This window comes from Pedobacter terrae, assembly GCF_900100705.1.
Lineage (GTDB): Bacteria > Bacteroidota > Bacteroidia > Sphingobacteriales > Sphingobacteriaceae > Pedobacter > Pedobacter terrae.
Window position 1 is genome coordinate 1 of the sequence record NZ_FNCH01000026.1, and the last position, 57,671, is coordinate 57,671.

General features: G+C 41.9%; 28 protein-coding genes and 1 other RNA gene (1 of these 29 running past the window's edge). 6 read left to right on the forward strand and 23 right to left on the reverse strand.

From position 1 onward, the window contains the following. Positions 1 to 463 precede the first annotated feature (463 nt). From katG to ssrA, 8 genes are all read right to left on the reverse strand, one after another. On the reverse strand, positions 464 to 2,740 hold the full coding sequence (gene katG / locus BLR60_RS21955; RefSeq protein WP_090503847.1) for a catalase/peroxidase HPI: 2,277 nt from the start codon (positions 2,738 to 2,740) through the stop codon (positions 464 to 466). A gap of 260 nt (positions 2,741 to 3,000) precedes the next feature. Then, positions 3,001 to 4,383, reverse strand: coding sequence for a serine/threonine protein kinase (locus BLR60_RS21960; protein WP_090503850.1), 1,383 nt, complete (start codon positions 4,381 to 4,383; stop codon positions 3,001 to 3,003). Then, complete coding sequence (locus BLR60_RS21965; RefSeq protein ID WP_244155722.1) at positions 4,376 to 5,176, reverse strand: FHA domain-containing protein; 801 nt, start codon at positions 5,174 to 5,176, stop codon at positions 4,376 to 4,378. Before BLR60_RS21965 ends, BLR60_RS21960 begins: the two co-directional genes overlap by 8 nt. Before the next feature lie 106 nt (positions 5,177 to 5,282). Continuing rightward, the gene (locus BLR60_RS21970) at positions 5,283 to 9,404 is read right to left on the reverse strand and encodes an FtsW/RodA/SpoVE family cell cycle protein (RefSeq protein WP_090503853.1); all 4,122 of its coding nucleotides are present in this window, start codon (positions 9,402 to 9,404) and stop codon (positions 5,283 to 5,285) included. Next, positions 9,391 to 10,836 carry a PP2C family protein-serine/threonine phosphatase gene (locus tag BLR60_RS21975; protein WP_090503855.1) on the reverse strand — a complete coding sequence of 482 codons (1,446 nt, stop codon included), beginning with the start codon at positions 10,834 to 10,836 and terminating at the stop codon, positions 9,391 to 9,393. Before BLR60_RS21975 ends, BLR60_RS21970 begins: the two co-directional genes overlap by 14 nt. Positions 10,837 to 10,930: 94 nt before the next feature. After that, positions 10,931 to 11,884, reverse strand: a complete 954-nt coding sequence (locus BLR60_RS21980) for a hypothetical protein (protein ID WP_090503858.1) — start codon at positions 11,882 to 11,884, stop codon at positions 10,931 to 10,933. A 46-nt stretch (positions 11,885 to 11,930) separates the two neighbouring features. Beyond that, positions 11,931 to 13,274 carry a serine/threonine protein kinase gene (locus BLR60_RS21985; protein WP_090503861.1) on the reverse strand — a complete coding sequence of 448 codons (1,344 nt, stop codon included), beginning with the start codon at positions 13,272 to 13,274 and terminating at the stop codon, positions 11,931 to 11,933. 464 nt (positions 13,275 to 13,738) lie between these two features. Beyond that, positions 13,739 to 14,105, reverse strand: a transfer-messenger RNA (tmRNA) gene (ssrA, locus tag BLR60_RS21990). Between the two features lie 252 nt (positions 14,106 to 14,357). On the opposite strand from ssrA, the gene BLR60_RS21995 reads away from it, so the two are divergent. From BLR60_RS21995 to BLR60_RS22005, 3 genes are all read left to right on the forward strand, one after another. After that, positions 14,358 to 14,948 (forward strand): GIN domain-containing protein, encoded by a 591-nt coding sequence (locus BLR60_RS21995; protein ID WP_090503863.1) that lies wholly within the window; start codon positions 14,358 to 14,360, stop codon positions 14,946 to 14,948. Positions 14,949 to 15,209: 261 nt separating this feature from the next. Beyond that, on the forward strand, positions 15,210 to 16,328 hold the full coding sequence (locus tag BLR60_RS22000; RefSeq protein WP_244155723.1) for an alpha/beta hydrolase-fold protein: 1,119 nt from the start codon (positions 15,210 to 15,212) through the stop codon (positions 16,326 to 16,328). 62 nt (positions 16,329 to 16,390) lie between these two features. Further along, entirely contained in the window at positions 16,391 to 17,569 is a 1,179-nt protein-coding gene (locus tag BLR60_RS22005; RefSeq protein ID WP_208600698.1) for an alpha/beta hydrolase-fold protein, read from the forward strand. A gap of 561 nt (positions 17,570 to 18,130) precedes the next feature. Here BLR60_RS22005 and BLR60_RS22010 read toward each other — a convergent pair. From BLR60_RS22010 to BLR60_RS22070, 14 genes are all read right to left on the reverse strand, one after another. Then, entirely contained in the window at positions 18,131 to 21,043 is a 2,913-nt protein-coding gene (locus tag BLR60_RS22010) for a glycosyl hydrolase 115 family protein (protein WP_090503868.1), read from the reverse strand. Positions 21,044 to 21,318: 275 nt separating this feature from the next. Beyond that, the gene (locus BLR60_RS22015) at positions 21,319 to 23,253 is read right to left on the reverse strand and encodes a RagB/SusD family nutrient uptake outer membrane protein (RefSeq protein WP_090503871.1); all 1,935 of its coding nucleotides are present in this window, start codon (positions 23,251 to 23,253) and stop codon (positions 21,319 to 21,321) included. Positions 23,254 to 23,265: 12 nt separating this feature from the next. Then, on the reverse strand, positions 23,266 to 26,370 hold the full coding sequence (locus BLR60_RS22020) for a SusC/RagA family TonB-linked outer membrane protein (protein WP_090503873.1): 3,105 nt from the start codon (positions 26,368 to 26,370) through the stop codon (positions 23,266 to 23,268). A gap of 945 nt (positions 26,371 to 27,315) precedes the next feature. Next, positions 27,316 to 29,283, reverse strand: a complete 1,968-nt coding sequence (locus BLR60_RS22025) for a sialate O-acetylesterase (protein WP_090503876.1) — start codon at positions 29,281 to 29,283, stop codon at positions 27,316 to 27,318. Positions 29,284 to 29,417: 134 nt separating this feature from the next. Further along, positions 29,418 to 30,971 carry a glycoside hydrolase family 43 protein gene (locus BLR60_RS22030; protein ID WP_090503878.1) on the reverse strand — a complete coding sequence of 518 codons (1,554 nt, stop codon included), beginning with the start codon at positions 30,969 to 30,971 and terminating at the stop codon, positions 29,418 to 29,420. A 591-nt stretch (positions 30,972 to 31,562) separates the two neighbouring features. Further along, a complete protein-coding gene (locus BLR60_RS22035) occupies positions 31,563 to 33,245 on the reverse strand; it encodes an endo-1,4-beta-xylanase (protein ID WP_090503880.1) in 1,683 nt (560 codons plus the stop codon). A gap of 12 nt (positions 33,246 to 33,257) precedes the next feature. Continuing rightward, positions 33,258 to 34,226 carry a DUF5627 domain-containing protein gene (locus BLR60_RS22040; protein ID WP_090503882.1) on the reverse strand — a complete coding sequence of 323 codons (969 nt, stop codon included), beginning with the start codon at positions 34,224 to 34,226 and terminating at the stop codon, positions 33,258 to 33,260. 28 nt (positions 34,227 to 34,254) lie between these two features. Further along, entirely contained in the window at positions 34,255 to 36,015 is a 1,761-nt protein-coding gene (locus BLR60_RS22045) for a RagB/SusD family nutrient uptake outer membrane protein (protein WP_090503884.1), read from the reverse strand. Positions 36,016 to 36,033: 18 nt separating this feature from the next. Next, entirely contained in the window at positions 36,034 to 38,919 is a 2,886-nt protein-coding gene (locus BLR60_RS22050; protein ID WP_244155724.1) for a SusC/RagA family TonB-linked outer membrane protein, read from the reverse strand. A gap of 17 nt (positions 38,920 to 38,936) precedes the next feature. Beyond that, a complete protein-coding gene (locus tag BLR60_RS22055) occupies positions 38,937 to 40,820 on the reverse strand; it encodes a RagB/SusD family nutrient uptake outer membrane protein (RefSeq protein WP_090503886.1) in 1,884 nt (627 codons plus the stop codon). A gap of 10 nt (positions 40,821 to 40,830) precedes the next feature. Then, on the reverse strand, positions 40,831 to 44,004 hold the full coding sequence (locus BLR60_RS22060; protein ID WP_090503889.1) for a SusC/RagA family TonB-linked outer membrane protein: 3,174 nt from the start codon (positions 44,002 to 44,004) through the stop codon (positions 40,831 to 40,833). Positions 44,005 to 44,580: 576 nt separating this feature from the next. Continuing rightward, entirely contained in the window at positions 44,581 to 44,727 is a 147-nt protein-coding gene (locus BLR60_RS24975; RefSeq protein WP_167354803.1) for a hypothetical protein, read from the reverse strand. Between the two features lie 222 nt (positions 44,728 to 44,949). Next, positions 44,950 to 49,125, reverse strand: a complete 4,176-nt coding sequence (locus tag BLR60_RS22065; RefSeq protein ID WP_090503891.1) for a hybrid sensor histidine kinase/response regulator transcription factor — start codon at positions 49,123 to 49,125, stop codon at positions 44,950 to 44,952. Between the two features lie 208 nt (positions 49,126 to 49,333). After that, positions 49,334 to 50,434, reverse strand: coding sequence for an endo-1,4-beta-xylanase (locus BLR60_RS22070; protein ID WP_090503894.1), 1,101 nt, complete (start codon positions 50,432 to 50,434; stop codon positions 49,334 to 49,336). 293 nt (positions 50,435 to 50,727) lie between these two features. Here BLR60_RS22070 and BLR60_RS22075 point away from each other — a divergent pair, with 293 nt between their 5' ends. From BLR60_RS22075 to BLR60_RS22085, 3 genes are all read left to right on the forward strand, one after another. Beyond that, entirely contained in the window at positions 50,728 to 51,816 is a 1,089-nt protein-coding gene (locus BLR60_RS22075) for an endo-1,4-beta-xylanase (RefSeq protein WP_090503896.1), read from the forward strand. Between the two features lie 384 nt (positions 51,817 to 52,200). After that, positions 52,201 to 54,828: a glycoside hydrolase family 3 protein gene (locus BLR60_RS22080; RefSeq protein WP_090503899.1), complete on the forward strand. Its 2,628-nt coding sequence runs from the start codon at positions 52,201 to 52,203 to the stop codon at positions 54,826 to 54,828. A gap of 80 nt (positions 54,829 to 54,908) precedes the next feature. Continuing rightward, positions 54,909 to 56,963 (forward strand): alpha-glucuronidase, encoded by a 2,055-nt coding sequence (locus BLR60_RS22085; protein ID WP_090503919.1) that lies wholly within the window; start codon positions 54,909 to 54,911, stop codon positions 56,961 to 56,963. A gap of 445 nt (positions 56,964 to 57,408) precedes the next feature. On the opposite strand, the gene BLR60_RS22090 is transcribed toward BLR60_RS22085, so the two are convergent. Further along, a protein-coding gene (locus BLR60_RS22090; protein ID WP_090503901.1) for a glycoside hydrolase family 95 protein crosses the window boundary here: on the reverse strand, positions 57,409 to 57,671 show its 3' end. Its footprint extends 2,200 nt past the window's final position; 263 of the gene's 2,463 nt are visible here — the last part of the coding sequence; the start codon falls outside the window, past its right edge; the stop codon is at positions 57,409 to 57,411.

Genomic DNA, 57,671 nt, shown 5'->3' on the forward strand with positions numbered 1-57,671 from the left:
TCAGCAACAAAAAAAGAAATAATAGCGCCAATATGTTACCTGGTATATCGCCGGGAGGAGATCTCATTGCCATTTTTATGCCCAAAATAGAATTTCGATCCAAGATCTGTTCGCAAGTGCAGATCAAAAATGAAATTGAGGTTAAAAATATAATTATCGGGGAATAAAATCAGGTGATATTCATCTTTAGAAGTTAGTAATATTTAGATTACGACAGACATGCGGATTTTAGGAGCTATCGGGTGCAACGCAGTCGGGAAATCTAACTAAATAGATCTCTCCCCGCCTGTACGGGCAGGCATTTCGCTGCGCTACAGTCGATGACGACCACACTATTGGATTCTGTCAATGGTGGCCTGTCGAAGGATTTGCCATAATATTGTTATGGCGTTTCGACAGGCTCAACGTAAAAAGACTTCTAGCAATTGGCTTTTTTACAGCCTCTTGATCTAACAAGATCTTATTATTTCAGATCAAAACGATCTAAATTCATTACTTTATTCCAGGTAGCCACAAAGTCTTTCACAAATTTATCTTGTGCGTCAGCACTTGCGTAAACCTCTGCAATCGCCCTTAATTCGGCATTAGAACCAAATACGAGATCGGCGCGGGTTGCGGTCCATTTTGGCTGACCAATTGAACGGCTGCTTCCCAGATACAGCTCTTTATCTTCTGCAATGGCCTTCCATGCGGTTTCCATATCCAATAAATTGACAAAGAAATCGTTGGTAAGCTGACCCGGTTTTGTAGTCAGGACGCCATTTTTGGAACCATCGAAATTAGCATCCAAGGCACGCAAACCACCTACCAATACGGTTAATTCAGGTGCTGTTAAAGTAAGTAACTGCGCTTTATCAATCAGGAATTCTTCTGTAGGAACCTGCGACTTAGATTTACGGTAGTTACGGAAACCATCAGCTGCTGGCTCCAAATAACCGAATGATTCTACGTCGGTTTGTGACTGCGAAGCATCCATCCGGCCAGGCGTAAAGGGTACTGTAACTGAGTGTCCGGCATCAGCGGCTGCTTTTTCTACTGCTGCAGCACCTGCTAACACAATTAAGTCGGCCAAAGAAACTTTTTTGCCATCAAGCTGCGCGGCATTAAATTCATTCTGAATCCCTTCTAATACACCCAATACTTTTTGCAATTGCGTCGGATTGTTAACGGCCCAGTCTTTTTGCGGTGCCAAACGGATCCGTGCACCATTGGCGCCACCGCGTTTATCGGAACCACGGAAGGTAGAGGCAGAAGCCCATGCAGTAGAAACCAGTTCTGAAACACTCAATCCGGAAGCTAATATTTTTGCTTTTAGTGTGGCCACATCATTTTCATTAATCAATACATGATCAACAGCAGGTATCGGATCTTGCCAAAGCAATTCTTCCTGTGGTACGTCTGGACCGAGGTAACGAGTCACTGGCCCCATATCACGATGGGTTAATTTAAACCATGCTCTTGCAAATGCATCTGCAAACTGATCTGGATTTTCTAAGAAACGTCTTGATATTTTTTCATATGCAGGGTCGAATCTCAAAGCAAGATCGGTGGTAAGCATGGTTGGCAGGTGTTTTTTTGATCCATCAAAGGCATCAGGAATAATGGCATCTGCATTGATCGCTTTCCACTGATGAGCGCCCGCAGGACTTTTCGTTAATTCCCATTCAAATCCAAAAAGATTTTCGAAAAAATTATTGCTCCATTGCGTTGGTGTAGTGGTCCAGATTACTTCTAATCCGCTCGTAATCGCATCAGCACCTTTTCCAGAGCCATAACTGTTGCTCCAACCAAAACCCTGACTTTCGATACCAGCGGCTTCAGGCTCTTTGCCTACATGATCTGCTGAAGCGGCACCATGGGTTTTACCAAAGGTATGGCCACCGGCTATTAAGGCCACCGTTTCTTCATCATCCATCGCCATCCGACCAAAAGTATCGCGGATATCTTTAGCGGCAAGAATTGGATCCGGGTTTCCATCCGGTCCTTCAGGGTTTACATATATTAATCCCATCTGCACCGCTGCAAGTGGTTTTTCTAAATTGCGGGAGTGTATATCGCCATCAGCATCATCATCACTCACCAGCACACCGTGTGTTTTATCTGCGCCATCAGAACCATGGCTATAACGAAGATCGCCACCCAACCAGGTGGTTTCTGAACCCCAATATACCGATTCATCAGCTTCCCAAACATCCTCACGACCACCAGCAAAGCCAAAGGTTTTAAAACCCATCGATTCTAAGGCAACATTACCGGTTAAAATCATTAAATCCGCCCACGAAATTTTGCGTCCGTATTTTTGTTTAATTGGCCAAAGTAATCTGCGTGCTTTATCAAGACTTACATTATCCGGCCAGCTGTTTAGCGGCGCAAAACGTTGTAACCCGGCACCAGCACCACCACGTCCATCGCCTACCCTATAGGTTCCGGCACTGTGCCAGGCCATACGGATAAACAAACCACCATAGTGACCGAAATCTGCCGGCCACCAATCTTGCGAATCGGTCATCAGTGCATGAAGGTCTGCTTTTAAGGCGGCCAGATCTAAACTTTTAAAAGCCTCAGCATAATTAAATCCGTCATCCATTGGGTTAGATAAACTGGAATGCTGACGTAAAATACTCAACTTTAATTGTTTTGGCCACCAATCGCCATTTCTGGTACCGCCACCTGCTACATTACTCTTCATGCTGCCGTTATGGAACGGGCATTTGCTGATATCGTTCGATTCTTTTTCCATTATGTATAATATTTTGTTAGTGAAAATCTGATTCGTTATTAAAAATTAACCAATGATTAAAATTAGAGAATAGAAATAACTAATCACAATCATTTAATTCTATAAGGAAATAGTTAGAATCTATTGCTATTCGATATCAGTAATTTAGGAGGATGCCAGAGCTTAGATCCACAAATTTAACCTGATGTTAATCCTTCCTTAAAATAAAAAAGGCCACATTAAGCATTTAAATTTCGGAAGGTAGGACGTAAGTGGCTTGATCAGAATATTCCCAGAAATTTCTTTCTCTTTTTACCTTTCTGTTTCCTGGCCTTTTCTGATGCTTTAACTTGCTGTGCCCATCGCGTTTTTCGGATACTATCTTCTCTCGCTGTTTGCAGGGCTTGCCTGTATTGTTGATTTGCGATTTCAAATGGTGACTGGTATGGAGTTACCGGCGAAGTTATCACATTATTGTTTTCGGTCTTAGCTAAGCTGTAAACTACAAAGGCAACCACTAAGGTACAGGCGGCAGCGTAAGCTAAAAAAGTCTTTCTTGGCGCATGGATGTAATTTTCGTGGTGATATTCACCTGTCGAAGTATTGTATTTTATTCCTGCCTTCAGGGCCAGGGGTTTTAATGTGGCCAGTTCTTTTTCAAGCTCTTCGTTCTTTTGCTGTGTTTCGCCATATAAAGCGGCATAACGCAGGGCTTCATTGGGCATGGTGTTTTCTGTACGCGCAATGCCCTGTGGCACTGACAATAGGCCGGCAGTAATTGCCTTCTGCAATTCCATTCCATTGGCATACCGGTCAGCTGGATTTTTTTGCAGGCAGCGCCCAATCAGTTCGATCAACCAGTGGGGTACCTGCATTTCGGAATTCAGAATATCCTCCTGAAAGGTATTTTCCAGATTACTTTTACGCAGTAACATGGCGCCCGGGATTTCCTTTTCAAGATGTGATATCATGACCGTATTGCGGGCGGTATCGCCTCCTCCTTCGAGTGGAAAAGGAACCTGCCCGGCCAGGAGCTCATACAGGATAATACCGTAACTATAAATATCTGTCTCTAAAAGCATTTTTCCTTCATGCTGTTCCGGTGCCATAAACTCTACTGCCCCGGCATGGCGAATGCTTGTTCTGCGCTGCTCCTCACTCATAATGGCCAGACCAAAATCCAATAACACGTAATTGGCGGTCTGCGTATTGTACTTCACATTATTGCTTTTAACATCGCCGTGTTTGACCCCAAACTGATGACAATGTGCAAGTGCCGCAGCCAGTTGTTCAGCTACTTTCAACAGTTCTTTAACGGTGAAAACTTTTTGATGCGGAGGCAATAGCAGTTCGCTAAGTTCGGGACCTTCGATGTATTCCATTTCTATATAAGGAAAAGCGCCGCTATCGGTAATCCCTGAACTCAGTATCTTAACCACGTTCGGGCTGGGATGGGTGTTTACCTGCTGCAGCTTATTCACTTCATTGAGAAAATTCCGGTAGTTTTTATCACTTTCATCTTCCACATAAATTGGTGTGGGGATAAGTTTAATGGCCGAATAAACCGGTCCCATGCGCATCCCCTTATAAACAGATCCCTGCCCACCGGTTTTTAATGCACCGAGGTTTTGTAGCCCTTCTGCAATGGTAAAAATTTTACTCATGATACTGCGGCTTAAAACTAAACTCCAATACAACCGATTCGCCTAAGATAATCTGATCTCCCTCGGCTAATTCCTGCCCGATCTGGGTTGCGTGGAGTTTTACGGTTTTTTCGGTAAGTGCCGAACGCAGTTTTACCTTATTGCGGGGTGGTATTCCACCTTCATCTGCAAAGATCACGAATTTAGCTAGATTTGTATCCCATTCGATATGTGCGTGCTGTCTGCTGATGTACTTATTTCGTTCATCATCACTTTCCGATGGAAATGCAATGTGGTTGGTACGGAAATAACCTTCATCAGACTGTGCCTTTTCATCTCTGCCGATATTGTATTTTCCACCCTCGGAAGTTATTTCATAGCTTGGCTGTAAAGTTTTGCCGCTAAGTGCTTTTAGGTAAGCTTTAGCCTGTTGCTTAACAAAATGGGTTTTGGTTTTAACCAACAGTGCAACTGGCAGCTGTTGCATTTCTACCGCATCGTCTGGAAAAGCTTCATCGAAAGCAAATGTGAGTAACCAGCCCGAGGGCAGATCCAGGGAATAGTCATCACTGATCCGTTGTATTTCATTTTTTAATTGGTCGGGGTCCTCGGTAAACACGGCAGCTTCATACACATGACGCGTTGCAGGGCTGCAGTGGATGAAAATCCCCAAACCTTTGATATTTGCGCCTTCTCCGCCTTCCGCTTTTTGCAACTCCTGTTTTACAAACTGTAATAATGCGTGCCTGATTCCCTTCACATCATCGGGATGTTCCGAACTTGCGCTCTTGAAGAGGTCGAATATCATTTTCATTTGTTTATTTGTTAGTACTTGCTAATGTGTTAAAAAAATATCGGGTTCAACATCTGCGCTGCCTCCAATTGGCTGAAGCTCCACAAACTATGATTTATAGTTTGCGTTAAAATGCTTCAGCGCTTCCATTAAGTTCTGTAACAGGTGCCTTGTTGTTATCCTTCACCGAAGGCAGAATGCTTTTGATATAGCCGCCCTCTTTTAAGAACGGGATTACATGCCTGCCGGCCAATCGTACAGCGTCTGATGATCCTTTGGTAGCCTCAATGCGTATACAGACTACTATATGGCCATTGCCTGTTGCAGTCGGTGCAAAAAATACATACCAGCCATCATTAATCTGTTTTTTCTTCCAGATCCGCTCCGGCGTACCTGTTTTACCGGCTACGGCCAGTCCAAGCGTATGCGCTTTTGCACTGCTCTGTTTGATCATATACTCCTGCATCAGCCTGGCGTATGCCGGATTGTTTACCAATTTCGTACCAGTTTTTATCGCCTGTGGCTGACCGCTTACTTTAAGTACAAACCTGTTTGCAATCATGTTTCCATTATTTGCAATCCCCGCAGCCATTCTTGCTACTGCCGCCGGGGTCGCAATAAGTGCGCCCTGCCCCCAGGCCATGCCGGAAATTCCTTTTGCCCTGGTTTTTCGGATATTGTTGGGATCATACTTCGGTTTAGTATTAAATTCGGTATTTCGCCAAAGCTGTTTCCATTTTTCTTCCTGTGCAGCGTTTTCGCTGGGCTTATTGTAATAATAGCCCCCAGCCCCATGTAGAAACATGCCTGTTTTTAAGTACAGCTCACCCATGTTTTCCTGCAACTGCTCCTGGTTTGCAAGTTTGATAAAATAGACGTTATTGGATTTAACCACTGCCCGTTCCAGATTAATCCATCCCGTTTCGTCTGGCTCAATACCTTTTGTACGGATACGTTCCCAGGAGGCCACCTGGTATTTTTTTTCAGCAGCGGCCATTCCCAGTTTATTGAAGGATGCCATGGCAGTAATCAGCTTTGCTGTTGAGCCTGGCTGTGTAAAATTGGTAAAACCAAGATCAGCTGTCGTTGTCCACCCCGAAAGCTGGTTTTGTTCTGCATTGGTCATGGTTAACCGTTCCCAATCATGTATGGGTGGCAATGGATATACCGCTGAAGTGAGAACATCACCAGAACTTGCTTCCATGATTACCACAGAAACCCGATTATCAGCAAGCGAAGTGTCTCTGGCAATTGACTTTTGGATCCTGGTCTGCAGGCCGGCATCCATGGTTAATTGTACATCTCGGTTTTTATTTTTAAAATCTTCCACTTCTTTGCTGCTGATTCCGGCCAGAAGCAATGGAGAAAGCGCGGCGTAATCTTTTTTCACAACCGTCATTTCCTTAACTCCCCGCGCCAGGAAACGGTTTTCGCTGTATCTCTTTGCGAGTACGGTAAAACTCTTTACAGGTAATTTAAAGCCGCGGAGTTCGGCCGCATGTTCATAATCTGCAAAGTAGCCGTTAACACTTCCGTTAAATATACCTGAATTTGCATCACCTGTCCAAAAGAACAATTGTTCTTCGAAAGGATAATATCGGTCTAAACGCTGATGTACTGCAGAATCGAGATTATAACTTGGGATTCCTGCACCGATGAGCTTAAAGTGTTGCGCCCTCACACTGTCGACATTGCTGGTTGCCATTAAAACCCCCTTTCGGTCGTGTATGGTTCCAGCTTTTAAACGACTCATCAATATGGCAATACGGGGATTGTAACTGAACATTCTCGCGCCACTACGGTCTGCAACCAAGGCCGGCTGTACAACCCATTTCCGGTTGTTCAGCACATAGCCTGCTACATTAGCGCCCAATAGCAGGATGCCCAGACAGGCAGCGATTAAGGCCGGCACCAGGTTTTTGTCTTGCGTTTTAGCGATGTATTGCATCTGTACTTCGCTGCCCCGGACAGCAGATACTGATAATAAAAATCCGGCGGCTAAAAAATTGAGTACCAGTGAAGATCCCCCATAACTTTGAAAAGGCAGGGATACCCCTGATAGCGGTAACGCTCCGGTAGAACCACCTGCTATGAGCAAAAACTGTACAAAGGTAGATACGCCGACCCCCGCACTTAGATAAAATAGAAAAGGAGAGCCTGTACGCCGCCCAATAATAATAGATCGGTGCAGGTACAACAGGAACAGCAGGAAGATGCACAATATTCCCGTTAATCCAAATTCTTCACCTATTGAAGGCAAGATCATATCGGTATGTGCTTCAGGAATGGTTTTGGCAAAGCCCTGACCCACACCCTGACCGGTTGCGCCACCGGTAGACATGGCCCACAGACCATTGGCCACCTGGTCGCCGCCATAAACCTCATTGTTCCAGGCATCCTGCCAGATTGCTTTCCGATCTCCCAGGCGCTGAACCGGCCCGGGGAAGACACGGTCCAAATATGGAATCTGATCAATGGTTAAAAAAGCCGACATAATCACCAGTACCATGATGGCGGACTCACTGAGCTGCCTGCGCCCGAAAAACATCAGCACACCTACCAAAAGCAAGGTTACTCCGGTAGATATCCATATGTTTTCAAAAACCCATGAAGCCAGTACGTATAATACGATAGCGCCTGCCATAAACATAAAATCGCCCCGGGAGAATGAAAATAGTATAATAAAAGTGAAACAAACTACCATCGCCGGCCCCAGGTCTCCCAATATCAGAAATAACATGAGGGTTAACAGTATCGCCAATAAGGCAAAGGAGAAGAAAGACCATCTTTTTTTCCAGCTCATATATTCACTGATCAGTTTCTCGTTTACGGCAAAAAATCCTGCGAGAAAAAAGATGATCAGATACTTCACCACTTCACTGGGCTGAAATCCGAACAGATTTACTTTTACACCACTTCCTTCTGGCCCGGTTCCGAATAAGATTGTGAGTGCCAGCAATCCAATGGCGGCCAGGGCCCATGGCCAGCCGTTTGCGGCTGATCGGATGTGCTTAAATAAAAGCAGTCGATAAACCCAGGTATCGGTATTGAAACGGCGTAGTTTGATGAACAGCATTAATAAGATACTCCCAAAACCTATGAACAGGTATAAGAGCGAATCTTTAGCTAAAAAACGGTCGCGCAGCGGATCCTGCAAACTCAGCAGCATCAGGAATGAGATGCCTGTGAGCATCATTGCTACAGGCAATATGACCTGATCGGCAGTGCTGAATTTCCATGAGAGGATGAAGTGGAGGAGTAAAAAGCCGGCAATTAGGCTTCCGCAAATGATCATAAACCACTTGTTGAATTCCTCAGGTGTTCTGATGATCAGCGATTTTTCCTTTTTGAGGATATTGAAGTCTCTGGTAGAGAAAAGCTTTATCGTATGTGGACGCTGTTCAAATGTGAAGGTGGTATTTTCATCAAGGTCTTGTACGCCCTTTGAGGCGCCAAACTGAAAACCTGGTTTTAAAGGCAATATCTTGAATGCATGATTGCCTGGCAAGTTAGCAAAGGTGAATTCACCGGCATTACCGGTACGGGCATAGACGGTGAGCTGTTGTAATTTCCGTTTACCGGCAGTATCCAAAGTATAAACCTTTGTAATGCCATTTGCTTTTTCCGTTATATTTTTAATGGTTTCTGTCGGCTCGTCGTTGTAAATACTGTCCTGCGGCAAAATCATTTCCAAACGAACCAAAACGCCTTGTACAGCTGTTTTATTTTCTACGATTTTCCCACTGATATCATACTCACCCATGCTGAGATTTACCTCTGAAGGGTAAGGACGGGGTTTACTTTGCTCCTGGTCGAAATTAATCGAATCATCACCTATATAACCCAGCAATGCCCTAGATGCCAGCACCCTTGCTTTAAATGATTTGCCACCTTTTGCGTAAGCCTCATCCGCAGGTAAAAAGTACCTGCGTTTGTTCACTTCGCCGATGTTATCGAGTTCCCCGGCATTTGGCGTTGCAGAAGCAATGGTTTTTTCTATCAGATCAATGTCCCGCTGATCTTCAAAATAGTAGCCCTTTTTAAGAAGGTTCCCGATGTGTTCAGCAGGTTTTTCTGCATTCAGGTTAACCATCGTGCCAGCTTTTAAACGCTGTTCAACTTCTGCAAATCTAGGCTGAATGATTGTGTATAACTGATAGAAGAAGAGTGCGAGAACGGTTGCAGTTGCTAATATAAAAATCCGTTCCTTAGCCCTGCTCACTTTGTCTGCTCCTTTATTCTGGTCCATTTTTTGAATCTGCGGTTTTAATGGTGTTGCCTTTTAGTGTACCAATCCTACTTAATGCTGCATTTACCGGTTTCTGGTCAGGGAAATGGATGCTGTTTTGTATGGGAAGCAAACAATTGCTAAAAGTGACGTTTTTGAGTAACAGTGCCTGGTCTGAAATAGCGATAGCGGTAGCGAAACCTTTAAATTGCAGGCTGTCTAGCTTCATTAACTTCGATTGAGGCAGCATCGTTATGGCTGCACCTTTATATCCGCTATCCGCTTGCAGCACAATGCCATTTGCAATAACATAGAGGGTGTCTTTCCCCAGACGTAACGTATCGCTGATCAGTACCGGACTCTTAAAAATCGAATCGGATAATACCAGAGTGTCCCCTTGGGTATGGTCTAACGCATCTTGTAATAACTGCTCCTGGCTGTTTCTCACTTTTTGTTTTGGCGATTGATTTACTGTTGAAACAGGGGCGGCTAATTGCTGGCGCTGCAGGTACAAAAATATGGTAGTACCAAGAAGAATGAGACACAAAATAACGAGTGTAGTGAACCAATAATTTCTTTTAGGTGCTGCATGAGTTGAAGGTTCTGTATTTTCAGATGGCCGTATGGCTTCATTTCTTTCTGCTCCTGTTACTGGCTGAACCTGTTGTGTATGGTCTGGCCTGGTGGGTTTTACCTGTTGAGGTGCTTTATTGTTCTGCAGCAGCACAACGGTGATGTTGTCACGGCCGCCATTTTCATTGGCAAGAGCGATAAGGTTGCCGGCTTTTTTAGCCAATGTATCTCCTTGCAAAAGCAGGGTGGTAATGTCCTGCCTGTTTACCATATCGGTCAGTCCATCACTGCACAATAAGAGGAGATCGCCTGGAAGGAAAGGAGATTGACCGGTTTCAATATAACTCTCATCGGTAGCAATCTGATCACTGAAACCGATCGCCTTATTGATTTCATTCCGTTTTGGGTGCTGCATGGCAGCGGCCTCATCCAATCTTCCCGAATCTTCCAGAAAGCCTACAAATGAATGGTCTTTAGAAATTTTAATCAAGGATCCATCCCGTAGCAGGTATAATCTGGTATCGCCAACGTGAGCATAATAAAATTGATTGTGTTCAATATCCGCGACTACCATAGTGGCCACACAGGCCATTTCAGAAAGCGTAGTTTCGGTTTGCTTTTTGGCAACAATCACTTCGTTTGTATTCCTGAATGCGCTGATCATCTGGGAAATTGGATCGGCTGGGCGACCTGAAAACTGGATCGAAATCTGTTCTGCGGCAATAGCGGCTGCTACCTCTCCGCCATGATAGCCACCTACACCGTCTATCACAGCTGCCAAAATCAACTGATCGTTGGTAAGGGACTTAACAATAAAGCTGTCCTCGTTGTTCTGTCTGGATTTGCCGGTGTCTGTGAGGCCAAAAAAGTGTTTATCCATTTTTATTACGGGAATTTTTAATGTCTTTGAAATGAACGATCATCAGCGCAACGACCAATGATAACAATAAAATTGATAGCAGTTGCGACATAAACTAAGGTTTAAATAGGTTTATACCAATTATACCGTTGAGTAACATCCTGGAGTTAAGCGGCAAAGAAACCCATTGTGGTGAATTAATTTCGCTGCGTTGCACCAAAACCTCGTTCAAAGTGGTAAGTTCGCCGAAAGAAGCTAAATAGAAATTACCGTCTGTTTTGTTGTAGCGGATATGTAAGTGTGGTGAATTGACCCATTCTGTGGCAATCTTGAAAATATTCGAATCTTCACGTCCATCATCATTTCCCGAAACGATAGTATCTTCAGTTTTAATCAGGAACTCGATTTTTTTGCCCGAAAACTGTTTGTCCGGTATAATGGCTTCCAACCGGCCGATAACAGTCTGGTCTTTGGAAGGCGGAGTATTGCCTTCAACATATTCCAGTTGCGCATCATAGGGGATTTCCATATAGCCTTCGCTATAGTAAGTAAAACCTTTTAAAATATCGTTGTTGATATCGAATGTTTGCGCAATACCGGTTTGTCGGGGAATAAATGTTACCCGGAGATTTTCCGATTTCTGATTATTGTCTGGCAACAGTTTTCCAATAAAACCCTTATCGCCCCTTGCGTAATCGGGATGTGATACCAACCGAAAGACCCACTTTGAGCCGGATGGTTCGACATTCTTTCCGGCTTGCCGGTGCTCTCTTAAAATCTCATAAAATTTTTTGACTGTTTCCTGCACGATTAAGCCCAAGATACCCTGTTTATTATCTATAAATTCACGGTAATCTTCAGCGTTGAAAGTGATGATGAATTCATGATAAAAAACAATGCGATCAGCAAAAGATAATTCCCTGATGGACTCCTTGAATTTATCCACAATAAAGCTGTAAATGGTTTCCGGAGTAAGTTGCGGGGATTTTTGGCCTCTGCTGTTGTTTTCTTCGGTTAGAAACCAATCCTGAATACCGATACGCTGCCAGAAATTTGATTTTGTTTCCATATGTTAGGGGCCTATGTGGCGGTGAAGGACAATTGTTTCTTAAAAATTAAAATTCTATAGGACTCGATGAAGTATCGGGGTTAATGTTTTCTGTACTATCGGCTGCTTTATCTCTGGCTTTTTTAATCTCGGCATTGATTGCACTATCTACCATCCGCTTTGTTGCTGCTGCTTCAGCCAGCTTGCGCTGCTTCTCCAATCTTCTTCTTTCCTGCGCTGTGGTATCAACTGTAGATGGAATCGAATCTATGGTTTGAACAGTTTGCTGTGTCTGTGGTTTGCTTCCAAACTGGGAATAGCCCACAAAAGCGATTAATCCAATAATTGAGATGATCATTAGAATAAAAGCAAAATGAGGTAATAATATACCGTTTTTTTCGGGTACCTGGGCCACGCTTTCCAGTGTCAATACCTGTTTACGGAGTGCTTCGTTTTCCTTTTTGAGCAGATCCATAGCTTGATCGTCTATGGGTAAAACATTGCCTGATAAGCTTCCGCCAAGCACTGCTTCATGCAGGGCCATTCCATCGCTGTACCGAAGCATAGGATCTTTCTGCAGACATTTTTCGATCAGTTTTAAGAGCCAGTCCGGAACCTGCATTTCACGTTTTTTTTGCTCGTCGGTCCAGTTCTCAGGTAAGTTTGCCCTGCGTTGTGCAATCACGTCAGGCACTCCACTTTCCATATGACCGATCATTACCGAATTACGTGCGGTATCGCTATTTCCAGAAAGGGGAAAAGGAACCTGGCCACCCAGTAATTCGTATAAGATGATACCGTAACTGTAAACATCGGTTTGCAGAAGCATTTTGCCTTCATTTTGTTCGGGCGCCATAAACTCCACTGCACCTGCATGCCGGATACTACTTCTACGCTGCTCCTCACTCATAATGGCGAGTCCAAAATCGAGCAGTACATAGTTCGCGGTGTGCAAATTATATTTAACGTTATTGCTTTTAACATCGCCATGTTTTACACCAAGTTTATGGCAGTGCTCAAGGGCAGCAGCGAGGTGTTGCGCAACTTTTATCACTTCGCTAAGTGTAAATATCTTTTGGTGTGGGGGTTGAAGCAGCTCGCAAAGGTCTGGCCCTTCTATATACTCCATTTCTATGAATGGGAAGGATCCGCTTTCGGTTATACCGAAACTGAGCATTTTTACAACATTCGGACTAGGATTTTCATTTACCTTAAGCAACTTTGCAACCTCGTTTTCAAAATTGCGGTAATTTTTATCATCGCGGTCTTCTGTGTATATTGGGGTAGGGATTAATTTCACTGCGGAGTAAATTGCGCCAATGCGTTTGCCTTTATATACCGATCCTTGTCCGCCGGTTCGCAGCGCGCCCAAATTCTCTAGCCCTTCTGTAATTGTAAATACTTTACTCATATTTCTCCTAATAACAACTATAGAGATTTTTTGTTGCCAAATAATAATTTAATGTGATCGGGGGCTTGTAAAGCCTTTCCTTTTTGCCTGGCCAGAGAAAACTTTTACTGTTGCCGGCAGTCTCCGATTTAAAACATCAACTGGTTAAAATAATAATCGATTTTGCTAAAATAAGTATGTGGTTTCTTATCTGATTCATGAAGCCATTATTGTGCCAGAACCAAGTTGGCAACGCAACCAGGTCAATTGGTACGGAGTAAAAATCGTTGGGTTGGAACTTTAGTCTACTCATCTCATGAATCTGTATGGAAAATTAATCTTTGCAGTTTCGCCGAGCTTTAATATAAAAATCAATAGTCTTCAATTATTCACTGAAATCTATAAAACACATAGTGCAAAAGAATTGTATGGGAAAGAAAAAAGCTGCGGAAAATCGTGGAAATTTCGCAGCTTTTAATAAAAATTTGTGGAGCCGAAGGGAGTCGAACCCTTGTCCAGTTGTGAGATAAATTATACCTTCTACATGCTTATTTTTCAGTTGATTTTCGGGAAGTAAACGGGCTGAAAACCGACCTTGTTTAAATCCTTAGATACTTTATCTCACTTTAAGTCGTATCTCCTTAAAGCCAGCTTTGTTGTTTCGATGCCCCAGATTCTAACCCAACAATGCAGCAGTTAGAGGGACAAAAGCTAAGCTAGTTCTAAACTAGGCAGCTAAGGCGTAAGTATTTTCGCCAACTAAAATTTGATCGTTCACTTTAAGTGCTCTCCGAACAACGCACTGCATGCTAACATAACTTTCGCCACCCCGTCAAATCCAAGAACGGCCCCAGAGAAAGTTTTTCTGGTACAAATACCAGACCACAAATATACGAAAAACTGTGTTAAATCACAATTACTATCATCAAACCTCTGAAAATTCACAGCGACCACCCTCTTTTTGTCTTTAAATTTTGGGCGTTGGTCGATTAGCTTCCCAGGCTGGTATAATGCAACGATTTGTGCTGAAACGTTTACGGTGTCTGCACGTCTTAATATCAGAACAATCAATAAAACATTATAAAAAATTAAAACTCAAAGCATATGAAAACTTTACTTAAAACATTATTCGCATCATCTTTAGCATTAGTATTATCTGCTTCTGCAACATTATCAGCTCATGCAACTGAAACCATTAAACCTGTTCATGCTTCAAAAGCATTGAGTTTCAAACGCATTAAAGTAAAAGGAAATGTAGAGCTCACCATTGTACAGGGAAAACGTACGGGCATTAGTTATGCAGATGAAAACACCGGGGAAGTTAAGGTTATGCAAAGTGGAGATGGTTTAGAGATTACCGCTCTGGATAACAGCACCGCGAAACTGACCATTTATGTAAACGATATTTACCGTATCCAAGCCATGGATAATGCTAAAGTAAAAACACAAGGTAAAATCAATACGCAATACCTGCAGGTTTTTTTAAGTGGAAATGCATCGTTAGACTTAAATTCACAAACCGAAGGATTGTATACCGTGATTGAAGATCACGCTGATTTAACTTTAAGCGGCTCAACTCGCGACCATATGCTGGTAATGGGCAAAGAACAAAAGCTGACTATGGACAAATTTGTTGCCGCTAATACCAAAACCAGTTTAAACACGGAGAATGCACTAGCCTCACTTAGCAAATAAAAAAAAAGTTTATATTTTGATTCAGGCGGTCTATTTACGGGCCGCCTTTTTTGCTGGTCGAGAATTCGGACGGTTCGCACAATTAACGCATGTTTGTCTTTGCGAAGTTTTCTAAATAGTCATCCGCAGCCCATTAAACATTTCTGCTATAAAACGGAACAATCTGCGCAACCCTAAATGGATGCATCAGTTATCTTTAAGCAATCTGCTTAACGCTCAATATAGAGAATAAGGCGCATTAAACAACTTAATCAACCAAATATGATGAAATTCAAATTTATGATAATTGCTTTGGGAGCAAGCCTTAGCTTTGGCATATGCCAGGCTCAAAACAACCCGGAGACAATTAAAGAAGACTTTAAACCATCCGTAACAAATCAACCAGGCCAGGAGTTTCCGCAGGTTAATTCGCAAGGCTACGCCAGATTCCGCATCAAAGCGCCAAAGGCAGACAGTATCAGGGTGAGCCTTGGTCTTGGTGGCCAGGGCGGCACGAGGCTCAACAAAACGGCTGACGGATTTTTTACAGGTACCACTGCCGGTGCAATGGACGAAGGTTTTCACTATTACCACCTGACCATTGACGGTGGCGTATTTAATGACCCCGGTGCAATGAACTATTTTGGCTCTTCACGCTGGGAAAGTGGAATCGAAATTCCTGCTAAGGATGAAGATTTTTATGCCAATAAAAATGTAGCTCACGGGAATGTGCAGCAAATCCTTTTTCCATCAAAGAGCACCAGTTCATCACGCAGGGCGTACGTTTATACTCCACCGGGTTATGGCAAAGATAAACAACGTTTTCCGGTGCTTTATCTACAACATGGATGGGGCGAAGATGAAACCGCCTGGACTAATCAGGGGCGGGCGAACCACATTATGGATAACCTGATTGCAGAAGGAAAAATTAAGCCATTTATCATTGTAATGACCTACGGAATGACCAATGAAACCAAATGGGGACATATGAAAGATTTTAAGATCGATGGTTTTCAAACGTTATTAACTGAAGAGCTGGTCCCATATGTAGATAATAACTTTTCGACAATTAAAACCTCAAATGGCCGTGCGATGGCAGGACTATCGATGGGCGGCATGGAGACGCATACCATTACGCTTAACAAACCCGAACTTTTTGGCGCTTATGCGCTATTGAGTGGCGGAACATTCAACCCGGCTGAGCTGAAAGATAAACCAAAACCCCGATTGATTTTTATTAGCTGTGGAAGCAAAGAACGTCCTGAAGGTGTAAAAAATGCTGTGGCAGCATTAAAAGAGGCAGGCTATAATGCAGTTTCTTATGTTTCGGACAATACCGGTCACGAATTTCAGACCTGGCGCCGCAGCCTGCGTGAGCTTGCTCCGCTATTGTTTAAATAAAACATTAATATCCCAGCAACCAGGTTAATGGTTATAAAAGCTATCAGCTTTATTTCAATTTGATGATTACGCGCATGCTATCTAAAAATATTATTGTTTTTGTGGGCTGTTTATTCAGCCAAATCTGTTTAGCCCAGACAGACCAGACATCTGATTTAAAAACATTCAGATCGGCTGAGAGCAATCAGCCCGGCAAATTATTTCCCCAGGTAAACAATGAAGGCAAAGTACGGGCAAGTCTATATGCGCCGAATGCATCTAAAGTCCAGTTGGATCTGGGCGGAAAAAAATATGAGATGACAAAAAATGAGGCAGGCCTTTGGACGGGTGAATCTGACCCACAGGACGAAGGTTTTCATTATTATCAACTTAATGTGGATGGAGCTTCAATTCCGGATCCTAACAGTCGTTATTTCTACGGCGCAGGGAGGCTGGGCAGCGGTATCGAAGTTCCGGCTGATGATGAAGCATTTTATGCCTTGCAAAAGGTGCCTCATGGTATGGTGAGTGAAAATATTTATTATTCTGATTTAACTAAAAGCTGGAGAAGGTGTTTCATCTATACCCCGGCAAGTTATTACGAAAACAACAAATCGCGTTTCCCTGTGCTTTACCTTCAACATGGGAGCTTTGAGGATGAAACGGGCTGGGTTAATCAAGGGAAAGCAAATTTAATCCTGGATAATTTAATTGCACAAAACAAGGCAAAACCGATGATCATCGTTACGGATAATGGTTATGCGTTTAAGCCAGGCGATAAAGAAGCAACTCAAAAGGGACAGGGCGTTTCAATTTTTGAAGATGTACTGATTAAAGAAGTTATCCCCATGATCGATAAACGCTTCCGTACCCTGGCAGACCGTGAACACCGGGCTATTGCCGGGCTTTCGATGGGTGCAAATCAGACCATGCGCATCGTGATGAGAAATCTGGATAAGTTCGCTTACTATGGCGGCTTTAGTGGTACCTCAAATTATCCCAACACAGATGTAATTGATCCGAATGTATTTATGGATGGAAAGTTTAAAAATGGAAATGAAGTGAACAACAAACTTAAGCTATTTTGGCTAGGGTTGGGAACCAAAGAACCGGCTCCTTTTCCTAAATCTGTTGGCGCATTCAAAGCGATGTTAGATCAGCAGGGAATCAGTTATACTTATTACGAATCGCCGAAAACAGCGCATGAATGGCTTACCTGGAGACGCAGCCTGCAAAATTTTGCGTCTTTGTTGTTTAGATAGGTTATTGACCCGAATTTGATCAATATTTGCACAATTATCTGTTTTTTATTGCTTCAGGCTAGGCGTCGTGTCATGAGAACGTATCAAAAAGATTTACGCTGACTCACTAAGCAAATTATATTCGATACGTCGTCATCCCCAATTTAATTGGGAATCCTAATGCTATTGCAGAGCGCTTTAAGATTAGCTTCGCTTAACACTCCGTGGTTCCCGCCTGCGCGAGAATGACGTGAAACGAAATAAAATTCTGACCTTAAAATGCTAGGTTTTACTTTTGATACAGCCTGATCTTATTTTGGACTGACTACTGGGATGGTCTTGAAGTATCATTTCGACCGCAATGCAGAACCCGAGGCTCTGCGAAGCAAAATCTTTTAAATTTGATTTCAATAACTCGTCGCAAAGATCTCTCCATTTCGCTGCACTACAGTCGAGATGACGACCATTCTATTGGAGTCCATCAATGGTAGGGAAATAAGTGCTTTTATTAATGTATTGAAATGGTCTCGACTACGCTCTCAGACTGACACACGAAGTAATTTTATTTAATTTAAACAGGTTCTACCTTATCATCTCATTTTCTATTGGCCCGAGGTAACTGAGCGGTAATTTATCTTTATAGATGATTATTTTTTCCAGAACCACTGCCGGATCAACCATCCATATTTTTACGGTGTGCCTACCAGGACTTTTAAGAGAATGTGAAGAAGTAAGCGTTCTGGCATTATCTTTCACTGCGTTTGCCCAACTGGCATCAGATCCTGAGGCACTGGGCTTGGCGATAATCGTCAGGATTTGAGGTGCTGCGCCATCTATAGAAATGCCAACGCTTAAACCTTCGGTCGAGAAATTTACCGTTGGCCCTACCACCAAATCAATTTTAACCTCACCGCTTTCAGCAAAGAAAACAGGGTATTCCAAGGTAGGTGTACCAGGCTGATTAAGCGAAGCGGTTGTCACCGGAAACACCGACATGCCTGATGTTCCTCTTCCGTAACCGGGGATAGCCTCCCAGCTTACCCCATTTCTGGATACTTTTTTGCTTGCCTGAAAAGCCTCGAATGCAATAGGCGCACCTAAACTGGCAAAGGTTCCTTTAGCTTCTGCCAATTGTTTCGGTATTGCCTTATTGGCTTTCACATTAACCGCCACCGTGGTCGTGTCACCAGATATCAGAATTTTACCTTCGTGTTTCCCACTACTGAGTTTGGCCCAGTCAATATCAACTGATACTCGGTAATCATTTGTACCGGGAACACTTTCTTTTTTCAAACTGATCCAGGAATCGGCTTTTAGCTGGAAATTGGTGGGCGCTGTCCCTTTTGCAAAAACTTCAAAGTAAGACTGCGATTTATTTAAAGATTCGAACTGCGGAAGCATAGGCGCGGAAACATCTGATGGCCAGCTATCAGTTGAACCATCAACTGCTACTCCGAAGCCTGCTTTTGAAGAAAGCTGGATTTCTTCTGCTTTCGGCATGATGTTTTTCTTTGGATCATTCCAGCTCGTATACCCAATCCTCACCTGATCCATCATATGGTTCCATTTACCGCTAGCAAGCTGATGGTTATATTCATCGCTAAGTTGTTGATCCCGTTTAAAAAGATCAAGTGCAACGTTTCGCTGAAGATTAGTAGCTGCCCTTCCCTGTTTAAAATACAGCCGGTTTTTACCAACCGCAATGTATAAATCAGTAACCGTTTTCATCGCCTGGATGGGATAATAGACCAATTGATAAAATGCATCTTTATATTGCTGAGGCAACTGCTTATTCACCTGTGCTGCCCTGTTGTTTAATGCGCTCCATTCCATAGTTACCCGCTTCGCTTCATTGAAATTGATCAGGCTAAAAGTTTCGGGACTCAATAGTTCAGGTTTGCGCCTGGTGGTATATTTGGAGTATAAGCGCACCAAATCTGCAATTTCTTTTGCCTGGCCCTTTCCAAATTCGCGTACTGCCCACTGCTGAAGAAAACCTGCCAGCTTTTCCCGGTTCATCGCTTTAGGGTTCCAGGCCATCCGTAAAAAAAATTCTATGGGAATCTCCATTGGTTTCAGATCACCCACATTGACTACCCAAATACGGTCGGCGCCATAATTATAGGCTAGATTCATCTGCTCCCAAACTTTAGGTAGCGAGGTGGTATTTAGCCATTTATAATTTCTGGGTGCGCCAACATAATCGAAGTGATAATATATTCCTGATCCACCGCTCCGTTTGCGCTCCTGCGCAGTTGGTAAATGCCGCAGGTTGCCCCAGTTATCATCAGCCCACAACAGGGTAATATCATCAGGAACTTTCATTCCGAAATCATAATAATCTTTAACCTCTTTATATAAGGCCCAAAGCTGTGGAATTTTTTCTACTGGCTTTTCCATATTTTCAGCAAGGATTTTGCGCTGGTCGGTTATGATATTTTCCAGCAGCTTTACATTAGATGCCATATCACCACCTTCAACCATCGGTTCGTCGCCGTCTCCACGCATACCCATGGTTACCAGGCTTTCGTAGTTTTTGTTTCTTTTAATCCCCTCTTGCCAGAAAGCATTCAAGCCCTTTGGGTTTGTAGCATAGTTCCAGGCGCCAACCCCATGTTTTTTCCATTCCTGTTGCGCGCGGATCATCGGTTCATGATGGGAAGTGCCCATTACAATGCCATATTCATCGGCGAGACGTGGATTTTCGGGATCATCTTCATTAAATGCATTACCCCACATGGCTGGCCATAGGTAATTGGCCCTCAGGCGGAGCAGCAACTCAAACATATGGGTGTACATCTTACTGTTCATCCCACCAAACTTTTCCTTGGCCCATCCGGTCATTGCAGGAGCTTCATCATTAATAAATATTCCGCGGTATTTTACTGCAGGTTCTCCTGAACTGTAACTGCCGGAAAGCGCATAAGCACTTTTACGGGTTTTAGGTGGAACATCAGCCCACCAATACCATGGCGATACGCCTAACTGTTCTGATACTTCGTATATGCCGTATATGGTTCCCCTTTTGTCACTTCCGGCAATAACCAATGCCTGATCGACGCCAGGAAATGGATTTTTAATAGTTGATATGATGAAACTCTCCCATTTACCAGAAATGGTAGCACTGCTAAGCTTGCCTGCTGAAACCAACTGATCAATGAGTTTACTTTTACCAAGGGTTCCGATGATAATAACAGCTTTCTCTGAGGGGTTAATGTTTTTTAATGCTGGCTTTAGGCCCGATACGCTAAAAAAATCCTGACTTAAATCGCCAATTGCCCTGATCACGCCTTTATAATCATTCTCATCATAAAAAACATTTGCTGCTTTCCCTTCTTCAATCAATGCAAAATCATCTTCATTCCTTCTTGTTTCTTGAATAAATTGCTTCTCCAAACCCAAACTTGTCTGTGCTTTCGTGTAATTAACCCAAATAGTTAAAAGGATAAAAAACGTAAAGAAAGTCTGGCTTTTTTTAAAAGAATTTACTGTCATTAGGGAAAGAAATTAGGTTCGGGATTAATCGTTATTTTTTTAGGCTAGAGCGCGATATTTTAGCGATGGAAGCAAGCTATTAGCAGTGGGATTTTTATCTCCGAATAGGGCCTGAAAATTATTCAAGAGCTTAAAAAGAAAGAATAAGTAAGTATGGAATTAAATTTTAAGAGTTCATTTACCAAAAATCTTCTGAACAAAAAGGGTATGCATTTTTAAAAAACGAATGAGCGACATCAATTGATGCCGCCCAACTAACTAAACCAAAAGTAATTTTAATAACCAGGGTTCTGGTAAGCCTTTTTTTCATCTGCACTCATCTGCATTCCATCTATTTGCGCCTGAGGAATAGGGCGTAAATATAAGTTAGGCGTAATGGTACGGGTTACGGTTTGTGGCGTGTGATCGCCGTAGGCAGTTCCTGCTATGGTAAACGTAGCCGCAAGCTCGCCCCATTTCTGCGTACGGATCAGATCGTACCTGCGGTAACCTTCAGCATAATACTCTCTTGAGCGTTCGGCCAAAATATAATTAATATCTATTGTAGCCGGTGTAGCCGCAACCATCGCCGCACTGTTATCTGCAACTTTAGCCACATTCCCATTGTTATCAAAACGCCATTTACCGGCTCTTGCACGAATTACATTGATGAGTTCGCGGGCACTTTTGCCAGCTTTAGTTGTTGCTCCTTTCACCGCTGCTTCTGCTGCAATAAAATAAAGCTCAGAGAACTTAGCTACGGGATAAGGACGTGTACTACCTGCATTTGGTTGTCCTAAACCGGTACCGTTATCGGTACGGTAAGGACCTAATTTCCAAAGGCCCGGATAAACGATTCTGCTGATTCCACCAGGAGCAATCACATAATCAGCTCTTCCAGGCAGAACACCAGCACCAACACCACTTACTCCAGCACCTGTTGGGTAAGCAATTGTAGCATCATCTGCGTTTAGAAAGCTCAATACTGCATCTCCTGGTACTATTGATAATCCGTTTGCGTTAACTAATGATGTCGGCGCACTCGAAGGTGGATTGTAACCTTTAGGCCAGTTACCTCTGTAAACCGTGGTGAAAGTACCATCATATCTCGAATCGAGTGTTTTATCGGCAAAGGTATTTTTCAATACTTCAATTGTTGGTGCCATACGGTTCCATGGGCGGCCTAAATGCTGCTCGGCCTCACGTTGAACAGAACTAATGCCTCCACTACGGATATTGGTATAATTCCAGGTCATCATCCAGCCCGAAAAATTATCAGGCGCGCCGCCGCTTCCAAAGGTTAAGCTACCACCATTAAATTTCTCACTGGTTTGCGTATGATCGGCATATAATAATGTTTCTTTATTGCGGTCATTCACAGCCCAGTTTACATCATAATAGGTATCCATCAGCCCAAATGTACTTGGGTTCTCAATTGCAGCAGTAGCAATATCATAAGCTTGCTGAAAATAGTAGTTGGCATCATGTCCGTCAGGGTCAGTTCTTGCAGATGCGGGATAGGTTGGAATATTATTTGGATTTTGTAACCACCAGGCATAAGTTAAATAAGCTTTTGATAAAAATAGCTGTGCAGCAACCTTGGTTACACCACCGGTAACCCTTCCTGTTATGGGTAGGTCAGCAACAGCTTTTATCAGATCGGGAAATACAGCTTTGGTGTAGACTGCAGGTACAGTATTTCTTACAGAAGTTCTTGACGGATTGGTATTAAATTTTAATTCTCCTGCACCTAAATCAAGTGGAACACCACCAAAAGTTTGTACCAAAAGAAAATAATCAAAAGCACGGAAAAACCTGGCTTCGGCTACCAAAGCATTTGATATACCTGCTGCACTGGCATTTTCGATGATGCCACTGGCATTGTTAATGTTCGGAAATGCTTCACTCCACAATATACTGCTCGGAAAACTTGTTGATAAGATAGAACCCACTCCAGAGCAGTCCATATCTTTAAAGTTTCCGTCAGCATCTTTGCCCCAGGTGGCCTCATCGGTCCCGGTGATTAAAGAATTGTAAAAATAAGCCTGACCATAGATGTTCCTCAAATGGGCATACATAGAAGTTAATCCACCGTTTACACCTGTTACCGTTTTAAAATAATCAGGCGTAAAGGTGCTGCGTGGTTCTTCTTCCAAAATTTTAGAACAACCTGAAATGATGACCATCAGTAACCAAATGGCTGCGACGGCTTTTAATTGTATATTTTTCATATCCTATTTATACTAAAATGTTAAATTAAGACCTGCAACATAATTGCGGGTTGAAGGTGTATTGGTACCAATAGTTAAAATTCTTCGCTGATAAGAATTAACAGCCTGGTTTTCATCGCCATACGAATTCGTTTCCGGATCCATACCAGACTCCCTGTGGTAAGGAGAGAACATTACAAATGGATTTTGCACCGTTAAATACATGCGTAGCTTTACATTCGAATTTTTAATCAGATCCCTGTTAAAATCATAACCAAGAGAGATGGTTCTGATTTTCAGGAATGAAGCATCGAAATAACCTAGCGTACTTCCGTATTTAGGGTTATCGCCACTGGCAATACCACCTGGTTTAGGATACTTGGCATCTGTATTGTCAGGTGTCCAATAATCTACCTTAACATTATTTCTACGACCTGTTAATAAATTCAGATAGCCTGCTGAGCCATAAAGCGTACTTACCAATGTTCCGCCACTTTTAAAAAGCCCCACAACATTCAGGTCAAATCCCTTGTAGGCAACCCTTGTATTAAAACCGCCGGTAAATTTTGGATCAATATCGATAATTTGTCTGTCGGCCGCACCGATAGCCCTTGTCGGAGCACCGTTTGCATCGTAGTCTCCGGTATATTTAACTTTGATCATACCGACATTACCACCTGGTTCAAGCACATTTAAGTAAGGATCTCCTGCCTGCCATAATCCGATTTTTTCATAGTCATAAATGGCATTGATATTATGACCAACAAACCATGCATTTCCTTCATCGCGGGTTTGTCCGGATGCCAGGGCAGTCAATTTGTTTCTGTTTGCCGTAATGTTGAAACCTACATCCCAGGTCCATCCACCCTGATTTTCAAGGATTACCCCATTTAGACTCAACTCCCAGCCTTTATTCTGTGTTTGGCCAATATTAGCCGTATAGCTACCTACACCCGCAGTTGACGGTAAGGCCACGCTAAGCAGGATGTCTTTGGTTTTGGTGTCATAGTATTCAAAAGTACCGGAAATGCGGTTTTTCAAAATTGAAAAATCCAAACCATAGTTCCATGTTTCAGAATATTCCCAACCTAAACCCGGACTTGGAAGCTGAGATACATAATATCCGGTTGCATAAGTATTATCGCCGAAATTATAGGGGCGGGTATTCAACAGCCCAAGTGTTTGATATGGAGCAACAGCCTGGTTGGAAGTTTGTCCGTAACCAACACGTATTTTTAATTTATCAATTACGGTAATGTCTTTCATAAAAGATTCATTCATCATGTTCCATCCCACAGAAACTGCAGGATAGGTATGCCACTTGTGTCCTGGCGCCAAACGCGATGAGGCATCAGACCGAAGGGTAGCACTTAATAAGTACTTATTATCATACGAGTACATAATCCTTCCCATGTAAGAAACCAACCCGGTAAGGGTATAGAGTGGATTTTGAGGGGTACCGCTACCAATGGTGATCTCGCCGTTTGCCTGCCCAAGATTATAAAACTGGAAAGCTTCAGAAGGGATATCCCTGGCGGTCATGGAAGAAGAATTGAATTTATTTTGTTCAGCAGAATATAAAGCAACCGCATTGAAAGTATGCTTTCCAAAACTGCGGTCGTAGGTCAATAAATTCTCCAATGTCCAGTGGTAGGTTTGCGAGTTACTTACGCCTGCAGTAGAAGGTGTAGTGGCTGTAGTATTACCTACCCCAACACCAGTGAAGTTGCCATTGTTGCTCTGGATAAAATCTAATCCCAGGTTGGCGCGGTATTTCAATCCTTCAACCCAGGGGATTTTAACCTCACCATATAATGAATTATAGGTAGCAAAGCCACGGGTCTCATTCAACCACTTATCATGCAAATCCTTTACAATGCCATTGGTATAAACAAAGGCTTCATCTTGTGGCATCCTTACGGTGCGTTTTAAACTACCATCTGCATTATAAGGATTCGAAATAGGAGTGTTACTCAAATTGCCATAAATACCAACCTGGTTGCCCTCACTGATATTGTAATTATTGTTGGTGGTAAATCCAACACGGAAAAGCTTACCGATTTGCTGATCAAGCGATGCTTTCATTGAATATCTGGTGTATTGCTGCGTAGGTATTAAACTCTGGTTTTTATAATACCCGCCACCAAAGCTATAGTTGCTGGTTGCAGAACCACCGGTTACACCCAAATCATGACTGGTTACAATAGCACTTTTATTATAAAACAGATCCTGCCAATCTGTATTTACATCATTGGATTCATCTACACCAAGGGTTGTAAATAACCCTGCGGCTTTCCTTAATGCAATAAATTCAGGTCCGTTCATCATCGGATATTTTGCAAATAAGGTTTGCAAACCTGTGTAGGTATTGTAAGAAATTTTTGCTGGTGCACCAATCTGTCCTCTGTTGGTGGTTAATAAGATTACCCCATTGGCACCTCTTGAACCATAGATAGCCGTAGCAGATGCATCTTTTAAGATATCGATACTTTTAATATCGTTAGGATTAATATCGCCGATTGAGCCAGGAAATGGAATCCCATCCAATACCACAAGCGGCTCATTACTTGCCGAAAGTGAACGTTGACCGCGAATGAGGATTTGCATGGTTGCACCTGGTTTGGTTGAGGTTTGGGAAATATTAACACCTGCTAAACGTCCCTGAATAGCCTGAGCGATATTTGGTGCCGGCACTTCACGGATTTTTTCTCCGCCAATTGAGGCTACAGAACCTGTAACAGCCTCTTTGCGTTGAGTGCCATAACCCACCACAACCACCTGGCCCAGCTCTGCTGCGCTTGGCTGAAGGGTTACATTTATAGTGCCCTGACCTTTCACCGGAACCTCTTTATTGGTATAACCTACGAAAGAGAATATTAAAACGGGGTTTGCACCAGTGGTGGTAATGGAAAAACTTCCGTTATCCTGCGATGAGGTACTGGTGTTAGTTCCTTTTAAAAGGACACCCACACCTGGCATTGCATTACCTTTTTCATCAACAATCTTCCCTTTTACCACAGTTTGTGCCTGCGCGATAAAAGCTGAAAATATTAGTGTTGCCAATAACATCACCTTGGGGAGATACCTGAAAAATTTCCAGCGCGACGTTACAGAAAATTGTAAAATTTCACTTCTCATAATTAATGGTTTATAATGGTTAAAGAATAAAGAAAAGACCAGCTGTGATTTGGAAAATCAGCATGTACATGATTACATCACACACCGAAAATTAATGAGCAATATCTTGCTGGTTCAATTCAGATTTATTCTGCGATAAAGATATTTGGATTGCTCATCTGCTTATGATTTAATTGTACATATTAATAGAATAAATGTTCAAATCGAAAATGGGCTATGATTAAATGAGGAGCATAAAAATGGAACTGCAAAAGAAGTTATTTATCAGACAAAATTTTGCTGTCAGAATAAAAATACGTATTATTAAGAATAAAAAAGCAGAGTTAAAAACAGCCTCAGACACAAAATAAAGCAATTTTTAACCAAAAAACATACCTTTTATATTTACTTTTAAAAGCTAATTTAGACTATAATCTTCATACCTAATATGCATAAAAATGATTACGAAAAAGGTATAAATTTAACAGAAAACGCAAAAAATCTGCTTTATGCAATCGGTTGAATTTTTGTTTTTATTTTAAAAAACCAGCTAACTAAATAACCGTATTATACTATAATCATCAAATTTATTCTACAATCACACAGACCTATATAATGGTCGTCATCCCGACCGAAGCCACGCGAAGTGGAGAGATCTTTGTACTAAACTATTAAAATCAGATTTAAAAGATTTCTCCCCGCCTGCACGGGCAGGCACTGCGGTCGAAATGACGTTTTTCTATGAGAGATTCTTTAGCAACCTGGTGCCATTAATCATTCACATTAATTTATAAAATAAATTGTTTCGAAGTAAGACAGCAAGATGCTATGCATATTTCTAATAAAAATTTAAATAGGCTAATTCTTAAAGTTCATAGCCACGCTACGACCAGAAACAAAAGAATTTCCACAACTAAAGCTAATCTTTGCTATCTTTCCCGGCAGAAATTTTCAGTTATACATATGCTATTTATTCACTTCCGCTTCAAAAGGAGAAGCCGGTAATCCTGCTTTGTTGTATAAGTTAGCCCGATCCGGATTATCAGCCCATGCATAACGGACAAAGACCGGCTTTACCACCATAGGGCTAGAAAGCAAAACTTGATCTCCTACGACCCTGGCTTCGGCCCAATAGAACACCTTATCCTCACCCGCAAGGGCGAAACCGCTCAGTTTGTCAGCTCCTTTTATCATTAACCCAGATGAACTGTGGTCAAAATTTATGGCCAATTCAGATCCATTTAATTGATTTGATTTGTAAATAGGTCCTGAATAGGCAATCTGCTGATCATGGTAAGCTAAATGTTCGGCCCATAGTGCCAAACGTTCACCCACATCTTTTTTATCCAGCGGATGGATATCATTCCACTCGCCAGCATCAATGGCTACAGCCATCCCGGTATTGGGTACAGCAAGTGCCTGCAGCTGGCTTTGCCTAAACTGCGCCCAATTGCTCTCTTCCGGCAAATAGTTGGCTTCCATAAAATTAGGCAACTGCGCATAAATAAAAGGCAGATCTCCTTGTTTCCATTTATTACGCCAGTCTTTTATCAGTGCCGGCAACAATTGCGCATATGCTTTCGGATCTCCGGTATTCGACTCGCCCTGGTACCACACAAAACCTTTTATGGCAAATTTTATGGCCGGCGCAACCATGGTATTGAATAATCCGGTTGGCTCATTCTGTGCAACCAAGGGCATCTCGGCGTCGACACGAAAACCTGGGTTTTGCCTGGGTTGTGCATAACCGACTTCGAAACTCCATTCTCCACGTAAGTCTATTTTTTTATCGGAAGTGATTAAGGAATAATTTTTATCGGGTACAAAGCCGCCTTTACCACTGTTACTGATGACCTTAACGATAAGAATATTTTTTCCTGTTTTCAGTAGTCCGGCCGGAATAACATACCTGCGGGGTGGATATTGATAGGTCGTATTGCCGATAAATTTACCATTTAGGAAAACCGAATCTGCATCAATAATGCGTCCGATATAAAGTTTAGCTTGCTGTCCGCTCATTTCAGCGGGAATCTGCAGTTCTTTTCTGAAATAAAAAATCCCGTTAATATTCCGGATTCCCTGATCAGCCCAGTAGCCAGGCATCCAAAATTTTCGCCAGCCGCTGGCATCAAAACCTGGATCGATCCATTTTACCGGACCTGAAAGTCCTTCGTCAACTATCGGAGCTGATGTTGCCGGCCTGGCCAAGTTCTTCTCTTTAAGCTTGCTCTGGTAATTGGCCATAAAAACCGAATCCCTAAAATTGTTTATTTTTTTTAATTGTTCCGGATTTGTTAAGAATGCATCACGGCTCATCCAGGCCTCAATCGGGGTGCCCCCAACGCTTGAATTGATGATACCTATAGGAATATGATATTTTTGAAAGAGCGTTTTTGCAAAGAAATAACTGGTACCTCCAAAACTTAATATATCTGCACCAATGGCAGGAACCCATTTTCCGGGAGGAAGATCTGCAGCTTCTCCTGATAAGTTTGCTTTAGTAGGAACAAAAAAGTTCCGGATTAAAGGAAAATGATCCTTTTCAATCACCTGTGGATAAGCTTCTTTTAACCGTTCCATCGGTAAGGCCATATTAGACTGCCCTGAACAAAACCAAACATCTCCCAGCATGATATCATCCACGACAACTGTATTTTCACCTTTAATAATCATTTTAAAAGGACCACCAGCTTTTATTTTGCCCATTTTCACCGCCCATGATCCCTGATCATCGGTGGTAGCTTTATAGATTTTCCCGTTAAAACTGATGGTTATTTTTTCTTTTGGTGCTCCCCAGCCCCAAATCGTTAACGGAGTTTCGCGCTGGAGCACCATGTGGCTGGATACCAATTGTGGCAGGGTAACTTTAGCAGAGACCGAAAAACTGAAAAGCAGTACCCAGGTTAGCACACAAAAAACCAATTTTATTTTCATATTCTTAATCAATTCCCAAAACTATTTAACCGATCTAAGCTTTTTTTTTCCATTTGAGTATAATACGGCCATTAATGTTCAAAATTGCTTAGCTCAACAGGAATAATCTTCATCATATTTTTAAACAACCTGGCTTAATCCAACCTGATATGGAAATAATCAAAATCTGCGTACCCACCAATTTGTTCCGTAGCATAGTTGAAAAGACCAAACCGATAGCCCATAAAATGCGGTAAGGTGTAAGCCATTTTTAGCTTTTCGCCAACCGTATTCCATGATTTACCATCTAAGCTGTAAGCGAAAGAAGCCAGGTCATGACGATCCTTAAAATCACAACTCACCTTTAAATAAATTTTTTGCTGGTTGAGTGGAATTTTGATGCTTTCTATCGGCTGATTATCGTTTACTGTAGTCACCACGATAAATAAACCTTCTTTTAAAGATTTAACGCCAATCCATCCATACTTTTTTTGAAGCAATAACATGCCGGTGCAATCCCCAATTTTCATATTTTTCAGATCGATGCTGGTTTCAGCTGAACTCGCCGGACCAACTGTTCTTTGGGTAAGGGTATTTCTGGCCGAAAGCACTGAGCTATCAATCCTGGAGGTTTGGATGGTTAGATAACCTTTTCTTTTGGTGAGCGACCAGTTGGCATCATCTGGATTATGGTTCCATTGCCATACTTTTTTGAGCCCTTTCCACGCTCCTTCACCATCGAAATTATCAGAATCTACAATACCAGGAATCAGGCTTTGATTTTTAGCCAGCTGAAGTGTATCCGGAACTTTTGAATTTACGCCCAGAACCGGCCAGCCCTGCTCCCATTTAACCGGAACGAGATAAGGAATCCGGCCAACTGCACCGTAATCGCGAAAGAGGTATGAAAACCACTCACCTTCAGGGGTACTGATCAATCCACCCTGCGCTACTCCTTTATCCTGAAGACCGATTTTCCCCGTGTAGGGCCCCATTAGTTTGTCGGCTTTATGAATAATTACGGTACGCATACTGTTTTTTGGCCAGGTAATATTGAACAGATAATATTTGTCTTTTACCTTGAAAAGTTGAGAACCTTCAGCAGGCAAACCTGGGTTATCGCCAGCCACCTGCGTGGCATTTTCGATCAATACCTGAGGGCTTGAACCAGTTTTTATGCCAGATAAATCGGTATTTAACTCCGCAAGCATAATCTTACCTGCGCCATAAACCATAAATACCCTGCCTTTTTCAAAAAACAGGGAATGATCATGAAGTGCAGGACTAAAGGCAGACCTTTTCCATGGGCCTTTTTCAATATCTTTAGTAGAATAGATGTATGTTTTGTTGGTTGTACCAGAAAAAGTACTCACATAAAACCGGCCTTCATGATAGCGTAAACTACTGGCCCACGATCCTCTCCCATAATCATTTTTGCCATGAGTTAAATTTAGCTGATCGGTGTTGGCAAGGGTATCATAAACATAAGTTACCATCTTCCAGTTTACTAAATCAGTAGACTTCATAATCGGAAGACCTGGACTCATGTGCATGGTTGTACTGCTCATATAATAGGTTTTTCCTACCCTAATGATCGATGGATCGGGTACATCAGCAAAGATGATGGGATTTGTGGCCTGGCTATGGGCTGAAAAATGGAACAATCCATTTAAAAGCACTACACACAGATAAAATACTAGATTTTTCATAATTGGGGTAAATTGATTTACTAAAATAGTGATATCATCATATAACCTGAGTTTGATTATTAATATTGCCTCTAAGGAGCTTATACCATCTTTTTGATTAATCGACCGTCACCCTGATCCGATAGCTATCGGATTTATTTCAGGTCTTTCCTGCTAAAAAGATGCTGACCACGAAGTAGCTGCAAGGCCATTGAAAATATTATTTCTACTTGTAAAACAAGTTCAGCATGGCGAATCGTTCAGGGATAGGTCGTTTATAAGACAGTATTTTAATAAATAATTATCGAGTTCAGGTTATAAACTTCGCTAAAGTTTGTCACGTTGTGATAAGCTTAAGAAATATCGTCATTGCGAGGAGGAACGACGAACCAATCTCTGCCGGGATTGATTCTCGCTATAAAAGATTGCTTCGTCGGCTGAAAAAGCCTTCTCGCAATGACGGTTCTTCTAAGAGAACCATATCTTTTATTCTCTTCTCATTAATATATCTTAAAAGATATCGTCATTCCCAATTAAGTCGGGAATGACGATTCTTCGGGGAGAGCTATATCTTTAATGCTTTTTAAACAAAGTTATCAATACAAAAAAAGGTTATTTGCCTTTAAGGGCTTCTGCAACACCTACATAAGCAGGTTTACGCACAAAACCTCCTGTCCACAATCCAATTGGCTCATCAGGTCTCCAAAATGAACTGGCCGGGCTATCTAAAGGGCTCCAGATCGTAATGCCATAACGTTGAGCAGGTGGTATAATCTCAAAATATTTATCAATCACATATTTGTACATATCTGCCTGTGCCTTGTATTCTGCTTCGGTTACTACAGCTATCTTTTTATTCGAAACGCCAAGATCCAGTTCAGATATCTTAACCACCTTACCTGTAGCAGCCAACAATTTAAACATTTCGACTATTTTCCCTTTATCAGTTTCTGTACCCATATGCATTTGCGTACCAATGCCATCTACCTTGGCGCCTTTGCTTTCAATATATTTTACATACTCAATCAGGCCCCTGCATTTATCAAGACTGCTTTCCAATCCATAATCGTTTATAAAATGAATATCAGTGGCGTTACCGTACTGGCGTGCAAGCTTAAATGCAGTTACAGCATAATCTTTACCCAAATAATCCTGCCAATAAAATTCGTCAGCAGCTATATTCGTTTTACCTACGCCTGTCTTCAACAGTGATGGATCAGGCCAATCAGACATTGGCTCATTAACCACATCCCATGCTTTTACATTGGCTTTACTAACAGCAAGCATTCCGGCAATCCACTTATCAAGGGCAGCGGTTAAAATCGTTTTTTTCTCATCGGCTGTTTTTTCAATGATCTTATCGCCCCCATTTGGATTTACCCTATTAATGGAGATTTTATCCATAGAAATTTTGCCGGCATAGGCTCCAAAGCTAAAAACCAAACGTGTTCTATCACCAACAGTGATGGTTTTTTCCAGTTGTACCAACTTCCAATCGGTTGAAACATCAAAAGAACCAAAATCATCTGCTCCGTAGCTTTTGGTTTCTTGTGCAGCTACTGAAGCTGTTCCAGCTACACTTCCCTTCACATAAAAGCTGAGTTTATATTTTGAAGCATTTTGAAATGGAGTTGTAAAATCCATCGCAGTCTGTGCTTCCCAGGAATTAACTGCCTTAGGATTAGACATATTAAGCGCATAACCTGTACCACCATATCCATCACCCTTTGCCGAAACCTCCCTAACAGAACTATTTCCCCAGCCAAACCAACCTGAAATATTTCCCGATTCAAAATCACCGTTGGTTATCAGGTTATCCTCAAGCGCAGGCCCGCTGGTTCCTTTAATTATGGTAGGTGCGATTAAACTGTTCAGGTATTTGGCATTTTGGTTGGCATGCCAGCAAAGGGTATGTCCATACACTTCCATTCCTGAACTTTTAGCATTTTCGAGTAATTTCTTCACATTATCAAAATCCATACTGCCATCATCTTTCACAATAGCGCCATGTTTCATTTCATAACCGATTACAATCTGGTTAAAATTGTTGTTCGCCAGGCGATATAATACCCCTTTGTTATTGTATTCGGTAAGTGAGGTGGCTACTCCAAATTTAAAATCAGGATTGGCCGACCAGTTGAAGTAAGATTTTAAGGCTTTGTAAGCGTCAATCTGTTCCTGTGCAGCTATTGATGCAGGTTTTTCGACAGAAAAATCAAGTGCTTCCTGCTTTTTGCAGGATACCGATAAAACCGGAAGACCGATAATTAAGGCAATTTTATAAATATTTTTCATCTTGATTGCATTTTATTTTTTAACCGGATTAAAGGTTTCCATCGTTACGCCACGGTTACGCATTACGAGCGTATCGGTAGTGGCTACAGACATATCGCTGAGGTCGATGTTGTAGTTTAGGTAAAGTGCATCCCTGTCCGTATTTCCCCAGCTGTTCTTTTCGCCCCTTTTGATAAATTTGCCATTTCCATTAGCTGTAAACGTATTATCGGCAGCAGCCACCGTACAGTTGCCTGAATTATCGAAAGTAAGCAGCAATTTGCAGGTGATATTGCGGTTGTCTTTATCTTTAAATACCGCATTAAATGTATTGGATTTTAAGGAAGTAGTTACCACCTGATTAACCTCATCACTTTCAACAAAGGTCATGTGCCGGCTAATAGTTTTATTCAAACTGGTATTGCCGTTTTTACCACTGATTACATCTTTACCGCGGCGCAGGTAATAGCCGTGCCATGGGTTGATGTATTTGATGGCATACAAAGTATAGTTCTTGGCTTCCAGTACCTTATCAGCATTTTGTACTGAAGTCATCCGGAGCGGAATGACGTATGTATTTTTCAACGCGAGCGGATCGGCAAAAAAAGCGTCGGTAAGCTGTACCTGGACTCCTCCGGTAATTTTACCTTTTGGTATCGTAATAGAACCACCCTGAAGGCTATAGTAGTTTGCCGGCATGGCCACCACATTTTCTGCACCGCCAAAAGTAAGGTTGCTGGCCAGGGTATTATCTACCGCCACACCAATACTCACATCATTTTTAACTTCATATACACCACCCGTTGTGGCCATGATTTCGCAACGGTGCAGGTTGTCCAGTGAGGTATCATATAAATCCTCACCAAGGGTAATGGTACGAACAGGACTTTGGTATGCAAAATAAACGGTTTGGGTTCCATAATCGGGAAATTCCCATTCCTGATTTTTGCATGCCCCTAAAAATACGGCCACTGCCAGCAAAAATTGGATTCTCTTTTTCATTTTCTTTAATTTTAATCCTGGTTATGAATTACCAGCCTGCGTTCTGGATGAGATTATTGTACTTTAAAATTTCACTATAAGGTATTGGCCCATAAATCATATAAGGCTGATATACCCGGTTCTCTACATTAATCGGCGTAAAAGTCGTTCCGCTAATACTTACCCCTTGAGCCACTTCGGTCAGGCTGGTATTCCATCTACGCAAATCCCAGAAACGAAAACCTTCAAAACATAGTTCCAGGCGGCGTTCGTTCCGGATCAGTTCTCTCATTTTTACCTGATCTGATTTGATTGATTCCAGGTAAGGATCGTTATTATTGGTACCTACACCTGCTCTGCGGCGGATCGCTTTGATCACATCATAAGCTGAATAGGCATGAGTACCCCCATTTAAAGGGCCCCAGGCTTCATTCGCGGCTTCAGCATAGGAAAGATAAATTTCGGTATACCTGATACGTGGGTTATAATGTTTCTGGTTGGTGGTTGATGAAGGGTTCAGGTTCACATCCTGCCTAAGCAACTTACGCATATAATAGCCGGTACGGGTAGAAGTCTCCACTTTATTCAGCGCATCATTGGTAGGTCCGTTCAACGTTGTATTGATGGCGGTCCCGGCTGTTCCGGCAGTACCGCCATTCACGAGGATGTATAACTTCAACCTGGGATCACGGTTATCATAAGGGCTGGATGCAGAAAAGCCACTATTCGCTTCCCCTATCGGATATCCATTGGCCATTGGGAATGCGTTCACCAGATTTTGTGTCGGATTGACCCGACCACTACCAAAAAGTGTTGGTGGAAAGTTATTTCTTTCTAAATCGTTGCTATTGCCCACATCGCTGCGCCATAAAATTTCGGAAGGGTTTACACCCGATGCCAATCCTTCAATACCAGCATCCTTATCGTACCATTTAATGTCATTTGCATTCAGGTTCACCAATCCACCACGAAGGTCGATTACAGCTGCAGCATCATTTGCTGCTTTTTCCCATTTAGCAACAGCTGAAGGGTTAAACGCAGGACTTGCAGCCAGCAATGAAGCTTTCGCGCGGATAGCTTTTGCAATACGAGCGGTTACACGTCCCCTGAAATAATAACCAAAAACACGGTTATAGTTATCTTTTCCTACGCCAGAATATTTAGCAGGGATCTGCGCATCACTCGCAATATCCTCAAAATCAACAGGTAATAGTTGCTCAGCCATATCCAGATCGCGATAAATCTGCTCCATAGTCGCATCAAATGTGGCTCTTGGTTTATTGAAATCTGCATCCTGCCCTTCGGGTTGCAATACCACAGGAATACCTAGCAGTTGCCCATTATTGCCCTTCCCAGCGTGCGCCTGCAACAGATAATAATTAAACATGGCGCGAAGCGCATAGCCCTCTCCTTTCATACGATCGTTAAACATGCGGTTAATATTGGGCTCAACGGCCCATTTCACCTGATCTGTTACCGAGAAAAATAGGTTGAGGTACTGTATAGCAGCACGCGAATTGACCCATTGAGAAAGCGGGTTATTTATCGCTGTCCATTGGCCTGTAGCAATTTTCAGGTAAGCGTTATTGCGGTCATTGCTTACGGCATCATCAGTAGCCACATCATTAAATGACCAGCTATTGGTGGGGATACGTGCATAACCGTTCAGCAATAAACCCTGTGCATAGGTTGCGTTGTTGTAGGTACTTTCCAGATCAAGATTATTCTCAATTTCAGGTTTTAACATATCCTTGCAGCCAACAGAGAAAAGCAGTACTGCCAAACCGATCAGAAGTTGTAATTTTTTCATATCTATTTGTTATCAGGGTTAAAACAAAGCCTTTACGCCGAGGTTATAAAACCGGGTTTGAGGTGAGGTATTGACGTTAAGTTCCAGTATTTCACGTTCTGGCGAGATGGTAAGCAGGTTCATACCGCTGGCATAAATACCTAATTCCTTTACGAATCCGTTACGAAACAGGTTAGCCGGAAACTGGTAAGATAACTGCACTTTCGACAGATCAAAACGGTTGGTGCTGTACAGCCAGAAGTCTGAAGAGCGGAAATTATTATCGCTGTTTGCTGTGGTTAACCGTGGATAGGTCGCTGTAGCTTGTGTTTCAGGAGTCCAGCGGTCTCTAACCACTACCGAATATTTATCCTCGCCATCTACCCAGAAATAACTGCTGTTTTTCATGGCTTTGGCGCCATAACGGCCGGTTCCCAATACAAAAAGCGTTAAATTTTTCCATTTCGCAGTCAGGTTAATACCCAAGGTCATTGGTGCTCCCATCCACCCACCTTTACCCAGGTAAACTTCATCCCTTGTATCAATAATACCATCGCCATTCTGGTCTTTGTATTTTAAATCTCCGGGTTTAACCTGGCCAAAAGACTGGGCGGGCGAAGCAGCTATATCAGCAGTACTGGTAAAAAATCCATTACTCTGCAGCCCCCAAAGTGCATCAAGTGGTTTTCCCGTGCGGTTCAGGTAATCAAACTGGTAAGATTCGGCACGTTTGGTCGCTTTGGTATCGTAATAGGTACCGGTTACCCCCAGAGTCCAATCTACTTCTCCGATTCTTTTATTCATCCTGATGCCAAAATCGAATCCGCTGCGCTGATCATTATCGTAATTTACATAAGGGATATCTGAATATACCGGAAATCCTGTAGTAAGATAGGAAGGATAAAGTACACCTGGCTGTACTACATTGCCGCGCATTTGACTGAAAAATGCAGAAGCTGTAAAGTTGATCAGGTTTTTATATAATGATCCTTCCAGGCCGATATTAATTTCTCTTCTCTGCGGAAACTTTAAATTAGGATTATCCCCTCTCCTGCGGTCAAAGGTATGTACCAGTCCGCCATCACGCCAACTGTACCAGGCCGCATCGTTATAAGTATAGTAGCCCTGGTAAAGGTTATAATTGTTAATATCAAGATCGGTATTCAGAATGCCTGCAGAAGCCGTAACCTTTAACAGATCAACAAACTCCGAGTTTTTAAGGAATGGCTCCTCGCTTAACCGCCATCCTAAAGATAGTGTTGGCGAGAATGCACCGCGGTTGGCTACCGGTAATTTTGCTGAATATACGTAGGCACCACTGAAATCAGCATAGTAGCGGTGATCATAGTTATAGCCCAGTTGTAAGCCAAGATTGGCATTGTTGGTAGCATGATAAACCGCAGATTCGCTGATGTTAAAGCCATAACCCAGCAATGATCCGGTAACGTTATGCTTTTGCTTAAAAGTACGGGCATAATTAAACTGACCAGAGAAAGAAATGGTTTGGCGGTAGGCACTTCCACTTACATTCTGTACACCCGATCTGGCATCAATACCATACTTCGTTAAACCCGAAATCTGATCAATGCCGGCATAATTGTTCCAGGCCGCTTCGTAAACTGAATAGGTATTGTTGTAAGATTGATTGAAAGAACTGGAATAATCAACGGCAAGCATGGTTTTAAAGCTCAATCCCTGCATTAAGCTGTTGAGATCAAAATTTATCCCGGTATTAAACTGGAACTGACGGGATACATTACGGTTATAGCCCCCTGCGTAAATGCTGGCGAAACTATTCGTCTGATCCAATTGGCTCCCACCCAACAGGTAGCTGCCATTAATGATGTTGTTGCTGTTATTGGCTTGTGCAAGTGATGCTGCATCACCAGGCTCTATCATACTAATGGGAATAAGTGGTGCAAAACGGTAAGGCCGAACCGTTGCTGCACTGCCCCAATAATCGGTATTTATGCCTTTGCCTGTATAGAAACTTGCCGTAGCATCTACATTTAACGAAATAATCTTATTCAGTTTTACATCGATATTTCCACGTACATTGAACCGGTTGGCACCGCTGTTTTTTACGGCTTCACCAAAGTTCAGTAGCGAACCTACAGACCAATAGCCGATGTTGGTGTAATAACGCGTGCGGTTGTTTCCACCTGAAATTTCTGCGGTCACGTCGTTTCTTCCATAGCTGTTTCTCAGATAATCTGAAGAATAGTAATCTACGTTAGGGTAACGGTAAGGATTTGTTCCGGAAGCATAATTGTACATGGTTTGCTGCGTATAAAGATCCGGCAAACCGTCATTTCTACGCGCTTCATTATATAAGCTCATATATTCAGCAGAACCCAGGAATTGCGGATAGCCTTTTGGAACATTTAAACCGGTATTTGCCCTTACATTTACTTTTTGTTCATAATTACCGCCTCTTTTGGTGGTAATGTATAATACGCCCTTAGCTGCACGGCTACCGTATAACGCAACCGCATTAACGCCTTTGAGTACCGAAATCTGGTCGATTTCCGTTGGCATAATGTTATTGATATCTCTCGGAATTCCATCTACCAGTACGAGGTAGCCACCCATTCCCCAAATGCTACCATTAAAACCCGGTAAAAGGGCATCCAAATTTTCAAGACTCGAGGTTGCATAGTTTTTCTCCATCAATTGAGAAAGGTTCACTGTGGAAACATCACCTAAAAGGTCGCGTTTAGCCACTTTCCTGAATGCAACCTGTACAGAATCTGCCTGAGGCATTATAAATGTGGTATCTTCCGGCAGGCGATTTTCGTTTTTAATAACGGATTTATTGTTTTTTCTGATCTGCCTGGTGGTTTGCGCTGAACCTGCTGCCGGCAGTAAAAAGGCAATGGCGAGGCAAAAGGCTAATATTATCTTGATCTGTTTCATTTCATTCATTTGAATTAGTTTACACCTTACCAGCCTGGATTTTGTTTAAAATCTGCATACATGTTCACATCGGCATTTTTGAGTGGCAGCCAGTAATGTTTCTGACTAAACTTCCGCTCCAGAATCACCACCTCTTTTAGGTTTACCACCCGGTTAGCGGTAGGATCAGTAGTACTGAAAGTTCCGCTACGGTCAAACTCAAGTGATGTTTTTAAAGTGTATGGTTTCTCAATCAATAGTAACCAGCGGCGTAGATCGTTAAAGCGATGGCCCTCAAATGATAATTCTACGGCACGCTCCCTTCTTACTTCACCTAAAAATCCATCTACAGAACTGAGGAATTTATTGGCTACGTTCGCTACTCCGGCTCTGGTGCGGATCACGTTGATGGCATCAACAGCTGTTTTAGAAAAACCAGGGTCTTTACCTGTAGGTGAATTGTATCCCATCAGTGCAGCTTCAGCATACATCAGGTATACATCGGCCAAACGCATGTAAGGAACATAAATATGAAGGCTATTGCCATACGAATAACCATTGTCATATTTATTAGCGGTGATCGGAATAAATTTACGTAAAACGTAACCAGTTCTGCTTCCGGTACTTACATCCCTGTAACTTCCGCTGGTGTATAAATTGGCATACCTGTTTTTTTCATCACTGGCACCCATTGCACCCTGTACAAATTTTACACCGTCAAAAACGATATCATTGTAAAACCTCGGATCCCTTCCTTTCCATGGGTATTCCGGATTGTAACCCGATTCACTGTCGGCCTTGGTAATATCCTGGATCGGCAAGCCATTGGCCATACCATAATAATCTACATAATTAGCTGTAGGCGTAAACTTTAGGTCGCCTTCTGAAATTACTACCGGTGTGTATTGCTTACTGGTTCCCCAGTTTGAATTATTGGCACTGAAAAACGGACCACGGAATATGGCTTCTGTACTTCCAGGTAAATCCCAGTTTTGTCCGCTGGTGTAAAAATTACGGTAATAGTTTTTGAAATCTACCAGTGCATACTGCGTAGTACCACTTTCGGTAAGGGTAAGCAGTTCGCCAAATGCAGCTGCTGCTTTTTTACAGTATTCCGCATTGTAAGTCTTGCTGCCGGTCGATTCAAAATTCATCAGCGGACTCCCTGCCCACAGGTAATTTTTACCGAGGTAGCCCAAAGCCATGATTTTATTGATCCGCAATGCGTTTTTACCCAATGTACGTTTACCAGCCGTGGTATTATCCCAATTAATGGGTAAAATATCTGCAGCAGCCCTGAAATCTGCAGCTGCTTTGTCTGCACATGCTTTATAGCTTAAGCGGGGAAGATTTAGCTTTGAATCGGTAGGTAAAACGGTATCTATATAAGGTAAGCCACCAAAATATTCCATCAGCCTATGGTGAAACCAACCGCGGAAAAACAACAGTTGCCCTTTGATGAGGTTTTTTTCCTCATCAGTGGCATCTGTCATCTTATCCATATTGGCCAGCCCCATGTTTACTTTGCTGATTCCATACCAGGCCGCTTTCCAAAGATCTTTGTTAAAACGGTCGTTATTGGTGCTAAAATTATTATGGTTCATCCAACCCGAACCCCAGCCATCAAATTCAGCTTGCCAGCCCCAGAAATTTCCATCGTCTATTTTATGGATAAAATGAAAGTTCCCTGCAGTTGAAGTGATCTCGTCTTCACCCCAATTCCAGGAGTTGGTCCAGTAGTTTGTACTAAAATTTACAATACAGTTGTAAAGTTCTTCGGTGTAGCCCTGAAAATTAACAAAATTCTTAAAAGCCTCTTTTTCCGAAATCACGGTTTCATCGGCTTTATCCAGGTATTTTTCACACGAAGAAAGGGATACTGTCGACCAGATAATGGTACAACATACTAACGTTTTGATATATTTTTTCATGATTGTCGCATTAAAAAGTAATGTTGGCCCCAATGTTAAATCGCTTTACAGTTGGATAAGCACCTTGCGATGCCCAGCCGGTTCCGGCAAAATTGGATTCCCGGTCATCAGGCATTTTGGTCCATACATACAGGTTGTTTCCGTTTACATATACCCGCAACGATTCCATACCGATACGTTTGATAAAGCTTTTGCTTTTTTCGAAGGTGTAAGCCAATTCTGCATTTTTTAAACGGATGTAAGATCCGTCGTACATGTAGCGGTTACCTGAAGTATAACCACTGGCGGTAGATAACCATCTCGGCAATGGCACATCTGCATTAGGGTTATCTTTGGTCCAGTAAGACCCCTCGTTATACACCAGATGGTTCTGGCCGGCTAAACTGCCGAATACCACCTGACGGGTTACATTGTTTACGCCATAAAGCTGAACAAACAGACTGAAACCTTTCCAGTCTATGCCAATGGTGGCATTGTAGGTATTTTGCGGATTTGATGGAAAGCCATAAGGAATATTATCTTTTGAATCGATAATACCATCTCCATTATAATCGATGATATAATAATTGCCCGGTAATTTTTGTCCGTCGTTATTATCGTGAATGGTGCTACCATAAAGTTCATCCCAGGTATTGTAATTTCCTGCACTTACATACGAATAACTCTGGCTGATTTGTTTATTGGCCCTTTTTTGGTATTCCGGTAACAATTCTGCATCATCAGCTTCGATTACCTTATCCTTTGCATGGGTATAGTTGATGTTGGCCCAAAGTCTCCAGTTCTGTCCTAATCTTTTGTTAAAAGCCAGCTCGAGTTCATAACCTTTGTTTTGTACAATGCCCAGGTTGGCCACAGGTGCATCCACACCAAAATAAGAAGGAATGGCACGGTTGCCACCTAGAATCAGGATATCGGTACGGCGGTCGCGGAAAAAGTCAACCTTTCCGGTAAACATACCTTTAAGGAAACTATAATCTACACCAAAATTGGTTTTCTTTACTTTTTCCCAGTGCACATCCGGATTACCCAGCGCCGATATTTTATACCAGGTATAAGGACTTAATTCAGAACCCTCGCCGGTTACACCGAGTTTGGTCTGACTGCCATAGGCCCACTGTGTAAGATAAAGCCACCGACCGCTTACATTATCATCACCAATGGCTCCGTATGAAGCACGTAATTTAAGCATATCCAAAAATTTGATGCCTTTCATAAATTTTTCTTCACTCAGCATCCAGCCCAATCCTCCGGATGAAAAGAAGGCGAAACGATTTTTCGTACTGAATTTTTCAGAACCATTATATGCACCGTTATATTCGATCATATATTTATTGGCATAATTGTAGGTGGTACGGAATACCCAGTCTTCACGGTAGTTTGGAATCTCACTTCCTGTAGCTACTTCATTCCGGTTAAAAAGTCCCATAGCTGTAATGTTGTGTTTGGTACCTAATGTTACCGCGTAATTGAGTTGGGCCTGATAGAATAATCTGCGTTGGGTAGACCAGTCCTGCACAGTACCGCCGTTTGTGGTCCAGTTGATGCCGTTCTGAAAATCAAAGCGGTTGGTTCCGTCAAATGCCTGCTCATAAGTGGTTAATCCGGTTTTCGGATCAATCCATTTGCTTTGTATACCATTATACAAGTCATTAATTCCCCGGTTTCCTTCGATAAAAGTATTATCCAGTGCGATGGTACCTTTGAAGTTCAAACCCTTTACCAATGAACCCAGATCCTGATCAAGTGTAAAATCAGTCGTAATTCTACTCGTTGTGGTATAACCTACACCACTAACGGCCAGATTTCGGGCAGAGTTTAAACCTTTTTGCACATTGGGTGCATAATATCCCCATGTACCATCTGAATATTGCGGCATAAATACATCGGGAGCAGTAGAATAGGCGGAGATCCAATAGGAATAATCGCTGTTTGAATTCCCCCACGGACTTTTCTTTACACCACGTGAACCCGATAGATTTACTTTAAACAGCGTGGATTTGCTGAGCTGAAAATCGAGGTTGCTTCTCACATTTAACCTGTTGAAACCATAACCTGGCTCGTAACCGCGATCGTTTTTAAAGGTGCGGAACAAATCACCTTCATACAGGTAATCGGCATTGGCAAAATATTTCACTTTAGCCGTTCCGCCCGAAATGTTAAGGTTTACATTGTTAGACAGGGCGTAATCTTTAAACAGTACCTCGTCCCAATTTACATTGGGATAGCGTTCCGACTCTGCTAAATTTGCAGGGTAACGATATTTATTAATCGTAGCTTGTGGCAGATAATCGGCCCAGCTTTCAGGTTTTAGGGAAAGTTCACTTTCAATAGCCTGGTTCTTAATAGTCAGGGCATCATAAGAATCGTATTTTCCCGGTAAACGCGATGGAGATTTAATTACGTTATTGATGGTACCCCTGATAGATGCCTGCCCCTCACGGCCACGTTTGGTGGTAATCAGGATTACACCATTGGCGCCTCTTACCCCAAATACCGCAGTTGCAGAAGCATCTTTTAATACAGATACCGTTTCTACTGAACCGATATCCACACTGTTCATCGGGCGTTCAATTCCATCTACTAAAATAAGCGGACCGGTATTGTTCCAGGTACTGCGACCCCGGATCAGGATTTGAGGATCTTCCTCGCCGGGCATACCTGTACTGGCGGTAGTGATCACCCCCGGAACATTACCCGTTAATGCAGCACCTATGCTTGATACGCCACCTGCACGTTCCAATACTTTACCCGTAGTTTGTGCAATGGCGGCTACCACACTGGCTTTTTTCTGTGTACCGTACCCAATTACCACCACATCGTTAAGGGAGGATTGATCTTCTGAAAGCACAACGTTAAGGTTGCTTTTTCCTTTTGCTGAAACTTCTTTACTGACCATACCCACATAGCCAATGACCAGAATTGGGCGATCATTAGGTACATTAATCACAAACCGGCCATCAATATCTGTTTGGGTACGGATATTGGTGCCTTTAACAGTAACGGTGGCACCCATTAATGGGGTTTGCTTATTATCAAAGATTGTTCCGGTTACCTTGGTCTGCTGTGCAAATGTTATTTTAATCGTCAGCATTAAGGTGAGCATTGTTAAACAACATCTTTTAAAGAGTTGCCTTTTGGAAACCAGGTTATCCCCAGCAAAATACAATAGTATAATTCTTTTCATTTTTCGAGATCATTTATTGAGCATGTTGGGTAAGATTGATGACAGCTGTTTCGATAGGGCTTTCTGAAACATTTCATGCCCGATGAAACGTTTTGAAAGGAAGCAGCCCTCTTAAATGGGATTTTGAGTAAATCTCTTAGCATTTAGATATTTGGTTAGTGTTTTTGTAAATAGGAAGAAAACTCTGATGATTTTCTTTTCCATAATGATTAGTTACCCGATGTGGTAAATTTTGATCATATAAAGTCTAAAAACGGCTATTATGTTGGTGGTTTCATCCAATCGTATTTAGGTTCAGTATTTTTATCGCCGGTATTTTAGGCACGGATAGTTAGTTCCGTATAGTTTGTTATTTTACTGTATATGCCTATCTGTATGTAAATCTTCTTTCCTGTTAACTTTAGCCCAAGCAGCTGAAAAATTATGGCGTTGATGATTTCAGCTTTAATCTGTTTATAGATCAATGCAATCCGCTAAATGAAAGCATTAAAAACGGGGGCATACTTAATCTTTGCTACTTGAAGAATTTAAACAGCGGCTTATTTCTATCTATCTTGCAAGCCCATTACAAAGCGTTTAGTTAATAGCGCTTAATGGAATTAAAAGTGAGCAAACCGAAGTATTGGGTTGGTATGGATTAAACATTGCCAGCAGGGTTATCCCTTTTATCGGGTTAATATTGCATCGGCCTTCCTCATAGAAGTTGATTAATTGATTAGTCATGGTTAGGAGTTTTATTTGGTTAATCCAAACATAGCCCGAAAACGAATTTGAAGGTTAGAAGATTTGTTCATAAATCAGACACAAATGTTCTTTCAAATTAAACTAATGATAATCAACACATTATACCAATAAAAAGAGATTAAAAATCAAAATTATCAGGATATTATATTTAGTAAAACGTTTTTACTGCCTCACTACAATCGATTGCATAATAGCTATTTCCTAATTTTCCATACCAGCAACATGGTCTGGCTTTCGGTATAGGTTTAAATATTCTGAAGGTTGCATGCCGAATTTTAACTTAAATGATTTGGCAAAATAGTTTGGTGTGGCAAAGCCTACCAGATAGGCAATCTGTGAAATGTTCAGGTCGCTCTTAACCAATAAAGCCGCAGCTTTATCGAGCTTTACCGAGCGGATATATTCCACCGGTGAAAGACCCGTTAATTCCAGCACTTTGTGGTAGAGCGACCCCCTGCTCATTCCTACATTTTTACTTAAATCTTCAACAGACAGTTGTGAATTATTGATATTTTCTTCAATGTACTTCAGAATATTCTTAAGTAATTTATCACCGTGCGATTCAACTAAAATCTCAGCGGTCTCCATCTTGATCTGCTTGGTATAAGTGTTTTTCAGGGTACGGTTAAGGAGTAAAAGGTTTTTGATTTTAATGTTGAGGATATCGATATTAAATGGCTTGGTGAGGTAATCATTCGCACCAATTTCAAGCCCGGTTAACTGTTCCTGCTCTGCAGTGAGCGCAGTTAACAGAATAACGGGAATATGCTTGGTCCTTTTATCTTCTTTTATTTTTTTACATAGTTCAATACCGGTCATATTTGGCATACTAATATCGCTGACAATCAGTTCGGGATGGTTTGCCAGTGTTTTTTGCCAACCCTCTTTACCGTCGGCCGCTTCTACAATACGGTAGTGAGCCTTTAAATTATCTCTCAGGTATTCCCGAAGGTCCTGGTTATCTTCTACCAGAAGAATAGTATGGATTTCCGCATCCGTTTCGCTCAGGGCTTTATCTGAAATTTCTTCCTCAACCTGTAAAGGTGTTTCCGGACTAGAAAAATCCAGATTAAGCTTTTCGATATGGTCTAGCAATGGCAAAGGCAGGGCAATCATAAAACGTGTACCTTTTCCAACCTCGCTTTGTAAATCGATCGTACCCCCCTGGATTTTGACAAATTCCTTAATGATAGAGAGTCCGATCCCGCTTCCCTGGTTAAGAATAGAAACTTCGGTATCGGCCTGGAAAAACCTTTCAAATACTTTCTGTTGCTCTTCCTCACTAATGCCAATTCCGGTATCGCTGACGGTAATCAGAACAGCCTCTTCCTGCCCGTCAAGCGGTGTCCTTTTCAAATCAACAGTGATGGTACCACCAGATGGAGTAAATTTAAAGGCATTAGAAAGCAGGTTGAATAAAACCCGTTCCAGTTTATCATGGTCAAACTCCGTTGGATAGCTATCAAACTGGGTTTGAAAGGAAAGGTTTATAGATTTACGTTCGCTTAAATCGTTGAAAGATTCGATTACATCGGCAATAAAAGAAACCAGTTCGCCGGGAGCATTATTGATTTTAAGTTCATTTTCTTCAATTTTACGGAAATCGAGGATCTGGTTCACCAAGTTGAGCAATCGGCGGGCATTGCGCTTTACTATTTTAAGAGAAGCATTTTTAGCCTCATCTCCCTGTTGTGAAAGGATTTTCTCAACTGGGCCCAGGATGAGTGAAAGCGGCGTGCGAAACTCGTGACTGAGGTTGGTAAGAAATTTAATTTTTAACGAATCCAGTTCATGTAACCGCTCGGCCTCTTTTCTATCCTGCAGAATCTGCTGTTCAATTTTTGTTTTTTCCTGCAACAACGCAAACTTTCTTTCCAGGTTTTTGATGCCCCGGTGACGGATGTAAAGCAAAGTACCGGCAATAGCCAGCAGGTAAAAAGCATAAGCATATATGGTTCTCCACCATGGTGGATGGACAATGATCTTGACAGAAGATTCAGTGGTATTCCAAACGCCATCATTGTTGCTTGCCCGTACATGGAAAATATATTCTCCCGGATCGAGATTGGTATAAGAAACGGTTTTAACTGTACCGGCATCAATCCATTCTTTATTAAAGCCTTCGAGTTTGTAACTATAGCGGTTTTGTTCTGGTGCAGTATAATTTACACTCACAAAACTCAGTGAAAAATTTTGCTTATAATCCAGATCGATTTGTTTTGCAACAGAAATATGGTCGGTTATCGGTCCGTCTTCGCTTGCTTCGATTACATTATTTGAAATTTTTAGCTCGGTAAAAAGTACAGCGGGAACATTTTTGTTTTTTCTAAATCCGGCCGGATTAAAATAGTTCATCCCTTCTGCCCCACCAAAAAATATTTCACCGTCTTTGCATTTCAGGACTGCTCCCCTGATAAAGTTATTGTTCTGAACGCCATTGTATATACCGTAGTTGCTAAATTTTCGGGTTTTTGGATCGAAACGGCTAATCCCTTTATTGGTACTTAACCAAAGATTATGATTATCGTCTTCTACAATGGCATCTACAACAGCACTTGCCAAACCTTCGCGTTCGGCAAAATTGATAAACTTGTTTGTCTCCTGATCCAGTAAATTCAAGCCACCTCCAGCGGTTCCGATCCAGATCCGTCCTCTGGAATCTTCCAGAAAAGCCTGGGCAATATCGCCCTTTAGTCCCGAATTAAGTTCGTTATAATGTTTAATCATGGTCTTATCAGCACTAATCATGGCTACGCCAGCACCGTGAGAACCTACCCACATGTTTGCAAACCGGTCTTCTTTAATAAAACGGATATAATTATTAAGGGGAAGTTTACGGTCTATGGGCGACTGTGTTTTGCTGATATACCTAAAAACTACCTTATGGCTAGCATCCATCACGTTGATTCCGCCGCCATTGGTACCTACCCATATCAAGCCATTTTTATCCTGGGTAATGCAAAATACATCATCAGAATTAAGGCCAGGATCTTTATTTGTTTTCCTAAAGGATGTCGCTTTGGTTAAATTTGAATCCAGCACGATCAGGCCATAACCAAAGGTACCCATATAGAGTTTTTTAGCTGAACTGGCAAATACAGACATGAGGGTAGTCCGTGAGGGTAAACCCAGTTTCTGCAGGTCTACTTTGTGGAACAGGGATGTATTTCTGTTAAAGATACTTAATCCACCACCTTCAGTAGCTACATATATTTCGGTATTGTTTTTAGGTGCAAATGAGGTTACCACAGGTGAATTTAAACCATATACATCAAATACATTGCTCCTGATGAGGTTAAAGAGGTTAAGGTTACTATCAAACTTATTAATTCCCTCGCGGTATAAGCCTAGCCAATAGATGCCATCCTTATCGATGTATACGTATTTCACACTGGTTCCCCTTAAGCTATAAGGGTTACGTGGATTTGGCCGGTATACCTTAACCTTTTTTGTACCTGGATCAAAAACATTAAGTCCATCTTCGGTACCAAGCCATAACTGACCGTTTGGCGCTACGGCTATACTTTGTACGATATTATCGCTCAGTGAATTGGGATCACCAGGAATATGTTGGTAGTTATCAAAACCCATACCATCCGATTTAAGCCTACTTAAGCCAGAGGTTGTACCCACCCAGATATCGCCGTTACCATCTTCAGCTAAAGACTTTATCATGGTTCCTGCCAGTTGCACAGGTTTATCTGCTGCAGATCCAATCCGGATAAAAGAAGAATTTTTACGGTTAAAAAGAAATAATCCATCGTCTGTCCCCACCCACATCCTATGTTTACTATCTTCCATCAGGATGTTAATCATTACTGGCGGAAGTTTACCAGACTGAGCGGCTGCGATTGGGAACTTGGCAACTTTTTTAGTCTCTGGGTCAAAAACATCAAGTCCGGTAAAGGTGGCCACCCATATTTTACCCAAATAATCGCTGGTAATATACCTGATGAGGCTATGACTAAAACCCGTTGTGCTATTTGAAGCACGGTAGTTGAGGAAAGAATTTTTTCTTCTGTCGAAAAGCGCAAGAGAACCCCCACTGGTACCAAACCAAAGATTTCCTTTACGGTCTTCATGAATGGCCTTAACCTCGTTAGCCTGAATACTCGTAGAATCGTTTGCCTGATATTTATAGGTGGTGAAGTTAGTGCCATCAAATTTATTTAAGCCATCTTCCGTACCAAACCACATCAACCCGTAACGATCCTTAAAAATTACGGTGATATTGTTAGACGATAAACCGTTTTTAGAGGTTAGCGAGGTAAAACGCAATTCAGGCTGTTGCGTTTTTGGCTGTGCAACAACATGGCCAGTATTAAAAAGCACATCAACAAGTAGAACTAGAAATAAATATGCAGACCTTCTGAGCATAATTTTGTGATTTTCTGTATTAATAAAATTTAAACTTCAAAGGCGTTAAAGTGCTACATAATGCACTAAAATCTAAGGAAAATTCAAAATTATCTGGATACATGATTCTATTTGGTTTAGTGGCGGTAAGATAAAAAAACTAATTTGGTTCATCGCATCATTACCGCTTGAACACTATATTTTCTTCATTCTCAGGTTAAAAAACTGATTATTCCTTAAAATCAACGACACCCCAATAGGCTTTTTTCCTTTGCAGATTTTGGTCAAAGAGTAAGGGATAATTTTTTCTTCCGGGTACCGGGTATTGATCCAGCCATGTGGAACGATCAGAAAGATTCCAGAAAGTTACACTGCTGATTTCCTTTTTAAATTCCCTGAAAATCGAAAAAACCCGCGCATATTGGTCAATTTGCTTTTTTTCGAGCGTAGCAGTGAGACTGTCTTGCTCACCTGGTTTCTTTGCCCTTAAATTTTTCTCCCATTGATAAATGGACATATCCAGTTCTGTAATCTGAATCTGCAGGCCAAGGGAAGCATATAACTTTAAAGATTCTCTCAATTCAGTTTCGCTGGGTTCAAAAATAGACCAATGTCCCTGCAAGCCTACCCCGTGAATAGGTACCTTATTATCGACGAGTGTTTTCAGCATTTTGTAAATTTTGGCTCTTTTTTCCGGTCTCTCAGAATTATAGTCATTATAAAAAAGCAAAGCATCAGGGTCAGCCTCATGCGCATATTCAAATGCCTTGGCAATAAATTCCTCTCCACAGATCTGTTGCCACAAAGAGGGCCTTAAATATTGATCATCCTCATCGCCAATCACTTCATTAACTACATCCCATGCATAAACCTTTCCCTTGTATCTGCCCACAACTGTTGTAATATGGTCTTTAAGCCGTTTAAGCAATAGATTTTTATCTACCCGCCCTCCAGTACTGTTCTTGAAAATCCAGGCTGGCGCCTGCTCGTGCCAGCACAAGGTATGGCCTCTTATTTTAAGTCGGTTATCATGTGCAAAATTAACCAGCGCATCGGCTTCAGCCCAATGATAAACATCCTCACGGGGATGAATAGGTTGCATTTTCATTGCGTTCTCTGGCGTTATGCTATTAAATTCCTTTAAAAGCAATGCGCCTTGCTCACCTTTAATGGTTTGGGTAGAAACCGCTACTCCAATGTTAAAGTAAGACTGATAATAATCTTTGAGGCCCAGATTACTTTTTTTAACTTTAGTATAACTGCCGCAACTGGAAAAAACTGCAAAAACAGCAATAGTAAAGATGGCAATATGAAATTTAGTTATACGCATTTATATTTGGTTGAATGGCAAAATTTGATTTATCTAAAACGCTAGACGAGAAATCCAGTAAATTTAGACCTAAGTAAATACACCAGCAGTCATATTTGTCAAAACAATAACAACAGATGTTTAAAAAAGCACCAAATAGCTAAAAATTAGTGGATCAATAACCCAATAAGCAGTCGTGGCAAACATGTCATAAATTCATTACAAGACATTTGTTTCCTAAAATTGACGATAAGAAGCTTGTTAAGTATAAAAAACGTACGATTTTGCAACTTTACCGCCATACCTAATCAAATATGAGAAAATCAAATATCATCCCTTACCTGGCCTTCTTGCTGCTCATCACTGGAATAATATTCAGCGCATATAAAAGCAAGGAAGTAAGCACTAAAGGTTTGAAAGACTATTACCGAAAATATTTTCCCATCGGTGTGGCTGTTACCCCCTGGGACCTTAGTGGAGATAAGCGGAATTTGATTCTGAACCAGTTTAACAGTATTACAGCTGAAAATGTGATGAAAATGGGTCCGATCCATCCCATGGAAGACACCTACAATTGGAAAATGGCAGACTCTATAGCTTCGTTTGCCAGATTAAACGGACTAAAACTACGTGGCCATTGCCTGGTGTGGCACAAGCAAACGCCAAGCTGGTTGTTTAAAGGCGAAGATGGGAATATGGTTTCGAAGGAAGTTTTATTAAAAAGGCTCAAGGAACACATTAATACCGTTGTAAGCCGGTATAAAAAAGATATATATGCCTGGGATGTGGTTAACGAAGTTATAGCAGATGATTCTGCCTATTTCAGAAAATCGCCGCTATACGAGATTGCAGGCGAGGATTTTGTGGAAATGGCTTTTAGATACGCCCACCAGGCAGATCCCAATGCCCAACTGTTTTACAACGATTACAATACGGAACAGCCACTAAAACGTGAGAAAATTTACAAAATGCTCAAAGGGCTGCTGGCTAAGGGTGTTCCAATCCATGGTATTGGATTACAGGGACACTGGTCTGTGAATAATCCAAGTCGCTCTGAACTGGAAAAATCTATTGCCCTGTTTTCTACTTTAGGACTTAAAATTCAGATTACAGAATTAGATGTATCGGTTTATAGTGGCAACCAGGGTGGAAGGTTAATCCAGGGCAATACAAGTAGCAATACAGAACAATTTACACCTGAAATGGAAGAAAAGCAGCTCCAACAATATAAAATGATTTTTGAAGTGTTGCGCAAATATAAAACTAACATTACAGGTGTAACTTTCTGGAATTTATCAGACAAGTACAGCTGGCTGGATAACCGTGGCCGGAAAAATTACCCGCTGTTATTTGATCAAAATCTGATGCCTAAAAAAGCATTTTATGAGGTGACAAAATTTTAGCTAATAAGTTTGCTTCGCGGCGTTGGAACAAATAAAAAAATGATCTTTTACAGTCTTACTGAGGAATAATTTATTGTATAAAAATCAAGATGAGTGACAGAAGTATTTAATAAAAATAAGCCTCCAAGAGGATCGTCATTGCGAAACGGCTTTTTTAGGGATTCTGCTAATGGTAGCGTAATCGAAGTACTTTATTGATGCGTTAAAATGGTCTTCGACTAAACTCAGCCTGAAATACGATATAAATTTATTTAATTTTAAAAAAGCTTTACGTCTATATACAGGCACCATTAACCAGATAAATCTAATTCATCGGAATCTTTTTTATAATCTGCAAATAAGATACAAAAAAATTCTTAACACTGAGCTTTTAGCATCGCAATTATGAGAAAACACCACTACCCCAAAAAATTATTTCTTGCAATCCTTTTCTGCAATTTCTGCGGTTTGGTCAATGCCCAGGAGTATCCATTTCAAGACTACAAGCTTCCATTTGAAAAGCGGGTAGAGGATTTGGTTTCAAGACTCACCCTGGATGAAAAGGTTATGCAAATGCTTAACGCTGCACCGGCGATTCCCCGCTTTAAAATCCCTGCATACGACTGGTGGAACGAAACCTTACACGGAGTGGCCAGAACGCCCTTCAAAGTCACTGTTTTCCCCCAGGCCATTGCCATGGCTGCAACCTTTGATCCGGCTGCGCTGTATAAAATGGCCGACTACTCTGCTTTAGAGGGAAGGGCTATTTACAACAAGGCAGTAGCGCTGGGAAGAACAAATGAACGCTATTTGGGCTTAACCTACTGGACACCAAACATTAATATTTTTCGGGATCCGCGCTGGGGAAGAGGTCAGGAAACCTACGGTGAAGATCCTTATCTAACAGGCACCTTGGGAGATGCTTTTGTAAGGGGTTTGCAAGGTGATGATCTAAAATACCTAAAGGCAGCAGCTTGTGCCAAGCATTATGCGGTACACAGCGGTCCGGAGCCGCTTCGACATGTTTTTAATACTACAGTGAGTGCTTTTGATCTGTGGGATACCTATTTGCCTGCATTTGAAAAACTGGTTACACAATCCAAAGTTGCAGGTGTAATGTGCGCTTATAACGCTTATCAAGGCCAGCCTTGTTGCGCTAACGATCTTTTAATGACTGATATTCTGCGCAGGAAATGGAACTTTAAGGGCTACGTAACCTCTGATTGCTGGGCCATAGACGACTTTTATAAAAACCACAAAACGCATCCAAATGCAGCATCGGCCGCAGCAGATGCTGTTTTTCATGGAACAGATCTGGATTGCGGTACAGAAGCTTATAAAGCGTTGATCACCGCTGTAAAAAATGGAATAATTAAAGAAAAAGATATTGACGTTTCGGTAAAAAGGTTATTCATGATCCGTTTCAGGCTAGGCATGTTCGATCCGCCTTCGATGGTTAAATATGCCAATACCCCTGCTACTGTGCTTGAAAATAGCGAACATAAAGCACATGCCCTTAAAATGGCACGCGAATCAATGGTATTGCTTAGAAATGAATCACATACACTGCCTTTAAAAAAGACCCTCAAAAAAATCGTTGTACTGGGGCCTAATGCGGATAATTCGATTTCAGTCTTAGGGAATTATAATGGAACTCCTTCCAAAATCACCACTGTTTTACAAGGCATCCGGGATAAAGTTGGTCAGCAGACCGAGGTTGTTTACCAGCAGGCTGTTTCTTTCACCAACGATACGCTGCTAAGTTATCTGGATTTAAATAGCGAATACAAAATTGACGGCGTTCAGGGCTTTAAGTCAGAATATTTTAGCAACATTTCACTGGAAGGAAACCCAGTCTTAACCAGGATAGAACCTAAACTTGAAAACAATTGGCAGGAAGGTGAGAAAATTGCCGATAAACTAACAGCCAATCGTTTTTCTGCCAGATACAGTACCACATTTAAACCATCCACTACAGGGTCAATTACTTTTGAATTGAATGCTGATGACGGGTATCGTTTTATGATTAACGGTAAAAATGTGATTGACGCCTGGTCGAGGAATAGATGGGGGGCTAAAACTTATAAATTAGAGACTGTAAAAGATTCGGTCTACAATCTGGTTGTAGAATACTGGCAAGGCGAAGGTAGTGCTAACGTCCACTTAAAGGCGGGTACCTTTGTCAAAACTGATTTCAATGCACTCACCAAAACCCATGCAGATGCTGATGCCTTTGTATTTGTAGGTGGAATTTCTCCTCAACTGGAAGGAGAAGAAATGCGGGTAGATTATCCGGGATTTAGCGGTGGAGACAGAACATCCATCATGTTGCCTGCTGTTCAGACAGCTTTGATGAAATCGCTCAAAGAGAGTGGAAAACCCGTTGTTTTTGTGATGATGACCGGCAGCGCCATCGCCATTCCCTGGGAAGCGGAGAACATTCCGGCTATTCTGAACGCCTGGTATGGCGGCCAGGCCACAGGTGAAGCCGTAGCCGATATTCTTTTTGGAGATTACAGCCCATCCGGACGCTTACCCGTTACCTTTTACGCGAGTGACAAGGATCTTGGCGATTTCAGCGATTACAGCATGAGCAATAGAACTTACCGTTATTTTAAAGGTAAACCACTTTATGGATTTGGTTATGGACTGAGCTATTCTTTTTTTTTATATGAAAAATGTGTTGCTCCTGCGGTATTGAAAGCAGGAAAAGGAATGGAAATATCGGTTAAGGTGAGCAATAAGGGAAGTTTCAGGAGTGATGAGGTTGTTCAATTATATCAACTCAATAACCAGAAATCGATCAAATCAGCAACCAAGGCTTTAAAAGGCTTTAAGCGCATTAGTCTTGAACCTGGAGAAAGTAAACTGGTTAAATTCAGTTTAAAAGCCACTGAGCTCGCTTATGTTGACCAGAACGGGTCAAAACAATTTTACAAAGGCAGCATTACATTAGCTATCGGTGGCAGCCAGCCAGATGAGCTGGCTACAAAAAGCGGAAATATTATAAAAAAAGTGATCAGGGTTAACTGAGCTATAATTAGTAGCTAATTTTTAATCCCTATGATAAAACACTTTGAAGCATTGGATAAAACATGATGATAAAAAGAAAAATGGCAAATATTAAAAGGATAATTATTGTGGCGTTGCTAATGATAAGCCAGGCATCAATATTAAAAGCAGAAGATGGCCATGCCCTATGGCTTCGAAACCATTCTGCTGTAAAAGTTAATATTTCGAGCACGGTTCGCTCTGCTACTGTAGATCTCGCCATAGCAGAGCTCAAAAAAGGCTGGCTGGGTAAGGAGAATATGTACATTAAACTCAACCTAAGCAAAAATCCATCGATTAAGGGTGATGGATTTCAATTAGAAGAATCCGCGATCAATGCCCGTACAGAACTGGGTTTATTATATGGCACCTACGAATTGTTGAGGCGCCAATACCTTAACCTGCCGCAACGCAACTTTATTTCAAATCCTTCCTACTCCAGGAGAATCCTGAACCATTGGGATAACCTGGATGGCAGCATTGAGAGAGGTTATGCCGGAAGTTCGATATTTTGGGGCAATGCCGCAAATGGATTAGATATTACGAATCAAGATCAGGAAAAGTGGAAAGCTTATGCCAGGGCAAATGCATCCATAGGCATTAACGGTGCTGTTTTAAACAATGTAAATGCCTCCGTAAAAATACTTAGTCCGGCTTACCTGGAAAAAGTAAAGGCAATTGCAGAAAGTCTTCGCCCTTATGGCATAAAAACCTACTTATCGGTTAATTTTTCATCGCCGGTCCTTATCGGCAAATTAAAAAAGGCAGATCCATTAGATCCTCAGGTTAAACAATGGTGGAAAAATAAAGCGGCTGAAATTTATAAACTGATCCCTGATTTCGGCGGATTTCTGGTTAAAGCAAACAGTGAGGGACAACCCGGACCGCAGGATTATGGAAGAACTCATGTGGATGGTGCAAATATGCTGGCCGATGCCCTGGCTCCTTTTAATGGAATCGTGATGTGGCGCGCCTTTGTTTACAACCCATCTCCGGAGGATAGGACCAAACAAGCCTACAAAGAATTCTTACCGCTGGATGGAGCCTTTAAGAAAAATGTAATTTTACAGGTAAAAAATGGCCCGCTTGATTTCCAGCCCAGGGAACCTTTTAGCCCATTATTTGGCGGCATGTCGAAAACTCCGGTGATGCCTGAATTCCAGATTACCCAAGAGTATCTGGGTGCCTCCAAACAACTTGTTTTCCTCTCTACCTTATGGGAAGAATGTTTAAATAGCGACACCTATAAAAATGGAAAAGGCAGTACTGTTGCTGCCTGCACCGATGGCACACTAAGCAAAACAGACTTTACCGCGATTGCAGGTGTAGCTAATATTGGCAACGATGTGAACTGGACCGGGCATACTTTTGCCCAGGCAAACTGGTATGCATTCGGACGCCTGGCCTGGAATAACAAACTCGAAAGCAAAACAATTGCTGAGGAATGGATAAAACAGACTTTTCTAGATGATAAAGAAAAGAAAACCAACGCCAACTTTGTTAAAACTACTCAAGAAATAATGTTGGAAAGCAGAGAGGCAGCCGTTAATTACATGATGCCATTGGGTTTACATCATATCTTTGCGGAGGGCCATCATTATGGGCCGGCACCATGGTTTTCTAACGATAAAATCCGTGCGGACTGGACCTCTGTTTATTACCACAAGGCAGACACGTTGGGGATAGGTTTTGACAGAACCCGTAGCGGAAGTGATGCGGTTGATCAATATCATGAGCCTTTAAGCTCAACCTTTAATAACCTCTCCAGCTGCCCGGAAATGTACCTGCTCTGGTTTCATCATGTGCCGTGGTCTTACCGTTTAAAAAATGGAAAAGATTTGTGGACGGAACTATGCATCCGTTATGACCATGGCGTTCAACAGGTTCGATCTTTTCAAAAAGACTGGGACAAAATGAAGGGAGCGATAGACAGCGAACGTTTCGCAGAAGTGCAATCTAAGCTGCGAACGCAAAGCAGAGATGCCCAGATCTGGAAAGACGCCTGTTTGCTTTATTTCCAGCAGTTTAGCAAAAGAGAAATTCCATTTGAGATTGAGCGCCCCGTTCACGATCTTCAATCGCTAAAGGAGCTGACTAAAAGCCGGGATTATGAGTAGGAATACATGTTGAATTATGTCCTAAAGATTTATTTCACACTTCGAGTTCGTCATTTCGAGCAAAGTGCAACGTAGTCGAGAAATCTATTTCAATAGATCTCTCCCCGCCTGTACGGGCAGGCACTTCGTGTTGCTTCGGTCGAGAGGACGACTTTACTAATGGATTCTATCAATGAAAGTGAAACACAATCAATAACCCGAGTTTCAGCGAAGCTAAATCCATTCAGTAATTCCTCCAAAATATCGTCACCCTGAACTCGTTTCAGGGTCTTTCGATCGAGATGATAAATAGTTTACTGGATTCATCATTGAAAGTGTAGTCTCTCCATTCCGCGGTGCTTCACGCGAAATGATGATTAGTTTATTGTAATTAACATACACCCATCTTTGCATCCTTCGCGTCAAAAACTTTGCGAACTTTGCGGTTTAAAACAAGAGAGGTCTTTTATTTTTTATACAACGTATAGGTTTTCCCTGCACCTGTTTTTATATCATACAATTGAGTTTCAGGCAAATCAATAGTTACAGCTGGCGCCAGTTTGGAAACTACGGGTTTTGGCGTTTTGTTAAGGAAGAAAAAAGGATTCTGATTCTCACCAATGGCATTTTTGGCTTCAAGCTTAGCTAAATTTAATTCATTAGGCACCCTGATCCGTAAATTCCCGCCCAAATTCGATTTAATCACCAGTTTAGTAATCATACCGTTTA

Coding starts and splice junctions, on each gene's coding strand:
- katG (WP_090503847.1), bottom strand. CDS start 2,740: ATGGAAAAAGAATCGAACGATATCAGCAAATGCCCGTTCCATAACGGC.
- BLR60_RS21960 (WP_090503850.1), bottom strand. CDS start 4,383: ATGAGTAAAATTTTTACCATTGCAGAAGGGCTACAAAACCTCGGTGCA.
- BLR60_RS21965 (WP_244155722.1), bottom strand. CDS start 5,176: ATGAAAATGATATTCGACCTCTTCAAGAGCGCAAGTTCGGAACATCCC.
- BLR60_RS21970 (WP_090503853.1), bottom strand. CDS start 9,404: ATGGACCAGAATAAAGGAGCAGACAAAGTGAGCAGGGCTAAGGAACGG.
- BLR60_RS21975 (WP_090503855.1), bottom strand. CDS start 10,836: ATGGATAAACACTTTTTTGGCCTCACAGACACCGGCAAATCCAGACAG.
- BLR60_RS21980 (WP_090503858.1), bottom strand. CDS start 11,884: ATGGAAACAAAATCAAATTTCTGGCAGCGTATCGGTATTCAGGATTGG.
- BLR60_RS21985 (WP_090503861.1), bottom strand. CDS start 13,274: ATGAGTAAAGTATTTACAATTACAGAAGGGCTAGAGAATTTGGGCGCG.
- BLR60_RS21995 (WP_090503863.1), top strand. CDS start 14,358: ATGAAAACTTTACTTAAAACATTATTCGCATCATCTTTAGCATTAGTA.
- BLR60_RS22000 (WP_244155723.1), top strand. CDS start 15,210: ATGATGAAATTCAAATTTATGATAATTGCTTTGGGAGCAAGCCTTAGC.
- BLR60_RS22005 (WP_208600698.1), top strand. CDS start 16,391: ATGATTACGCGCATGCTATCTAAAAATATTATTGTTTTTGTGGGCTGT.
- BLR60_RS22010 (WP_090503868.1), bottom strand. CDS start 21,043: ATGACAGTAAATTCTTTTAAAAAAAGCCAGACTTTCTTTACGTTTTTT.
- BLR60_RS22015 (WP_090503871.1), bottom strand. CDS start 23,253: ATGAAAAATATACAATTAAAAGCCGTCGCAGCCATTTGGTTACTGATG.
- BLR60_RS22020 (WP_090503873.1), bottom strand. CDS start 26,370: ATGAGAAGTGAAATTTTACAATTTTCTGTAACGTCGCGCTGGAAATTT.
- BLR60_RS22025 (WP_090503876.1), bottom strand. CDS start 29,283: ATGAAAATAAAATTGGTTTTTTGTGTGCTAACCTGGGTACTGCTTTTC.
- BLR60_RS22030 (WP_090503878.1), bottom strand. CDS start 30,971: ATGAAAAATCTAGTATTTTATCTGTGTGTAGTGCTTTTAAATGGATTG.
- BLR60_RS22035 (WP_090503880.1), bottom strand. CDS start 33,245: ATGAAAAATATTTATAAAATTGCCTTAATTATCGGTCTTCCGGTTTTA.
- BLR60_RS22040 (WP_090503882.1), bottom strand. CDS start 34,226: ATGAAAAAGAGAATCCAATTTTTGCTGGCAGTGGCCGTATTTTTAGGG.
- BLR60_RS22045 (WP_090503884.1), bottom strand. CDS start 36,015: ATGAAAAAATTACAACTTCTGATCGGTTTGGCAGTACTGCTTTTCTCT.
- BLR60_RS22050 (WP_244155724.1), bottom strand. CDS start 38,919: ATGAATGAAATGAAACAGATCAAGATAATATTAGCCTTTTGCCTCGCC.
- BLR60_RS22055 (WP_090503886.1), bottom strand. CDS start 40,820: ATGAAAAAATATATCAAAACGTTAGTATGTTGTACCATTATCTGGTCG.
- BLR60_RS22060 (WP_090503889.1), bottom strand. CDS start 44,004: ATGAAAAGAATTATACTATTGTATTTTGCTGGGGATAACCTGGTTTCC.
- BLR60_RS24975 (WP_167354803.1), bottom strand. CDS start 44,727: ATGACTAATCAATTAATCAACTTCTATGAGGAAGGCCGATGCAATATT.
- BLR60_RS22065 (WP_090503891.1), bottom strand. CDS start 49,125: ATGCTCAGAAGGTCTGCATATTTATTTCTAGTTCTACTTGTTGATGTG.
- BLR60_RS22070 (WP_090503894.1), bottom strand. CDS start 50,434: ATGCGTATAACTAAATTTCATATTGCCATCTTTACTATTGCTGTTTTT.
- BLR60_RS22075 (WP_090503896.1), top strand. CDS start 50,728: ATGAGAAAATCAAATATCATCCCTTACCTGGCCTTCTTGCTGCTCATC.
- BLR60_RS22080 (WP_090503899.1), top strand. CDS start 52,201: ATGAGAAAACACCACTACCCCAAAAAATTATTTCTTGCAATCCTTTTC.
- BLR60_RS22085 (WP_090503919.1), top strand. CDS start 54,909: ATGGCAAATATTAAAAGGATAATTATTGTGGCGTTGCTAATGATAAGC.